Here is a 55726-nt window from a genome sequence, read left to right as displayed (position 1 = left end):
TGCGCGCCGCACCGGGCGTCCGGCGGGTGGCGGTGGCGCCGTACGTCGTCGCCCCGGGCCGGCTGCCGGACCGCATCGCGGCCGGCGCGGCGGAGGCGGACGTCCTGGCGGACGTCCTCGGCCCCTCCCCCGAACTGGCCCGCCTCCTCGTGGACCGCTACGCGGAGGCGGTCCGCGCCCCGGAGCGGGTGCCGGTCGCGGCCGGTTAGCCGGCGGCGGTCATCTCGACCAGTGTGCGGACCGTGTTCCAGTTGCGGGCGGTGGCCACCACGCCCTTGTTCAGGGACGGGCGCATCACGGCCTCGGCGAGCTTGGAGCGGCCGAGGCCGTCCGGCGTGTAGAGGTACATGACGCGGTCGCCGAGGGCGAAGGACTCGGGGCGGTACGCCTCGGCGTCGACGGCGGCGAAGCGTTCGGGGGCGATCGGCGCGGAGTAGTAGACGGCGTGCAGCTGCTTCCCCTCCAGTTCCGCGGCGGGGAAGGGGCAGGCCTGGGCGACGGCGGCCAGGTAGGCGCCGTCGCGGACGAGGCAGTCGCAGCGGAAGCCGAGGCGCCGCTCGATCGCGTCCTCGACGGCGGTGGCGAGGGCGTCCGCCGGGGCGTCCTCGTCGGTCGAGAAGACGGCGTTGCCGCTCTGGAGGTAGGTGCGCACGTCGCCGTGGCCCAGTTCTTCGAGGAGGGCGCGCAGTTCGGCCATGGGGAGCTTGCGGTGGCCGCTCACGTTGATGCCGCGGAGGAGGAGCGCGTACGTCGTCGTCATGCGGCCACCTTAGGAGGCCACCGCGCCTCGTGGGGGGCGGCGCGGTGGCTGGTTGGAACCCTCTCCGATGGGCGGCGGGGAGCGGAAGGGTCTTCACCCATCTGTGACTTATTGAACAACCCTTCGTAATGCCGGGGGGTGTGGCCGAAAGTGGGAGACTGCTCCCGCACACGGACCACCGGGCAGGGAGAGAGTGATGGACGAGGCGCGGGCGCGGGAGATCCTGGCCGCGGCGGGGCTGCCGGCCGGCGGGGCACGGCTCCTCGCGCTGGGCGAGAACGCGGTCTTCGCCGTGGACGGGCTGGTCGTCAAGGTCGGCCGGTCCGCCGAACTGTTCGAGCGGGCCCGGCGGGAGGTGGCGCTGGCCGGCCGGCTCGCGGAGGCCGGGGTGCCGACCGTGCGGGCGGCCGAGGAGGAGCCGCGGCTGGTCGAGGGGCATCCGCTGACCTTCTGGCACCCGCTGCCGGAGCAGGTCCGCCCTGCCGAGCCTCGGGACCTGGCGCCGCTGCTGCGCGCGGTGCACGCGCTGCCCGAGCCGGCGGACCTCGCGCTGCCGCGGCGGGAGCTGCTCGACGGGGTGGAGCGGTGGCTGCGGCTGGCCGGGGAGGCGATCGACCCGGCGGACGCGGCCTTCCTGCGGGAGCGCCGGGACGCCTTCGCCCCGGCGGCGGCCGTGCTCACCCCGCACCTGGCGCCCGGCCCGATCCACGGCGACGCCCTGCCGCGCAACGTCCGGGTCGGCCCGGACGGGCCGGTCCTGATGGACCTGGAGACCTTCTCCTCCGACCTGCGCGAGCACGACCTGGTGGTGCTCGCGCTCTCCCGGGACCGCTACGGCCTGGACCCGGCGGCCTACGACGCCTTCACCGAGGCGTACGGCTGGGACGTGCGGGAGTGGGAGGGGTGCGCGGTGCTGCGCGGGGCGCGGGAGACCGCGAGCTGCGCCTGGGTGGCCCAGCACGCCCCGCACAACCCGAAGGCGCTGGCGGAGTTCGAGCGGCGGGTGGCGTCGCTGCGCGACGGCGACCCCGAGGTCCGCTGGTACCCCTTCTGACCGGTGCCCGCGCCCTGCCGGCTGGTACGGGTTCCGGTCGGGCTGCCATCATGATCCGCGTCGAACCGGCCGACGGGAACGGGGTGTCGTGATGCGCGTGCAGCTGTCCGAGGTGGGTCTGGACGTCGAGGTGAGCGGCGAGGGACCGGTGGTCCTGCTGCTCCACGGCTTCCCCGACAGCCATGCCCTGTGGCGGCACCAGGTCCCGGCGCTGAACGCGGCCGGCTTCCGGACGGTCGCCCCGACCCTGCGCGGCTTCGGCGGCTCGGACCGTCCGGAGGGCGGCCCGGAGGCGTACCACCCGGGCAGGCACGTCGGCGACCTGCTCGAACTCCTCGCCGGGCTCGACGTGGACCGCTTCCACCTGGTCGGGCACGACTGGGGGTCGGGCATCGCCCAGGGGCTGGCGTCGGTGGTGCCGGACCGGGTGCGGAGCCTGAGCCTGCTCTCGGTGGGTCACCTGGCGTCGATCCTGGCCGCGGGCTGGGAGCAGAAGCAGCGCTCCTGGTACATGCTCCTGTTCCAGCTCGCCGGGGTCGCGGAGGAGTGGCTCGCGCGGGACGACTTCGCGCAGCTGCGGGAGATGCTGGCCGGCCATCCGGACGCGGAGTCCGTGATCGGGCCGCTGCGCGCCCCCGGGGCGCTGACGGCGGCGCTGAACGTCTACCGGGCGGGGCTCCCGCCGGAGGTCCAGTTCGGGCCTCCGCCGCCGGCGGCTCCGCTGCCGGAGTCGCTCCCGGTCATGGGGGTGTGGTCCACCGGGGACCGCTTCCTCACCGAGCGCTCGATGTCCGGCACCCACGCGCACGTCCGCGGACCGTGGCGGTACGAACGGCTGGAGGACACCGGGCACTGGATCCCGCTGGAGAGCCCGGAGCGGCTCAACGACCTACTGCTCTCCTTCCTCAAGGAGCACTGACCTCCTGGGGGGCGCCGGTCCGGCGGGGAGCGCCGGGCGGGCGCCGGGAGGGGTGCGTCCGGTGGGCGGCGTCGCGGATGATGGTGCGGACCGGCCCCGCGGCAGGGGGCGGCGTACGAGGGGGACGGGGGTGGGCCGCGTGGACAGCGAGTGGCTTCGGAGGTTCGCCGTTCCCGGCGGAGACTCCGCGACGGCGGGCGGCACCGCCCTGGTGTGCTTCCCGCACGCCGGCGGCGCGGCGAGCGCCTACGTGCCGCTGGCCCGGGCGCTCGCACCGGCGGTCCCGGTGCTGGCCGTGCAGTATCCCGGCCGCCAGGACCGCGGACACGAGCGTCCGCTCGACGACATCGGGGAACTGGCCGACGCCCTCGCCGCCGAGGTGCGGCGCGCGGTGGAGGGCCCGTACGCCTTCTTCGGGCACAGCATGGGCGCGACCCTCGCCTACGAGACCGCCAGACGGCTGCGGGCGGACGGACGGCCCGGCCCCCGCCACCTGTTCCTCTCCGCCCGGCGGGCACCCTCCCCGGACCCCGGTCCGCGCGACCGGCCGCTCACCGACGCCGACGTGATGGCGTCGGTACGGCGGCTGGGCGGGACGCCCCCGGCGGTCCTGGACGACCCGGAGCTGCGGGAGATGGTGATGCCCGCGCTGCGCGCCGACTACCGGGCGGTCGGGAGGTACGCGTGGCGGCCGGGGCCCCCGCTGGACGTGCCGATCGGGGTGTTCGTCGGCGACGCCGACCCGGTGGTGACCGTGGAACAGGCCGCCGCCTGGCGGGACTTCACCACCGCGCCCACCACTCTGGAGGTCTTCCGGGGCGGCCACTTCTACCTCGACCGGCACCTGCCGGCCGTCGCCCGGTCCCTGACCGCCGCCCTGGCGGCGCCGGCCGCATTCTCTTCCTCGGAATCCGGGCGCACCTGACGAAGGGTCACGGAGAATCCCGCGGGCCGATTTCCGGGCCTTTCCCCTGCTGTAGCCTGCGGATATGGACAAGAAATCAGCGACCTTACTGGTCGAGAAGTACATCGCGATGTGGAACGAGACGGACCGCGAACTCCGGCGCGCCCTGGTCGCCGAGGTCTTCACCCCGGAGGGCACCTACACCGACCCGGTGGCGGACGCCGCCGGGCACGCGGCCGTCGACGCCTACCTGGCGTCGGCCCAGCAGAACTTCCGGGGCATGAGCTTCACCTTCGGCACCGTCCTGGCCCACCACGACGCCGTGCACTTCACCTGGCGGGTCGGCCCGGCCGACGGGGCACCGGTGGCCAGCGGCTCCGACGTCGCCTGGGTGGCGGAGGACGGCCGGATCGGCCGGCTGTACGGCTTCTTCGACGGCTTCTGAGAGACGGCGGACGGGAAATCGACCGCGTCCGCGCCGCCGGAACGAACGCCGTTCCGAACGATTGCCGGCGGTTTTCCCCATCGGCCATCGGCACGCAGGGGAAATCGGCCACGGCCCATTCGCCCCCTTCATTCCCGTGACATCCGCGGAAATCCGATCCGGACGGTGCCGGCGGGAACCGGGCGCCGGGCCGGGGCCGCGGGTCAGCGGGTGCGCGCCGGCTCGCCGCGCAGCGGCCACAGCGGGTCGACGACGGCGTCCGGGTCGCCCTTGCGCCGCAGGAAGTCCTGGAAGTTCTCGGCCCAGGCGCGGTACCAGCCGATCTGCCGCTCGTGCAGTTCGGCCGGGGCGAGGGCGGCCACCTGCGGGTGGCGGTCGGCTATCGCGAGGGCGACCCGGACGGCGGCGAGGGCGTCGGCGGAGGCCTGGTGGGCGCTGGTGAGCTCCACGCCGTACTCGCCGCAGACCGCTTCCAGGGTGCGCTTGCCGCGCCGGTAGCGGTCGACGGCCCGGTCGATGGTGTACGGGTCGATGACGGGGCCGATGCCGGCGCCGCCCAGCCGCTCGGCGAGCGAGGGCAGGCCGTGCCGGCGCAGCTCGGCGGAGAGCAGGGTGAGGTCGAAGGAGGCGTTGTACGCCACGACGGGGACGCCCTGGGCCCAGTAGCCGGTCAGGGTCTCGGCGACCTCGTCGGCGACCTCGCGGACCGGGCGGCCCTCGGCGGCGGCGCGCTCGTCGCCGATGCCGTGGATGGCCGTGGCCTGCTCGGGGATGGGGACGCCGGGGTCGGCGAGCCAGTCCCGCTGGCGGCTCACCGCGCCGCGGTGGACGCCGACGACCGACGCGGTGACGATGCGGGATTCGAACGGGTCCGTACCCGTCGTCTCCAGGTCGAAGCCGACCAGTGGTTCCCCATGCCAGGCCATCGGGTCCTCCTTACGTGATCTCCCCCGTGGGTGCTGCCACCCTCGCACGCGCCACTGACAACGTCGCCTCGGGGGGCGGGGCCGGGGCTCAGGAAACGGGGCGGGAGTCGAGCCAGACGGACTCGAACTCCTCCCGGTAGGTCTCGAAGAGTCCGTGGTCCGCGTCACGTCCCGGGAGGTCCTGGCGGACGACGGTCCGGCCGCCGCCGCGCAGCACCAGGACGGGCGCCTCCATGCCGCGGGCCCTGCGGAGGTAGGACTGGACGACGCCGACGCCGTCGGGGCCGTCGCCGTCGACGAGGTAGGCGGTGAAGCGGGGGGTCTCGTCGAAGACGTGGATCTGGAAGGCGTCGGGGTCGCGCAGTCTGGAGCGGACCCGGCGCATGTGCAGGATGTTCATCTCGACGGAGCGGCTCAGCTCGCCCTTGCGGATGCCGAGCTCCCGCTCGCGGCGCTTGACGGCGCTGCTGGCGGGGTTGAGGAAGAGGAGGCGTATCCGGCAGCCGGACTCGGCGAGGCGGACCATGCGGCGGCCGGAGAAGTTCTGCACGAGCAGGTTCAGGCCTATGCCGGTGGCGTCGAGGCGGCGGGCGCCGCCGAAGAGGTCCTCGGCGGGCAGCTGGCGCTGGAGCCGGACGCGGTCGGGGTGGACGGAGACCACGTCGGCGTACCGGTCGCCGACGAGGTCCTCGACGGCGTCGACGGGGAGCCGGTCGGCGGAGGGGACGCCGGCGCCGCTGCCGAGGATCTCCAGGATGCGGGCGGAGGCCCGTTCGGCCTGGGCGAGGACGGTGGGCGAGAGGGCCCGGTTGCGGGAGACGACGTTGCGGGTCACCTCCAGCTCGTCGAGGGCGAGCTCGACCTCGCGGCGGTCGTCGAAGTAGGGCTCGAAGCAGGGCCAGTGCTGCACCATCAGCTCGCGGAGCTGGGGCAGGGTGAGGAAGGAGAGGACGTTGTCGTCGGCGGGGTCGAGGAGGTAGCCCTTGCGGCGGGAGACCTCGCGGACGGCGACGGCCCGGCGGACCCATTCCTGGCCGGCCGGGCCGGCCGCGGCGACGACCCACTCGTCGCCGTGGACGGGCTCGTAGACGGGCCTGAGGACGGCGGCGACGACGGCCCGCATCCGCTGCTCGACGAGGTTGAGCCAGATGTAGGCGCGGCCGGCGCGCTGGGCGCGGGTGCGGACCTCGCTCCACGCCTCTGCGCCCCAGTCGAGCTCGGCGCCGATCTCGACGGGGCGGGCCACCTGGACCGCGCCGGGGGGCGCGGCCTGGCCCGTGGGGAGGATCACCGTGGGCGGCGCCTCCCCGGGGTCGGCCGGTCCCCCCTCGTGACCCGCGTCACCTGGGGGCAGCTCAAGACCTCCCGAGCCCACCCGCGCACCGCCTTCTGCTCCGGACCCTCGTACCGATTCTTCCGACAAGATCAAGGAAGGGTACTCCGCGAGCGGGAGGCGGTGCAGCAGGATCGGTCGGCGGCTTGCTCAACCGCTGGTGTCAGGCTGTCCGTTCTGCGAGGCGAGATCGGGCGGAGTGAGGGGATTCATAGCGGTTACGTCCCTGGGGGCGAGCTGGAAGCCCTGCCAGTGGACGGGCATGGGCTGCTGGTCCTCGTCCCGGGCGATGTGGTGGAACCCGATGTTGACCCACACGGACGGTTTGGTCAGAGTCTCCCCGTTGACCCATTTGTCCACGCTGTCACCGGCGTTGGCCGGGCAGTTGCCGATGTTGTTGCTGGCGTACTGCTCGCAGGCGCGGGACTGGGTGAAGTAGACGTCGTGCTTCGTGAAGCCGCGGCCGGCGTGGGTGTCGGTGTGGCCGGGGACGATCTCGTAGCTGCGGGCGTGGCCGTCGGCGTTCTTGCCGGTGCCGCTGACCACCCGCCACCAGCGCATGTTCTTCGCGTCGCCGGCGAGCTCCTTGGTGACGGCGGTGCGCCTGGTCCTCACCGTGGGGCTGCCGTCGCCGGTGGGCGGGGTGACGGTGGAGTCGTACTGCTCGATGCGGTCCTTGCCGCCGTCGAGGCCGAAGTCGAGCTTCCAGAAGACGTTGTGGGCGTGGCTGGTGGCGTAGCCGCGGGCCCCCTTGCCGAGGGGCCAGCCGCGGCCGTCGGTGGCGTTGTAGTCGACGGGCGAGAGGCTGCCGGTGGCGCCGACGTTGGCGCCGATCGTGCCGTCGGCGGCGAAGCGCCATTCGGAGATGTACTCGTACCAGCCGACCTTGTTGACGGTGTAGACGAGCAGGTCCTTGGCCTGGGCCTGGTAGACGCCGGAGCCGCTGTCGCTGGCCATCCGGTAGGCGTGGCCGCGGGCCCGGGTGGTGGTGCACAGGCCCTTGACGGTGCCGACCTCGGGGACCTTGACGGTGGAGAGGGTGCCGCCGGGGCATTCGGCGGGCTTGAGGTCCTGGAGGCCCCAGCCGAAGCCGGCGCCGGTGAGGTCGTCGTACTCGGCGCCGCCGTCGTCGTAGGGCACGTGGATCTGGGCGAGCCGGGCGGTGGTGAGGACCCGGACGGGGGCGCCGCCGGGCGGCCGGTAGGTGACCCGGTCGAGGATCAGGCCGGCGTCGGTGCTGTAGCGCCAGCACATGTCCCAGGACGCGCCGCCGTCGAGCTTCCGGGTGATGCGGTACGCGGGCGAGCAGGCGGGCGAGAAGGACGGGAGGGGCCGGGCCGCGGGGGAGGACCCGGGGGCCGGCGGGGTGGGTGCGGCGGGTGCGGCGGCCGCGGTCGCGGTGCCGAGGAAGGCGGTGGCGGCGAGGGCGGCGAGGATCCCCCTGGCTCGCCGGTGGTGCCGGTCGGTCATGCGGGCGTGCTCCTTGCGTACGGGCCCCCGCGGGCGGGGGCGGGTGGCGGAACGGCGGGCGGCGGTGGTCAGCCGACGCGGACGACGTTCTTCGCGGAGAGGTCGACGATCAGGTTCCGGGTGTCGATCCAGGGGCCGTTGCGCACCTTGGTGACGAGCCGGACGCAGCGGTGCTCGCCGCAGCGGGAGAGCGCCCCGGGGACGTTCCTCTCCCGGTGGGTGCGGTAGACGTCGCCGTTGAACCAGAGCTGGTCGGGGCTCTCGAGTTCGCCGCCGGTGGCGTCCCGGTAGTCCTCCCTGACGCCCTTGCCGAGGGGGCTCGCGAGGATCAGGCCGAGGGCGGCGCGCAGCTCCTCGGGATGGGCGGAGGGCTGCACCCCGCGGCTGGTGGCGGTGGACTCGACCCTGCCGGTGGTCAGGTCGACGGTCCGGGTGACGAGTTCGTCGCGGGCGTAGTCGTAGAAGCGGACCTGGGCGCGGCGCTCGTCCTCCCGGCCGGGGAGCGGGTCGGCGAGTTCGGTGCCGAGGTGCTGCGGCCGGCCGCGGTCGCCGTCGACGTCCTGCCGGGCGGCGGTGTCGGACGGGCCGAGGGCGAGCGTCCGGGCCCGGTCCAGTTCGGCGTCGGTGAGCGGATCGGTGCCGGTGCCCCGGTCGCCCTCGGCGGCGGCCGGGGCGACGGTGGCGGGGGCGAGCGCGGCGGCCCCCCGGCCGCCCGTTCCCTCCGCGCCCCCGGCGCCGTCCGTCCCCCGGGCGCCGGACGGCGCTCCGGCCGCGGACGCGCCGGACGCTCCGGCCCCTCCGGCGGCGCGGCCGGAGGGGGTGTCCTCCGCCCCTGCCGTGCCCGGCAGGCTGATCGCGACCGCGACGGCGGTCCCGGTCACCGCCATGGCCGCTCCGGCCACCACCTTCCCCAGGTGGCGGCGCACTATTTCGTACACATTTCCCCCTCTATCCCCCTCTTGGTCTGCGGTCACCCGGTAGGACGGGGCGAAATCCCGGGAGGTTGCGCCTCTTTCGGGCAGGATCTGGCCGAAGAGCACCCCCGTACCCGGACAGAAGAGGAAGATTCCATCCATGCAGGTCTGGCCGGGACAGGCGTACCCCCTGGGCGCCACCTACGACGGAGCGGGCACCAACTTCGCGGTCTTCTCGGAGGCGGCGCACCGCATCGAACTGTGTCTCATCGACGACGACGGCGCGGAGACGTCCGTCGAGCTGCGCGAGACGGACGCCTTCGTCCGGCACGCGTACCTGCCGGGCGTGATGCCCGGGCAGCGGTACGGCTTCCGGGTGCACGGACCGTACGCGCCGGAGCGCGGGCTGCGCTGCAATCCGGCGAAGCTCCTCCTCGATCCGTACGCGCGGGCCATGTCCGGCTCGATCGCGTGGGGCGAGGCGGTGTACGGCTACCCCTTCGGGCGGCCGGACGCGCGCAACGACGCGGACTCGGCGCCGCACACGATGACCTCGGTGGTGGTCAACCCCTACTTCGACTGGGGCGACGACCGGCGGCCGCGCACCGAGTACCACCACACGGTGATCTACGAGGCCCACGTGAAGGGCCTGACGATGCTCCATCCGGACCTCCCCGAGGAGCTGCGGGGCACCTACGCGGGGCTCGCGCACCCCTCGGTGATCGGGCACCTGAAGGAGCTCGGGGTCACGGCGCTGGAGCTGATGCCGGTCCACCAGTTCGTCCACGACCACCGGCTGGTGGACGCGGGGCTGTCGAACTACTGGGGCTACAACACGATCGGCTTCTTCGCCCCGCACAACGCCTACGCCTCCTGGGGCGACCGGGGCCAGCAGGTGCTGGAGTTCAAGTCGGCGGTGCGGGCGCTGCACCAGGCCGGCATCGAGGTCATCCTCGACGTCGTCTACAACCACACGGCCGAGGGCAACCACCTGGGCCCGACGCTCTCCTTCCGCGGCCTGGACAACCCCTCGTACTACCGGCTCGCCGACGACCCCCGCTACTACATGGACACCACCGGCACCGGGAACTCGCTGCTCATGCGGTCCCCGCACGTGCTCCAGATGATCATGGACAGCCTGCGGTACTGGGTGACCGAGATGCACGTGGACGGCTTCCGCTTCGACCTGGCGGCCACCCTGGCCCGGCAGTTCCACGAGGTGGACCGGCTGTCGTCCTTCTTCGACCTGGTGCAGCAGGACCCGGTGGTGAGCCAGGTGAAGCTGATCGCCGAGCCGTGGGACGTCGGCGAGGGCGGCTACCAGGTGGGCAACTTCCCGCCGCTGTGGACCGAGTGGAACGGCAAGTACCGGGACTGCGTGCGGGACCTGTGGCGGGGCGAGCCGCGCACGCTGGCCGAGTTCGCCTCCCGGCTCACCGGCTCCTCCGACCTGTACCAGGACGACGGCCGGCGCCCGCTCGCCTCGGTCAACTTCGTGACCTGCCACGACGGTTTCACCCTGCGCGACCTCGTGTCGTACAACGAGAAGCACAACGAGGCGAACGGCGAGGGCAACCGGGACGGCGAGAGCCACAACCGGTCGTGGAACTGCGGCGCGGAGGGCGAGACCGACGACGTCGGGATCAACGAGCTCCGGGCCCGCCAGATGCGCAACTTCCTCGCCACGCTGATGCTGTCGCAGGGCGTGCCGATGCTGAGCCACGGCGACGAGTTCGGGCGGACCCAGGAGGGCAACAACAACGCCTACTGCCAGGACGGCGAGCTGTCCTGGGTGCGGTGGCCGAAGGAGAACAGCGAGGCCGAGGCGACCCTGCTGCGCTTCACCCGGGCGATGGTGCGGCTCCGCCGCGAGCACCCGGTCTTCCGGCGGCGCCGCTTCTTCCACGGCCGGCCGGTGGAGGGCACCCACGACGAGCTGACCGACATCGCCTGGTTCACCCCGGAGGGCGAGGAGATGACGGCCCGCGACTGGCAGGCCGCCCACGCCCGCGCGCTGACCGTCTTCCTCAACGGCAACGCGATCTCCGAACCGGGCACCCAGGGCGAGCGGATCGCCGACGACTCCTTCCTGCTGATGTTCAACGCCTCCTCGCAGGAGCTGGAGTTCGCGGTGCCGGACAGCCACGGCCGGTGCTGGCGGACGGTGGTGGACACCGCCGAGCCGGAGGGGATGCCGCCGCGGGAAGGGCCGGAGATCGCGGCGGGCGAGCGCGTCACCCTCGCGCCGCTGAGCCTGACGGTGCTGCGCCGTCCGGCGTGACCGCTCCGCGCGGCGCCCCCGCGCGGACGGTCCGCACCGTCCAGGAGAGCGCCGCGCAGGCCACGGCCGCCCCCACCGCCACCGCGAAGGCGGCGGGGGCGCCGTGCCGTTCGGCCAGCCGTCCGGAGAGCGCCAGGGCGAGGGCCTGGCCGCCGACGATCCCGCTGGTGAGGAAGGCCATGGACTCGGCGAGCCGGCCGGCCGGGACGGCCCGCTCGGTCAGCGCGAAGACCGTGATGAGGTGCGGGGCGTAGGCGGAGCCGAGCACGGTCACCACCGCGTACAGGCCGGGCAGGGAGTCGACGGCGAGCAGCGGCAGGGAGAGCAGGACGAGCCCGGCGGTCGCGGCCCGCCAGCGGGCCGCGAGCCCGATCCGGGCGGGCAGGGCGGCGAGCGAGAGGCCGACGGCGGCGCTCATGACGCCCATCGCCGCGTAGACGAGCCCGGCCTGGGCGGGGGCGCCGAGGCCGGCGGTGAGGGCGGTGATCCCGGCCTGGGAGGCGCCGAACATGGCGCCCTGGAGGACCATCGTCACCCGGAGGGCGTAGGCGGAGGCGGGCAGCCGCGTCCGTTCGGCGGCGCCCGTACGGGTGGTCGACGCGCCAGCTCCGGTCGCGGCGGTGCGGGCGGTCGGATGGAGCGCGAAGCCGGTGCCGCAGACGGCGAGCAGCAGGGACGCGCCGAGCAGGGCGGCGCCCGGGTGGGCGAGGGCGGCGGCGAAGCCGACGAGGGCCGGGCCGAGGACGAACGACACCTCGTCGAGGGTGCCCTCGAAGGAGAGGACCGCGCCCACGGTCCGGTCGTCGGCCCCGGCGCGGCGGGCGAGCGCCACCGAGCGGGTCCGGGCCAGCGGCCCGATCTGCGGCACGGTCGCCCCGGCGAGCAGGGCCGACGGCACGAGGAGGGCGGCGGGGGCTTCGGCGACGGCGGCGAGGACCAGGACGGCGACGGCCACGGCGTTGGCGAGGGAGGCGGCGAGGACGGGGCCGCGCTGGCCGCGCCGGTCCGCGAGCCGGCCGAGGAGCGGGCCGGCGACGGTCTGCCCGGCGGCCAGCGCGCCTCCGGCGAGCCCCGCCGTGGCCAGCGAGCCGCTGGTCTGCGCGACCAGCAGCACGCTGCCGAGCTGGCACATCGCGGTGGGCAGCCGGCCGAGGAAGGAGAGGACGGGAAGGGTGGGGCCGAGCAGGGAGAGGGTGTCGCGGTACATCCGGTGGGGGCGCCTCCCGGCGGAGCTGGTGGACATCGGCCGAAAGTAACGTGATGCACCCGAACGGGTGCATCGGGCGATGACACGGAAGCTTCCGTACGGGGTACGTACGTTCGCATGACGTCCAACCGGTCCGCCCGCCCGTCGTCCCCCGCCGTCCCCACCGCCACCTACCGGCTCCAGCTCCAGCCCGCCTTCCCCTTCGCCGCCGCCGAGCGGGCCGTGCCCCACCTCGCCGGGCTCGGCGTCTCGCACCTGCACCTCTCCCCCGTCCTGGAGGCGGTGCCCGGCTCCCTCCACGGGTACGACGTCACCGACCACCGGTCGGTCCGGGCGGAGCTGGGGGGCGAGGCGGGGCTGCGGGCGCTGGCCGCGACGGCCCGTGCCCACGGCCTCGGCCTGGTGGTGGACCTGGTGCCCAACCACATGGCGGCCTCGCCCCGGCACAACCACGCGCTGCGGGAGGTGCTGCGGCACGGTCCCGACTCGCCGTACGGCCGCTGGTTCGACATCGAGTGGGACGCCGGCGACGGGCGGGTGCTGCTGCCCGTGCTGCCCGCCCGGCTGCCCGAGGTGCGGGACCGGCTTCGGGTCGAGGACGGCGTCCTGCGCCTGGACGAGCAGGAGTTCCCGCTCCGCGAGGGCACCGAGGGGCTGCCGCTCGACGCGCTCCTGGACGCCCAGTGGTACCGGCTCGGCTGGTGGCGGCTCGCCCGCACCGAGCTGGACTACCGGCGCTTCTTCACCGTCTCGGACCTCATCGGGGTGCGGGTGGAGGACCCGGAGGTCTTCGCCGGGAGCCACGCGAAGATCCTGGAGCTGGTCGCCGACGGGGTGATCGAGGGGCTGCGCATCGACCACCCGGACGGGCTCGCCGACCCCCAGGGCTACCTGGAGCGGCTGGCGGCGGCGACCGGCGGCCGGTGCTGGACGGTGGTCGAGAAGATCCTCACCGGTGACGAGACGCTGCCGGACGACTGGCCGGTGGCGGGCACCACCGGGTACGACGCCCTGCGGCTGGTCGACGGCGTCCTCACCGACGCCGCGGGGGCCGACGAACTCGCTTCCCTCTACCGGGAGTTCACCGGGCGCTCCGCCGACCGGGGCGGCGACTGGGAGGCGACCGCCCTGCGCGCCGCGTACGAGGTGGTGCGGCACGACCTGGCGGCGGAGACGGCCGCGCTGACCCGGGCGGCGGTGCGGCTCTGCGCCGCCGACCCGGCCCTGCGGGACCACGCGCCCTGGGCGCTGCGGACGGCGATCGAGGAACTCCTCGTCCGCGTCCCGGTCTACCGGCCCTACCGGACCGGCGCCGAGCGGGTGCTCACCGCCGAGGCGGCCCGGGGCGCCCGGGCCGCGTTCGCGGTGCCGGAGGAGGCCGCCGCCGTGGACACCGTCCGGGGGCTCCTCCTCGGCACGCTCGGCGACTCCCCCGGACACCGGGCGCTGCGGGCCCGGTTCGCGCAGACCTCCTCGGCGCTGCGGGCCAAGTCCACCGAGGACACCGCCTTCTACCGGTACGCCCCGCTGCTCTCGGCCAACGAGGTCGGCGGCGACCCGGGCCGGCCGGCCGTCGCCGTCGCGGAGTTCCACGCCGCCTGCGCCCGGCTCGCCCGCGACTGGCCGGCCACCGGCACGGTCCTCACCACCCACGACACCAAGCGCAGCGCGGACGTGCGGGCCGCGATCGCGGTCCTGGCGCAGTGCCCGGAGGTGTGGGCGGGGCTGCTGTCCGAGACCGCCTCGGTGCCGGCGCCGGACCCGCACCTCGCCTGGACGGCCTGGCAGACCGCCTTCGGCTTCGGCGCGCCGGACCCGGAGCGGATCGGGCCCGCCGTCCTCAAGGCCGTGCGGGAGGAGGGGCTGCGGACCTCGTGGACCGAGCAGGACCCGGCGTACGAGCGGGCGGTGGCCGACTTCGTGGCGGCCGGGCCCGGGCGGGTGCCGCTGCGGGCCGCGTCCGAGGCGGCGTTCGCCCTGGAGCCGCACGTCCGGGCCCAGGCGGACGGCGCGGCGCTGGTCCAGCTGACCATGCCGGGGGTGCCGGAGCTGTACCAGAACACCGAGCGGGAGTACCGGGCACTGGTCGACCCCGACAACCGGGCGCCGTTCGCGCCGGGCCCGGACGACGGGCGGACCACGCTGGTCCGGGCGGCGCTGCGGCTGCGCCGGGAGCGCCCGGAGGTCTTCGGTCCCGGCTCCACGTACGAGCCGCTGACCGCCGGGGGGCCGGCCGCCGCGCACTGCCTGGCCTTCGCCCGCTCCGGCGAGGTGGTCACCGCGGTGACCCGGCTGTCGCTGCGGCTCGCGGAGGCGGGCGGCTGGCGGGACACCGAGCTGGTGCTGCCGGACGGGCGGTGGGCCGACGTCCTGGACGGGGTGCGGGAGTTCACCGGCGGCGCGGCGAGCGAGCTGAAGCTGGCGGAGCTGTTCGCCGACCGTCCGGTCGCCCTCCTCGCCCGGATCCCGGACTGACCGCATACTGGGCGGTACCGCGCCCGGCGATCGAAGGGGGAGACATGACGCTGTGGGTGTTCTTCGGAGTCCTGGGGGGACTCGTCGTACTCCTGACGGCGGTGCTGCTGCGCCGCGGCGGGTCCCGCACGGACAACGCGGAGGGGCTGCGCATCGAGGAGCGGGCGCGCGCCCGGGCCGCGCACGACCGGGTGTCGTACAACGCCCGCTCGGTGCACAACGGCCCGCCGAACCAGAGCGACGCCTACCAGCGGCGCCGCTGAGGGAGGCGGCGGGGCGGCGCGGCCCGTCGGACCGCGCCGCCCCGCTCCCGCCCGCCGGTCAGATGCGGCCGGCGCGCGTGACCTCGCACTTGGTGTACTCGGAGCCGTCGCCGGTGCCCGGGTACGGGGTGGTGAGTTCGGTGCTGACGGAGGCGCCGGCCGTGACCGCGATGCCGGTCTTGACGGCCGTCGCGGGGGTGGCGCCGCTGCCGGTGAACTTCATCGTGACGCTGTAGTCGTAGTCGAGCGCGCCGTCGTTCTTCACCGTGATCTTCGCGGTGAGCTTCTTCGTCGCCGCGTCGTAGGCGCACTTGTCGATGGTCACGTCGCGGGCGGCCTTGTCGGCGCTGCCACCGCCGCCGGGCAGCGAGCCGCCCGAACTCGCGTTGCTGTCGTTGTCGTTGTCGCTGTGGCTGCCGCTGCCGCCGGAGGTGGAACCGGAGCTGGAGCTGGAGCCGGAGCTGCTGTTGTCGCAGCCGCCGCCGTGCGAACCGCGGGCACCGGTGAGGGCGAAGACGGCGATGCCGAAGACGGCGATCGCGCGGGCATGACGAAGCTTCACGTGTTTCATTCCCCGTTGGACTTGGCTCAGATGAACGGCTCGTTTGACGAGCGCACGTCACCCTAGCAGCGGGGCGGAGCGGTCCGTCTCAGCCGTTCGGCCGGACGACGAGCGCGCGCGGGGCGCGGGTGATCAGACCGGTCGGCTCCGGACGGAAGCCGTCCGCCAGGCGCAGCCGGGGCATCTCCCCGAAGAGCGCGCGGAGCGCGTACTCCGCCTCCAGGCCGGCCAGGATCACCGCGGGGCAGAAGCCGGAGCCGTACGTGAGCTGGCCCGGGTCGTCCCGGAGCGGGTCGAAGCGGTCCGGCTCGCGGAAGCGCTCGGGGTCCCGGCCCGCCGCCCCGACGAGCAGCGCGACCGAGGAGCCGCCCGGCAGGAGGCCGCCGCTCACCCGCACGTCCTCCCGGGTGCGCCGGACGGCGATCTGCACCGGCGGGTCGCGGCGCAGCGACTCCGTCCACGCCCGGGCCACCAGGGCCGCCGGGGCGTCGCGCAGGGCGGCGGTCAGGTCGGGGTCGGCGAGGACGTTGCCGAGGAAGGAGGCGAGCGCCTTCTCCCGTACGGCGATCTGGCCGCCGCACTCCCCGGCGAGCGCCGTCGCGGCCCGGCCCCTGACCAGCCGCATCATGTCCCGGTAGGGGACGCCGACGGCGGCGGCGACGGTGCCCGCGGGCAGCCAGTGGCAGAAGTCGGCGACCAGGTCGGCCCGCGGGCGGGCGGCGATGCGGCGGGCCAGGACGTAGGCGGTGCGTTCCGTGACGGCCCGCAGCGCGGCGAGGTCCACGTCGGCGTGGGCGCGGGCGCAGGGCGGGTCGCCGGGCCGGTGGCCGTGGGTGAAGCGGGGGTCGGTGAGGGCGGTGGCCACGTCCGCGTACCGGCTGAGCACCCAGGCGCGCAGCAGCGGGTCGTAGGTGAGCGGGAACTCCTCGCGCAGCCGGCGGTGCACGGGGTGCGGGTCGAGGGCGGCGCCCGGGTCCAGCGGGCTGGGGGCGACGGTCCGTCCGCCGGGCGGCGCGGGCGGCGCCGCGGCCGGGTCGGCGACGGGCCGCACCCGGCCGGGGGCGGTGGCGGCGCGCCCGGCGGGGGCCATGACGGGCAGCCGCCGCCAGGGGTCGTCCACGCCGGGGGCCTCGTCGGGTCCCGTCCCGGGGTTCGGCTCGTCGCGCATCGCGCCCCCTGTCGTTCGGCCGGTTCGCCTCGTCGGCGGTGCTTGCCGCGGCCGGGATCCTGGCGCGCGTCCCCCCAGCCCACCATCCCGCACCCGCGGCCGCCCGCCGCGTACGGCCGAACGGGTGAGGGGGCACCGCGCCGACCTCGGAGGATCCGCCGCCGGGAGGGAGGGGCCGGTCAGTCGAGGGAGAGCCGGAAGCTCATCTCGCCGAAGCCGACGACGTCGCCGGCGCGGACCACGACCGCGCCGGTGACCCGGCGGCCGTTGACGGTGGTGCCGTTGGTGGAGCCGAGGTCCCGCAGCACCCAGAGGCCGCCCTGGAGGGAGAGTTCGGCGTGCAGGCGGGAGGCCGTCTCGTGGCTGAGCCGCAGCCCGTTCACCGGGTCGCGCCCGATGCGCAGCGGGTACGGCCCCGGCTGCGGCAGCAGCAGCTTCGGGAGCCGCTCGGAGTGCCAGGCCCTGCCGATGCGCGCGGTGAACGCCGACACGCGCTCGACCGCGCCCACCACCCGCCGGGTCCAGGTGCCCTCGCCGCGCAGGTCGGCGGTGAGCACGGCGAGTTCGTCGGGGCGGCGGGCCTGGAGGGCCCGCTCCATCCGGAAGAGGAAGGTGTCGTGCGAGAGACGGCCCTGCGCCGCGCCCTCCCGGAGCAGGCCCAGCGCGCGGTCCCGCTCGGCGTCGGTCAGCCGGGGGGCGTGCGCCGGGGGCTCGTACGGGGTCGGGGTCGTCACACGGTGATTGTCCGGGTGTCCGGGCCGGACTGTCCAGAAGCCCCCTGTACCGGGCCTGTACCAGCTCCGCCCGCCCGCCCCGGAGCCGTACCGCCGCCCCGCGAACGGCCGGGCCGGGCGCGCACCGGCCGCGCCGCCCGGGGCGCCGGGTCGGAGTGCCGAGCCGGGGTGCCGGGTCGGAGTGCCGAGCCGGGGTGCCGGGTCGGGGTGCCGGGTCGGGGTGCCGGACCGGCCCCGGGAGCTTATTGCCGCGCCCGCGCCGGAAGATCACTGCTACGGTCTGCGGGCTTCGACCGACCGTACCCCCGGGGGGAACCACCGCATGACCGACGACCTCGTCGTCCGCCCGCTCGCCGGGCCCGAGGAGCTGGACCTGTTCCTCGGCCTCAGCTACACCCTCGACCACGAACTCGCCGACGACCTCGGCGCCGGCCGCCGCCGCCCCGACTGGCTGTGGGTGGCCCTCCGCGACGGCCGGCTGCTCGGCCGGATCGCCTGGTGGACCGGCGAGGACGGGGGCGCGCCGCTCGTCCTCGACTTCTTCGACCTCGACCCGGAGCTCCCGGCGGACGAGGCGGCGGAGGTGGGCCGGCGGCTGCTGGCCACCGCCCTGCCCGCCGTCGTGCCGGCGGGCACCGTGCCGCCGGAGTACACCCGCTACCTGCCCGCCGACTGGCGCGAGGTCCCGGAGACCCGCGACCGGGTGGAGCTGCTGTTCTCCCTGCTGGCGGAGACGGGCGCCCGGCCGCTGGTCGAGCGGCTGCGCCTGGAGTGGCTGCCCGGCACCCCGGTCGCGGAGCCGACGGGCCGGCTGGCCTTCCGCCCGGTGCGGGACCGCGAGGACCTGGTCGGCCTGATGACGCCGGTGATGGAAGGCACGCTCGACGCGCACGGCCGGGCCGACCTCGCCGGGGGGCTGACCCCGCGGGAGGCCGCCGAGCGGCACCACGACGAGGAGTTCGCGCACTACGCCTCGCCGCGCGCGTGGTGGCGGGTGGCCGAACTCCCGGACACCGGCGAGCCGGTCGGCTTCGTCGTCCCGGCCCGCAACCACTACAACCCGATCATCGCCTACCTCGGCGTGCTCCCCGCCCACCGTGGCCGCGGGTACGCCGACGAGATCCTCGCCGAGGGCACCCGGATCCTCGCGGACGCCGGGATGCCCCGGATCCGCGCCGCGACCGACCTGGGGAACGCCCCGATGGCGGCTGCCTTCGCCCGCGCCGGGTACGTGAACTTCCAGCGCCAGGTCGACCACGTGTGGGACGCGCCGGGCGCGTCGCGGTCCTGACTGCCAGGATGGGACCGAGGTAGCCGACCGTACCGACGTCTGCGAGGAGAACCGCCGTGCTCTTCGAGGTCTGGGCGCCGCACGCCCGCGACCGGGTGACCCTGGAGCTGAACGGCACCGGGCACCCCCTCGACCGGGACCCCCTGAGGGACGGCTGGTGGACCGGCACCGTGCCGGCCGCCGACGGCGACCGGTACGGCTTCCGCCTCGACGGGGGGCCCGTCCTGCCCGACCCGCGCGGCCGCAGGCTGCCGGACGGGCCGGACGGGCTCAGCGCCGTCGTCGACCACGCGGCCCACACCTGGCTCCACGAGCCGCCCCGGCTGCGGCTGCGGAGCGCGGTCCTGTACGAGCTGCACGTCGGCACCTTCACCCCGGAGGGCACCCTCGACGCGGCCGCCGCCCGGCTCGGGGAGCTCGCCGGGCTCGGCGTCACCCACGTGGAACTGATGCCGCTCTGCCCGTTCCCCGGGGTGAACGGCTGGGGGTACGACGGGGTGGCCCCCTGGGCGGTGCACGAGCCGTACGGCGGGCCCGCGGCGCTGAAGCGCTTCACGGACGCCGCGCACGGGCTCGGCATGGGCGTGGTCCTCGACGTGGTCCACAACCACCTGGGCCCCTCCGGCAACCACCTCCCGCCCTACGGGCCGTACTTCACCGACACCCACCACACCCCGTGGGGCGCGGCGGTGAACCTGGACGCGCCCGGCTCGGACGAGGTGCGGGCGTACTTCCTCGGCAGCGCGCTCGCCTGGCTGAGGGACTACCGGATCGACGGACTGCGGCTCGACGCGGTGCACGCCCTCGCCGACGACCGGGCCCTCACCTTCCTGGAGGAACTCTCCGCCGCCGTCGACGAGCTGGCGAAGGAGCAGGGCCGCCAGCACTTCCTGATCGCCGAGTCCGACCTGGCCGACCCGCGCACCACGACGCCGCGCGAGCTCGGCGGCCTCGGCCTGCACGCGCAGTGGAACGACGACTTCCACCACGCCCTGCACACGGCGCTGACCGGTGAGTCGCAGGGCTACTACGCGGACTTCGCGCGCGCCCCGATGGCGGCGCTCGCCAAGACCCTCACCCGGGTCTTCTTCCACGACGGCACCTGGTCGTCCTTCCGGGGCCGGCACCACGGCCGCCCGGTCGACCGGGAGCGCACCCCGGCCCACCGCTTCCTGGGCTACGCCCAGACCCACGACCAGATCGGCAACCGGGCGCTGGGGGACCGCCTTTCGGCCTCCCTCTCCCCCGGCCTGCTGGCCTGCGCGGCGGCGCTCGTCCTCACCGGACCGTCGGTGCCGATGCTCTTCATGGGCGAGGAGTGGGGCGCCCGCACCCCCTGGCAGTACTTCACCGACCACACCGACCCCGAGCTGGCGGAGGCCGTACGGCGGGGCAGGCGGCGGGAGTTCGCGTCGCACGGCTGGGACGAGGACGAGGTGCCCGACCCGCAGGACCCGGCGACCCGCGACCGCTCGGTCCTCGACCGCGCGGAGCGCGAACGCGACCCGCACCGCCGGATCCTCGCCTGGCACCGCGAGCTGATCGCCCTGCGCCGCACCCTGCCGGACCTCACCGACCCGGACCTCGGCGGCGTGCGGGTCGCCTTCGACGAGGAGGCCCGCTGGCTGGTCTTCCGGCGCGGTGACGTCCGGGTGGCGGTCAACCTGGGCGAGGAGCCGGCGGCGATCCCGCTGGGCTCCAACGGCCGCGACCGGGTGCTCGCCGCCTGGGAGCCGACCGAGGCGCCCGGCCGGGACGGGCTCCTGCGCCTCGGCGGCGAGTCGGCGGTGGTCCTCGCCGACGGGTAGCCGGCCGCTACTCGACGACGGCCATCTCGTGCGGGGTGGCGTTGAAGCGGCGGCCGGTGCCGTCCTCGGTCATGGTCACGATGTCCTCGATGCGGACGCCGAAGCGGCCCGGCAGGTAGACGCCCGGCTCGATCGAGAAGCACATGCCGGGGACGACGGGCCGCTCCTCGCCCTCGATCATGTAGGGCGGTTCGTGGGTGGTGACGCCGATGCCGTGGCCGGTGCGGTGGATGAAGTACTCGCCGTACCCGGCGTCCGTGATGACCTTCCGGGCCGCGCGGTCCACGTCCTGGCAGGCGATGCCGGACCTCACGGCCTCGAAGCCGGCCTGCTGGGCCTCGCGGACGAGGTCGTGGACCCGGCGCTCCTCGTCGGTCGGCTCGCCGACGTGGACGGTGCGGGTGGTGTCGGAGCCGTAGCCGTGCTTGAGCCCGCCGAAGTCGAGGACGACCATGTCGCCGCGCTCGATGACCCGTTCGCCGGCCTCGTGGTGCGGGTTGGCGCCGTTGGGGCCCGAGCCGACGACGGTGAAGTCGACCTGGGAGTGGCCGAAGTCCATGAGCAGCCGGGCCAGGTCGGCGGCGACCTCGGTCTCCCGGCGGCCCGCGAAGCGGACCTTGAGGATCTCCTCGTACGCCCGGTCGGCGGCGGCCCCCGCGGCGGCGACGCGGGCCAGCTCGTGCGCGTCCTTCACCGCCCGCAGCATCGGCAGGGCCTCGGTGAGGGAGACGTACGAGGTGGACGGCAGGGCCTGCTGGAGGCCGAGCAGGTGCATCGCCCAGGCGTTGTCGCTGACGCCGAAGCGCCCGTCGACGTCCAGCAGGGGCGCGGTGACGGCGTACGGGTCCTTGCCGTCGGTCCAGTCGCGGAGGGTGAGCGCGGGCGCGCCGACGGCCTTCTCCGCGTCGGGGGCCTCCAGGGTGGGGACGACGAGGACCGGGTCCTGGCCGGGGGCGAGGACGAGGACGGTGAGGCGCTCGGTGATCGCGGTCGGCTGGTAGCCGGTGAGGTAGACCAGGTCGGGTCCGGGGGCGACGAGCACCCCGGCGAGACCGGCGTCGGCGGCGGAGGCGGCCGCCCGGTCCATCCGGGCCCGGTAGTCGTCGGCGGTGAAGGGGGCGGGGACGTCGCCGGGGGCTTCGGCGGGGGCGCTCGGCATGGGGTCTCCTTCGCGGGGCGCGGACGGTCGTCCTCCAGCATCCTGCCCGTCCGGCCCGGGCGCCGCGACCGCTCGGCGGCCCCTCAGCGCGGCCCCGGCCCCTGGGCGATCAGCCGTTCGAGCAGGTCCTGGAAGTCGTCGCCGACGACGATCCGCAGCTCGCCGCGCTCCTCGTCGTGCTCGCTGAGCTGGGTGAGCGTGCCGCCCCGCCACCAGAAGACGTAGGGGCTGATGGCGCCCGGCGTGTCCTCGTACTCGGAGGCGGCGAAGGAGGCCATCGCGCCGAGCGCCGGGATGATCGTGGTGTCCCGGATGGGGTGGAAGGCGATCTGGTGCCGGAAGGGCAGGGCGACCAGGGCGCCGTGCTCGCCGAGGGGCAGTCCGGTGACCCGCTGGGCCAGGGCGTCGAGGTCGAGGACGCGGCTGGCGGTGTAGAAGGAGTCGCCGACGACGACCTCGAAGGACATGCCGTCGGCGTCCCGGACGGTCTCGTGCTCCTCGACGGGCAGCCCGCGCAGGTTCTTCAGCGCGCGGGCGCGCAGCTGCGCGGGGTCGCCGAGCCGGTCGAGGGCGTCGTCGGTGAGCATCATGACGCTCTCGGGCAGGTCGAGCGCCAGCACCTCGTACAGGCCGGGCGCGAGGGTGCGGGCGTAGCCGAAGGCGCCGGGATCGATGCCCTCGCCGTTGACGACCCGGGGGTAGAGCTGGGCGCGGATCTGGTCCGGCGGCAGCGTGTCGAGGGCCGAGGGGCCGTCCAGGGTGCGCACCACCAGGGTGACGTGACGGCGGATCAGCTCGGGCCAGACGCGGGGCCCGCGCCGGTCGCGGTGGCAGACGGCGGCGAGGTTGCCGAGGCCGAAGCGGCGGTGCCGGTCGTCCTGGACGGAGGAGGCGTAGACGGTGACCTCCAGGCCGAGTTCGGCGAAGGCCTCGCGGACGGTGGCACGGAAGAGCGCGGCCTCGCGCTCGGAGAAGTAGGCGAACTCCGGGTCCCTCGGCGCGTCCTCGCCGTCCCGCCTGGGCCTCCTGCGCAGCCACCCCACGTCGCCCGCCTTCCGTCGCCGTTGCGTTCAGCCTAGCGAGTGGGGCGGGCCGCCCACCGGCCCCCCGGCGAAGTCGGCCCCCCGGCGGAGCCGGCCGCCGGGCGGAGCGCGGTCAGGAGCCGTCGGGCGCGGTGAGGAGGGCGCGGGCGTAGTGGGCGAGGGAGCGGTTGTAGCGGGGCAGCAGCGGGGCGAGCGCGCCGAGGGCCAGCGAGGCGGCCTCCCGGTCGCGGCCGGTGTCGGCGAGCGCGAGCGCGAGGAAGGCGTCCACGGCCGGGGCGAGCGCCCGTTCGTCGGCGTCGAGCCGCTCGGCGGGCAGGTCCCGCTCGGCGGTGAGCAGTTCCACGCTCCGGTCGGGCCGGCCGAGGTTCCGCAGGCTGCTCGCCAGCTGGATGACGGCCCGCCGTCGGCGCAGCCCGCCCAGTCCGAGGTCGAGGGCCCGCCGGTAGTACCGGACGGCTTCCACGGGCAGCCCGGTGGAGTCGTGCGCGGCCCCCAGTTCGAACACGGCGGCGGCGTCCTCGTCGCCCCGCTCCCCGGCGAGCGCCGCGATCCGCTCCCGGAACTCCTCGGGGCCGTACGCGTCGATCCGCTCCCAGAGAGCGGCGACCCGCTCCTCCCACCCGCTGCCCGTGCCCGCCTCGTCGTTCATGCCGCCACCCTACTCACCGGCCGGAAACCGCTCCACGGACGGCGGTCGGGGTGGCGGCCGGAGCAGCCGTCGGAGCGGCGGCGGAACGGCTGTCAGTCGCCCCCGCCCCCGCCGCCGTCACCGCCTCCGCCGCCGGAGTCCCCGCCGCCGTCACCGCCGCCGGAGTCGCCGCCCGCGCCTCCGTCGGAGCCCCAGCCGTCACCGCCGCCGGACTCGTTGTCGGCGCCGGAGAAGCCGAGGTTGCTGAACCAGGGGCGGCCCCAGTCGGTGTCCATGGCGGCGGGTTCGAAGCCCTCCCGGGGGCGCCACTGGGCGGGGAAGCGGGCGAGGCCCGTGGTGTCGCCGAGCCCGAAGGCGGTGGCGAAGGCGTGGGCCATGACGGCGTCGAGCGGGTCGACGGTCTCCAGGGCCACGGGGGCCAGCGGCAGCAGGAGCTCGCCGGCGCCGGGCGCCTCGCGGCGGCGCGGCGGGCGGGCCAGGAGCGCGACCCTGCGGCCGTCGCGGAGCAGCCAGGAGCCGGTGGCGCCGTACCGGCGCAGTTCCCACCGCTGTCCGGGGAGTTCCGCCTCGACCGCGCTCTTGGACCTGCGCAGCTTCCGGTGCGTCAGGCGGAGCTCGGCTGCGGTGCCGCCGACCGTGAGCGTGAGGCCGCGGGAGGGGTCGGGCTCGTCGGGGTGGAAGCCGTACGGCGCCCGTATCCGGACGGCGGGCGCGCCCGGGCCCCAGACGTCGACGCGGACCAGCCGCCGGTCCACGGCGACGGTGACGTCCCCGGCCGGGCCGGGCGCGGTGCGGCGGGCCAGCCACAGCGGCACGTCCTCGGCGGCGGCGCGGCGGCGCAGCTCCTCGACCCGCGCGGGGCCGCCGCTCAGCCGCACCGCCAGCTCGCCCAGTCCCCGGGCGAAGTCGGCGGCGCGGCGCACCTTGACCGGGGTGGTGGTGCCGGAGGCCCGGACGACGGGCACGACGCCGGGGCCCTCCTCCAGCCGGTCCAGCGGCCGCTCGGACCCGCCGCCGCCGAGCCACCGCCCGCGCAGGTACGCCTCGGCCGTCGCGGCCAGGTTCAGCTCGCCGAGCGGGGTGGACCGGCCGCCCCGCCGCAGCTCCCGCTCCGTCAGGCGCACCGTCCGGGCCAGTGGGTTCCACGACTGTTCGTCGTAGAGGACTTCGCTCACGTCTCCCCCTGCTGTCTGTCGTCCTGGTGTCGTCGCGGACGTGACGGCCGCGCCCCGTGGTGACCGGCCGGTCAGCCCATGTTCACCACGCGGTCGGCGCGGTCGCGGTTGCGGGCGATCAGGCGGGCGTTGGCCTCGTCGGAGCGGGCCACCCACGCCTCGGCCTCGGGGCCGGGGCGGCCGAAGGCGACGTGCCGGGCGACCAGGCGGGGGACGCGGAGGCGGTCGGGGAGGTCGAGGTACCAGACCTCGTCGAGGAGCGGGCGGACGGCTGCCCAGCCGTCGGCGTCGTGGAGGAGGTAGTTGCCCTCGGTGACGACGAGCGGGGTGCCGGGCGGGACGGGGATCGCGCCGGCGACCGGTTCCTCCAGGGCGCGGTCGAAGGCGGGGGCGTGGACGACGGTGCCGGGTTCCGGGTCGCGCAGGCGGGCGAGGAGGGCGGCGTACCCGGCGGCGTCGAAGGTGTCGGGGGCGCCCTTGCGGTCGGCCCGGCCGAGCCGGGCCAGTTCGGCGCCGGCCAGGTGGAAGCCGTCCATGGGCACCAGGACCGCCGTCCCGTCGAGCCGCTCGACGAGGCGGGCGGCGAGGGTGGACTTCCCGGCCCCCGGCGGCCCCGCGAGTCCCAGGATCCGCCGCCGGCCGGAGAGGGCGAGCTCCCGCGCGCGGCCGGCCAGGTCCTCGAACTCCCGTGCGTCCATGCGGGGCATTGTCCCACCGGGGCGGGCGGCCCGGCGGCTCCGCCCCTCGTGCCACCCCTCCCCCGACCCTCGTGCCGACCCTCGCCGTGTCGAGGGTCGGCACCGCGCCGACGCGGGTCCGCGCGGGTGGGTTCCCGCCCTTTCCGCGTATTACGTTGGGGTTATGCCGTCCATCGCACTCGTCACCCTCGTCGTCCGTGACTACGACGAGGCCATCGCCTTCTACACCGACGCCCTCGGCTTCGCCCTCGTCGAGGACACCGACCGGGGCAACGGCACCCGCTGGGTCGTCGTCCGGCCGCGGGGCGCCGGCGGCGTCGGCGGGCTCGGCAACGCCGGGCTGCTGCTCGCCCGCCCCAGGAACGACGAGGAGGAGGCCGCCGTCGGCAACCAGACCGGCGGCCGGGTCGGCTTCTTCCTCCACACCGAGGACTTCGCCCGCGACCACGCGCGGATGACGGCCGCCGGGGTGAAGTTCCTGGAGGAGCCGCGGCACGAGCCGTACGGCTCCGTCGCCGTCTTCGAGGACCTGTACGGCAACTGCTGGGACCTCCTCCAGCCGGCGGAGGTCACCTCCGGCGCCCCCGCGGACGACGCGGCGGACGCCGCCTGAAATTCGCTGTCGGCCGGACGGGGCGGCTCCCTAGACTCGCGGCACCGCGCACCACCGGGTGTGCGGTGCCGTTTCCGTGCCCGACCGATCCGAGGGGAGCCGACCGTGCGTCATCCGTACGCCGCCGTCGCCGCCTCCCCCCGCGCCCGCCGCCGGTACGACGTGATCCTCGCCTCTCCCTCCTGCCGGTGACGGCTGCGCGCCCGTCACCGCAGGCCCGCCGACGCACGTCCGCGTCCGGGAATCGCGCTGCCCCGTTCCCCGGTACAGCAGCGAAAGGCACGACACCGTGCGCGTCTCCCAGCACCCCCGCGTCCGCAACCTCGGCATCCTCGCCCACGTCGACGCGGGCAAGACCACCGTCACCGAGCGGATCCTGTTCCTGACCGGCGCCGTCCACAAGCGGGGCGAGGTCCACGACGGCACCACCGTCACCGACTTCGACCCGCAGGAGCGGGAGCGGGGCATCACCATCTCCGCCGCCGCCGTCAGCTGCTCGTGGGCGGACCACCGGATCACCCTCATCGACACGCCCGGCCACGTCGACTTCTCCGACGAGGTCGAGCGCGCGCTCCGCGTCCTCGACGGGGCCGTGGCCGTCTTCGACGCGGTCGCGGGCGTCGAGCCGCAGAGCGAGACGGTGTGGCGGCAGGCCGACCGGCACGGCGTGCCCCGGATCGCCTTCGTCAACAAGATGGACCGGGCGGGCGCCGACCTCGACACGACGGTCGCGTCGATCCGCTCCCGCCTCGGCGCCGTCGCGCTCCCCGTCCAGCTGCCCGTCGGGCGCGAGGACGGCTTCCGGGGCGTGGTGGACCTGGTCCGGACGCGGGCGTACGTGTGGGACGGCGGCGTCCTCGCCGAGACCGACGTGCCCGCCGGGCTGCGGGACGAGGCGGTGCGCCGCAGGCGGGAGCTGGAGGAGCGGGTGGCGGAGCTGCACCCCGGGGCCCTGGAGGAGTTCTGCGCGGACGGCGCCCTCTCCGACGGGACGCTCGCCCGGGCGCTGCGCGCGCTCACCCTGGCCGGCACCGCCGTGGTGGTGCTGTGCGGCTCGGCGTACCGCGACCGGGGGGTGGAACCGCTCCTGGACGCGATCGTCGCCTATCTGCCCGCCCCCGCCGACCGGCCCCCGGTCGGCGGCGGGGAGCGGGCGTCCGACCCGCACGCGCCGCTCGTCGCGCTCGCCTTCAAGGTGCACGCGGCGCCCACCGGCCGCATGACCTACGTCCGCGTCTACGCGGGAACGCTCGGGAAGGGGGACACCGTGCTCGACACCGCGACCGGACGGACGGAGCGGATCTCGCGCGTGCTGCGGGTGCAGGCCGACCGGACGGAGGAGCTGCCCGCCGGGTCCGCCGGGGAGATCGTCGCCGTGGTCGGTCCGAAGGCCGTCCGCGCCGGGGCCACCCTGTGCCCCCCGGACGCGCCGGTGGTCCTCGAACCGCCGGTGACCGCCGACCCGGTGGTCTCGGTGGCCGTGGAGGCGCGCCGGAGCACGGACACCGGCCGGCTGGCGGCCGGGCTCGCCCGGCTCGCCGAGGAGGACCCGTCGCTGGTGGTGCGGACCGACCCGGAGACGGGCCAGACCGTGCTGTCGGGCCTCGGCGAGCTGCACCTGGAGGTCGCCGTGGAGCGGCTGCGGCGCGAGCGCGACCTGGAGGTCGCGGTGGGGCGTCCGCAGGTCGCGTACCGCGAGACGGTGGTGGAGGGCGTCACCGGCCTGCTCCACCGGCACGTCAAACAGGAGGGCGGCGCGGGCCAGTTCGCCCACGTGGTCCTCGACGTCCAGCCCCTCGAAGGGCGCGAGGGGGAGGAGGAGTTCGCGTTCGCCTCGACGGTGACGGGCGGGCGGGTGCCGCAGGAGTACGTCCGGGCGGTCGAGGCCGGCTGCCGGGACGCGCTCGCCGACGGCCCGCTCGGCGGGCACCCGGTGACGGGCGTCCGGGTCACGCTCACGGACGGCGCCACGCACCCGAAGGACTCCTCGGAGCTCGCGTTCCGCACGGCGGGCCGCGCCGCGCTGCGGGAGGCCCTGCGGGCGAGCGTGCTGACGCTCCTGGAGCCGGTGGCCGAGGTGACGGTCACCGTCCCCGCCGAGTCCGTCGGCGGGGTCCTCGGCGACCTCGCGGCCCGCCGGGGCCGGGTCACGGACTCGCGGGTCAGGGGCGGTACGTCGGTGGTGACGGCGACGGTCCCGCTGGCCGAGCTGTTCGGCTACGCGACCCGTCTCCGCAGCCGCACCCAGGGCCGCGGCACCTTCGCCACCCGCCCGTCCGGCTACGAGCCCGTGAGGGGCTGAGCACGGGGCCCGGTCCCGTACGGCCGGCGACGGCCGTGAGGGACCGGGCCGCCGGGCCGGCGCCCGCGCGCCGGCCCGGCGGGGACGCGGCCGCCCGCGGCGTCCGCGCCCCCGGGCCGTCCTAGTAGCCCAGGTCCTTCTGCTCGGTGATCAGGCGGCCGGCGATGTGCAGGTTCCCGTCGGAGTCGAGCACCGCGATGATCTTCTTCGTGGAGCCGTGGTGGGTCGTGAAGTAGATCTTGTCCGCCTCCTGGGAGGTGGAGTGGTTCGTGTTCACGGACAGCTCGATGCTCACCGGAGAGCTGATGAGCACGTCCTTCTTCGGCGAGTTCGGGTAGACCTGGTTCGGTCGCAGCGTGACCCGGCCGTGGGTGTCCCCCTCGTCCCAGTCCGACGCCACGCCGAGGTCGATGTCAGCCATGCGATGTCCCCTCCGGTTCCGGTGGAAGAACTCCGTGGCCCGGACCGTCACAGGACGCCCCGAACCGAGCACAGAACCTACGCAGCTCGTTCACACGACGACATCGCTCCGCGTGAATATGACTGGATTCCCACCCGGTTCGTCGCGAATCGACACCCTCGGCACCAGACCTGGTGAAACGCCCGAAAAGCGTCTGGACACGCCTCGTGACGGCCGGGGCGGAGGGACGGCCGCGGCGGGCACCGGGGGGCGCGGGGCGTGTGCCAGGATGCGGGCACCGGGACGCCTCCGCACGGGCGGGCCGGGTCGTCACCACGCGCGAGGAGCACCGCCCATGGCCACCGAACACGCCGGATACCTCTCCGGCCTCTTCTCCCTGGAAGGGCGCACGGCGCTCGTGACCGGCGGCAGTTCCGGCATCGGCCGGGCGATCGCGGGCGCGCTGGCCGGAGCCGGCGCGCGCGTGGTGGTCCTGGCGCGCAAGGAGGCGGAACTGGCCGCGACGGTCGCGGAGCTGGCGGCAGCCGGCGGCGAGGCGGCGTGGGTAAGCGCCGACCTGAGCACCCGGGAGGGGATCCGGGCGGGCGCGGAGGCGGCGGCGGAGGCGTTCGGCGAGCCGGACGTCCTGGTCAACTGCGCCGGGATCAACCTCCGTCCACCCTTCCCCGAGGTCGGCGAGGACGTGTGGGACGCGACGATGACCGTGAACCTGGAGGCGCCGTTCCTCCTCGGGCAGCGGTTCGGGCCCGGCATGGCCGAGCGCGGCTACGGGCGGATCATCCACGTCACCTCCCAGCAGGCGCACCGCGCGTTCGTGCAGAGCGGGGCGTACGGCGTGTCCAAGGGGGCGCTGGAGTCGCTGGCCCGCTCGCAGGCCGAGGCGTGGTCCCCGTACGGCGTCACCGCCAACACGCTGGTCCCCGGCTTCGTGATGACCCCGCTCAACGAACGGCTCTCCTCCGACCCGGAGAAGGTCGCCGCGCTGGCGGCCCGCACGATGACGGGCCGCAACGGCCTCCCCGGGGACTTCGCCGGCGCGGCCGTCTTCCTGGCGAGCCCCGCCTCCGCCTACGTGACGGGCCACTCCCTCTTCGTGGACGGCGGATTCTCCGTCCACTAGGGGCCGTTCGCGGCCTACGCTGGCCGGGGCCACGACCGTGGCCGGACGAGGGGGTACGCCATGCCGTACGAGACCGGCGCGAAGGTGCGACTGACCAGGGACGTGCGGGTCACCGGGGAGGGCTCTCCCGGTCCGCTCTCCCTGGCCGAGGGACTGGAGGGCTTCGTGGAGGGCTTCACCGAGGGGACGTCCTCCGGCGGGGTCGCGCAGAGCGCGCTCGACGAGGTCGAACGGATCTCTCGCGCCGCCCAGCTGACGGGTTTCTCGGCCGCCATGATGGATCAGGTCCGGCAGCAGGTGACCCGGCACGCGGCGGCGTACGCCCCCGGCGCCGGGGGCCGGGCCGGGTACAGGGTGCGGTTCGTCAACGGGTTCGTCCTCGACGGCGTCGACGAGGACGCGCTGACCCGGGCCTGACCACCCGTCACCGCCGGTGCCCCGGACCTCCTCAGACCGGGTGGGCGATCGAGCCCAGCGGCGGACAGGGCAGCAACACGGCGCCGGCGCCCGGGTCTTCGACGAAGGCCCGGGCCTCGGCGGCCCGCTGACGGCGGGAGTCCAGCGCGTCGGCGTCCCAGGCGTCGCGCCGGGCGCGCACGGGGTCCCGGGGGCCGTCGATCAGGTCGAGGGCGGTGTTGCCCGCGCCGCGCCGGAACTGGGCTCTGAGGGCGACCCGCTGGAGCGCGGTCCGGGTGACGGACAGGTCGAGGCGGGTGACCAGGACGCCGGGGGTGTGCGGTGCGCGGGTCGGCATGGGGGCCTGCGGCAGCGGCGACACCCCGGTGTCGAGGCGCCCGATGTCGTCGACGCTCGCGTCCTGCGCCTCCTGCATCGCGATCCGCATCTCCCGGTGGAGCCAGAGGACCTCGTCGAGGTCCCCGCGGGTGATCCGCATCCGCCGGTAGAGGGCCTGGAAGCGGGGGTCGCCGTGCAGCGGGCGCAGCGGCTCGGCGTGCAGCATCACGCAGTCGTTGAGCCCGTGGTCCACGGCGGCGTCGAGGCGGAGGACCGCCCGGTCGGCCCGTCCGTGCGCGAGGTCCAGGACGCCGAGGCTCACCTGGCCCGCGGCGACGAGCCATCCGCCGTCGGGGCCGAGCGCCGCGCCGCGCGCGACGACGTCCTCCAGGCCCGCGGCGCCCGCGGCGGTGGGGCCGTCGGTCAGGAACGTCACCAGCAGTTCGTGCGCGCGGTCGGCCAGCGCGTGGACGGTGTCGGTCATGGATCTCCTCGGACCTCGGCGGTGAAGAGCGACGGGGCGCCGGCTCCCCGGAGGCCCCGTGGACAGGACGGACCGGGGCGGCGGGCGGTTCCGGTCCCGGCACCGGCGCGTCGCCGGCACCGGGCCGGCACCGGGCCGGGCGTCCTAGGCGAAGGAGAGGCTTCCGGTGCGCTCGCGCTTCAGCTCGAAGAAGTGCGGCTGCCGCGCCAGCACCCGTACCGCGTCGAAGAGTTCCGCGGCGGCCTCGCCGCGCGGGATCGCGTCGAGCACGGGGCCGAAGAACGGGGTGCCGTCGAGGTGGAGGGTGGGCGTGCCGACGTGGCGGCCGGAGGCCGGGTCCGCGCCCGCGTCGTGCCGGCGCCGCAGGGCCTCGTCGTACGCGTCGTCGTACGCGGCTCCGGCCAGCTCGGCGGGCAGCCCCAGCTCCTCCAGCGCCTCGGCGACCACCCGGTCGAAGTCCTTGTCCCCGCGCTGGTGGATGCGGGTGCCGTACGCGGTGTACAGCTCGCGCAGGACCGCCTCGCCGCACCGCTCGGCGGCGGCGACGGCGACCCGCACGGGACCGATCGACCGGTCCACCAGGTCCCGGTACCAGCCGGGCAGTTCGTTGCCCTCGTTGTGCAGGTACAGGCTCATCACGTGGAACCCGAGGTCGAGGTCGCGGAGCCGTTCCGCCTCCAGGATCCAGCGGGAGGTGATCCAGGCGAAGGGGCAGGCGGGGTCGAACCAGAAGTCGACGCGGGTGCGGGTGGGCCCGACGGCCACGGCGGGGTCGGCGGCGCGGGGACGCGGGGCGTGATCGATCGTCATGACGCCAGCCTGCCGGGCGGACGGTCCGGCGGCATGGGCAACTCGGGCCCCGTCTTCTTGGGCCAATCCACCGCGCGCCGACACCCCGCCGAGGCACGGGAGCACACACCCCGCAGCCCGGCGGCGACCCGGCGACGGGATCCGCACCCCGCAGTCCGGCGACGGCCCCGGGCGGGCGGACCCATGCCCCACCCTCCAACGGCGACCCCGGGGGGCGAGACCCACACCCCACCCTCCAGCGGCAGCCCGGGGGCGGAACCCGGGCCCCGGGCCGGGCGTGGCCGTCCGCGGCGCCACGGCGGCGCCGTACGAGCGGGTCGGTCGGCGGCCGGCCGCCGCGCCCGGCCGGGGACGGTGCCCGCACGCCCGTGCGGCCGTCCGCCGCTGCGCGAGGCGAGCCCGGCCGGCGGCCCCCTCCCCCTCTCCCTCCCACGCTCCCCTCCCCTCCCCTCCATTCCCCCTCCTCGCCACCCACCCTCCGCACCCGTTCCGGCACCCTGGGTGATCTCCGTAAAGGGCCTGCGCGCAGCGGTTTCTTCTGCTGGGATGTACCCCTGCCAGCGGCGGCGCGAGTACGAAGGACGGGGGATGCGACGGGGCTTCGGTGAACAGCTCGGCCTGCCCGGCGCCCTCGGTTCCTTACCCCTCGCCCCGCTCGCGCGCGAGTACAAGGAGCTGACGGAAAGTCAGCTGGCGGCGGGGTTACGCTACGCGGGCGAGGCCCTGACGGTTGCTCAGGAAGCCTCGTCCGGTGAGGCCTTCGTCTCCGTCCTGGACGGAGTCGCCCTGTGCACCCCGCGCCGGCGGCGGCTCGTCGACGAGGCCGCCCTGCTCTCCCTCGCAGACGCCCGGCCCTCGCACGCACCGGTGCTGCGCCTCCTCGCCGGGATCCGGCGGCACGACCCCGCCCTGCTCCGCCGGGTCCTCCTCTACCAGCTCCTCCCCCTCCTCCGGCAGGGCGCCACCGACCTCGGCCTCGACCCCGCCGAAGCCGGCCTCCTCGCGAAGGCCGCGCGGACGCTCCCGGTCCTCGACGACCGGCGGCGGGCCGCCGCCGAGGCGCTGGCCCCGCTCTGGTCCCGGCGGCGGCTGCGGGCCTGCGCCCGCGCCGTCGCCGCCCTCGGCCCGGACGTCCTGCGCGCCGACCCCCGGCTCGCCGACCTCGACGCCCGGCTGCGCCGCCTCCTGGACGACTGCGACCGAACCCTCGCGGCGGCGGCCGGCGCCGGCCCCGACCGCGCCGAGGCGCACTACCTGCGAGTCCTGTCCGTCGCCTCCGACGACGACGGGGCCGTGCGGGGGCTCGTCCGGCTCGGCACCCCGCCCTCCGGCGACCGCGCCCCGCTGGAGGCCCGGCCCGCCGACGGCGGCCGGGTGGCCCTCTCCTGGCCCGCCCGGCCCGGCACCCACTGGCGCGTCCTGCGCGACGCCCCCGGCCACGACCGTCCCGTCCCGGTGCCCGGCGCCACCGGCACCGCGTCCACCGCGGTCGACGCCGACCCGCCGGTCGGGCTCCGGGTCCGGTACGCCGCCTTCCCCGTACGGGACGGGCGGCCGACCGGTGCTCCGCTCGTGTCGGATCCGCTGCTGGTGGCGCCCGACGCCGAAGAGCTCGTCCTGGACGACGGGCCCGGCCGGATCACCGCCCGGTGGCGGCGGCCCCGTAACGCCTGCACCGCCGTCCTCACCCTGACCGGCCCCGCCACCGGCCCGGGCCCCGGCGCCGCCACGGTCCGCCACTCCGCCGACCGCACCGGGGAGCACGTCTTCACCGGCCTCGAACCCGGCGGCTACACGCTGCTGTTGACGCTGCGTCACCCCTCCCCGGACGGCGGGACGGTGGACTCGCCCGGAGTCCGCCGCACCGGCACCGTCCACCCCTGGCCCCGCCCGCTCACCGCGCTCACCGCCGCACCCGGCCCCGACGGCGGGGTGCGCTTCACCGGGCACGGCGGCGAGGGCTCCGAGGTGCGGCTCGTCACCTGGCCCGAGGGCACGGCCCCCGCCCCCGGCACCGAACTGCGCACCGCCGCGCTGCCCGCCCCCCTGCCCTGGGCCCGCTACGGCGACCCCGGCGGCGCCACGCCGGACGAAGCCTTCACCGGCCTCGTCAGCGCCGTGACCGTGCTCGGCGAGCGGGCCCTCGCCGGCCCCGGCGTCCGCCTCGACGTGCCCGGCCCGGTCGGCGCGCCCCGGGCCGTGCGCGAGGCCGGCGGACAGGTGCGGCTGCTCTTCGACTGGCCCGCCGGCGCGGGCGCCGTGCACGCCGCCTGGGACGGCGGCGAGCTGCGGATCAGCCGCAGCCGCTACGTCCGCGAGGGCCTGCGGCTCCCCCTCGGCCCCGGCCCCCGGCACGTGACGCTCCGGCCCCTCGTCCCCGAGGCGCGGCCCGACGGCGGCGCGGCCGCGACCGTCGGCGTGCCCCGCGCCCCCGCCGGCGTGGACGTGCCCGGGGAGGCCGTCGTCCGCTACCGGCTGCTGACCCGGCGGCGCGGGCTCCACCGGCGGGTGCCGTACGCCGTGGAGGTGAGCGCGCACGGGCACGACCCGGACGTGCCGCTGCCCGCCCTCGTCCTCGTCCACCGGGACACCGTCCGGCCCCGGCACGCCGAGGACGGCACCGTCCTGCTCAGGATCGACGGCGCGGCGCTCGCCGCCGCCCCGCTCCAGACCCGCGAACTCCCCCCGGCCCCGGACCTGTCCCGCCCGCCGTACGCGCTCCGCGCGTTCCTGCTGGGCGACGGGGCCGGAGCCGTACGCCTCGAAGAACCCGCCCTCACGATCCTGGTGGTGCGCTGACATGACGACGGTGATCTGCCCCTACTGCTTTCACCGCACACAGGCCGCCCGGCTGCCCTACCGCTGCCTGATGGCGCGGACCGGGCTGCGCGGCGGCACCCCCTGCGACCCCGAACGGGACGACCTGTGGGCGGGCTTCACCGGATCGACCCGCGCCCCCGCCGCGTACATGCGGGGGCCCGTCTTCACCGTGCCCCGCACCCTCGCCGGGCTGCGCGGGCCCGGGCCGCGCGCCGAATGCCCGCACTGCGGGGTGCCCACCCCGGTCCGGGTCTGCGCCAACTGCCACAGCGACCTGCCCAGCGACTACTGCGAGCAGGACAGCCGGATCATCGCCCTGGTCGGCGCGAAGGCCTCCGGCAAGAGCACCTACGTCTCCGTCCTCGTCAACGAACTGCGCCACCGGGTCGGGCAGGCCTACGGAGCGGCGCTCGCCGCCATGGGCGACGAGAGCCAGCGGCGCGACCGCGAGATGGCCGAGGACCTGTACGACCGGATGCGGCTGCCCGACGCCACCGTGCCGTCGGCGGCCGGCTTCAACGACCCGCTGCTCTACCGGCTCAGCCTGCCCCGCAAGGGCTTCGGACGGGACGGCAGCCGGCACACCGCGCTGGTCTTCTTCGACGCGGCCGGCGAGGACCTCAAGTCCGCCGAGTCCATGACCCGTTACACCCGCTACCTGGGTGCCGCCGACGGGATCGTGCTGCTCGTCGACCCGCTCCAGCTGGGCGCCGTCCGCGACACCGTCGGCGACCGGGGCGGGCCGATGCCCGCCCGGGACACCCCCGCCCTCCAGATCGCCGCCGAACTCGCCACCCAGCTCCGCTCGCACGGCCGCGGCGGCTCCCGGGGCCGGGTCGACACCCCGCTCGCCGTCGCCGTCACCAAGACCGACACCGTCCGGGGCCTGCTCGACCCGCACTCGCCGCTGCACCGCAACGCCCCCCACCCCGGCGGAAGGTTCGACGAGGCCGACCGGCTCGCCGTCCACGAGGAGACCCGCTCGCTCCTGGAGGGCTGGGGCTCCGGATCCCTCTGGCGGCAGCTCGAACGGGACTTCTCCGACGTGTCCCTCTTCGGCGTCTCCGCCCTCGGCGCGCCACCGCCCGACGAGGCCCCCGCCGACGCGCCCGCCGCCGGGCCCCAGCCGGTGCGCGTCGAGGACCCGCTGCTGTGGCTGCTCGCCCGGCGCGGTCTCGTGCCGGTCGCCAAGCCGCCGCGCGAGAACGGCAAGGGGGTGCCGGTCGCGTGAGCCTCCTCCAGATGCACTACACCTCCGCCCCGCCGGGACCCGACGGCTCCGGCTTCCGCTTCACCGCCGTCAGCCCCGGCGTGCCGCACGCGGTGCTCCGCGAGGCCGAACAGCTCGTCGGCTACGAACCGCCCCGGGACGCCCCGGCCCGGCCGACCGAGGACGAACTCGGCCTCTTCCCCGAGATGTTCGGCTTCACCCGGCTGTCGGACGGCAGCGGACTGCTGAGCCGCACCGTCTACACCGGCGCCGACTACAGCGGCCGCTGGGGCAACTTCCACGCCCACGCCGTCCTCGTCCCCGTGGGCGAGGCGCTCCCCGACGACCGGCTCCCGATCGCCCTGTGGGGCGCCGCCGAATGGACGGACCGCACCCCCGGGGGCGGCCCCCCGGAGCCCCTGCCCCGGCTCACCCCCCGCCTCCCGCACGGCCTCGGCACCGCCCTCGCCGTCTTCGCGGCCGAGGCGGGGCCCCGGCTCGCCGCCGTCCTCGCCGACCTGCGGCGCCTCGCCGAGGACCCGCAGGCCCCGCAGGTCGTGCTCGCCGAGGAGGACACCCGGGACGTCGCCCACTGGCTGCTCCTCGCCTGCGGCGCCCTGCCCCGGGAGGTCGCCCGGAACCTCACCTTCACCACCTACACCCGGCGGCCCCAGCACGCCCGCCAGCAGGTCGTCGGCGTCCGCCCCGAGGACGCCCGGTCGGTCACCGGGCAGCCGCACCGCTACGCCGTCCACGACCGCGCCGACACCCGCGCCGCCCCGCCCGCCACCGGCGACGTGTGGGCGCTGACCGCCGCCGCCGTCTGGGCGGCCGGCGCCGAGGGGCTCTTCGAGCGGGCCCGGGAACTGCCGGGCGCCGAGCCCTTCGGCGCCGGACCGCTCGCCGCGCTCGCCCTCGCCGGGGGCGTCCCGGTCCCGGCCGGCGCGGTCGCCCGGGCCGCCGACTGGGCCGCCGCCCACCCCCGCGCCCTGGCCGAGGCCGAACTGGAGGCCTTCCTGCGGGCCGTCTGCGACGAGGACCGCCCCGGCGCCCTCGCCCCCGACGCCCTCGCCACCCTGCTCACCGCCCTCCGCGACACCGTCCCGCTCGCCGTCGCCGCCCCCCTCACCGCCCGGCTCCTCGCCGCGGCCGTCCGCGACCCCGCCGCCGTCCCGCCGCCCCTGCACCCGGGCGCGCTCCCGGAGCCGTACCGCGAGCGGCTCGCCGCCGACCTGGGCGAACCGGTCCGGGCCGGGATCGCCACCCCCACCACCCCGCACCGGCGCACCGCTGGACTGCTGGGGACCGCGCGGGCCCTGCGCGTCGAACACGACGACCTGCTGCCCGGTCTCGCCGACCGGCTGTGCCGGCAGATCCTGGACCCGGCCGGGGCCGACCCCGACGGCGTACGCGAGGTGCTGGCCGGCTCCGAACCGCTGCGGCTGCGCCTCCTCGACCTCCTGGAGGACCGGGCCGCCGACCACCCGGCGGCCGTCGCCGGCGCGCTGCGCACCGCCCGGCCGCCGCTCGACGGGCCCGGGGACCGGCCCCACCTGCGGCTGTGCGCCGCCGCCGCGCCCCCGCCGGCCGGCACCGCGAACCGCGCCCCCGTGCTGGACGAGCTGTTCCGGCGGGCCGGCCTGGACGGCGGCCCCGGCACCCCGCTGGTGCTGCGCACCGCGATGGGCCTCGTCTGGTCCGACCGCGCCCCGACGGCGGCGGAGGCCTCCGCCCTCCTCCGCCGGGGCGTCGCCCTCCACCACCAGGCCGGCACCTGGAACGACCTGGTGAGCGCCGCCGTCGACGCGCCCGCCGACGACACCGACGCCCCGCTCCTCGCCAAGCAGCTGCTCGCCGAGGGCGGCGGGGCCCTCGGCCGGGCGGCCCTCGGCGACCTCAGGCTCCTCGCCCTCGTCCAGGCCCTCCAGCACCCCGACGGCGACCCCAGCGTCCCCCACGGCGGGCTGGTCCACCGCGTGCAGGCCCTGTCCCACGACGCCCGGCCGGCCGTCCGGAAGCGCGCCGAGCACGCCCTGGCGCTGCTGCTGCTCCGGCCGAACCGGCCGGACGGGGAGGTCCGGGCGCTCGCCGAGAGCAACGACCCCGGACTCATCGACGCCTACGACAAGGCGGCCCGCACCCCCGTCCTGACCGACTTCCTCACCGCCCCGCACCGGGTGGCCGACTGCTACCTCCAGTGGACCTCCCACCAGGGCGTCGGCCCCGTCTGGGAGCTGACCCGGCTGGCGCTCCTCGACGAGGTGCTGCGGCCCGTCGTCCGCCGGCTGCCCGAGGACCGGCTGCGGGAGGCGGCGGACCACCTCGCGCGGACGGCGCCGGGGCGGCGCGCCGCCTTCGAGGAGTGGTGCCGGCCGCCCGGCGGGGTGAAGCAGATCTTCCGCCGCTTCGCCGTCCGCAGGCCGGACAAGGCGCCGGAGCCCCGCTGGGGCGACGTCCGGCCGCCCCGCGACGAGGGGAGGTGAGCGGCTCCGTGGACGGCGGACAACTGACCCGGCTGATCCTCACGGTGCTCGTCGCGCTGTGGGCCGTCACGGCCCTCGCGGTCTGCGCCGGGCGCGCCTTCTGGACCCTGCTGCGCGCCACCGCGCGGGCGGCGGTGACCGAACTCGGTCCCTTCGACGCGGGCCGCTCGGACCAGCGGGTGATCCCCCTCGGCACCGAACCCGCGCTCCCCTCGTACTGGGCGCGCCAGCTGTGGACCGACACGGCGGACGTCCTCGGCGCCGGACTGCGGACGCCCTGGCGGATCTGGCGGAACCACTGGATGGGGACCGTCGTCGCACGGCTCTTCCAGCGGCGCAGGCCGTCCACCGGGCGGCGCGGCGCCAACCCCCTGACCCGGCTGTGGCTGTGGCTGACGGCCCCCGGCACCGCGCTCGGCGCCACCGTCGCGGTGCTGCTCGTCGCCGTCCTGCACGGGGCGGTGCTGCTCCTCTTCGGCGTGCTCGTCACCCTCGTGTGGACCGGCTGGCTGCTCGCCGTCGGACTGCTGCGCGGGACGGAGCGGGCCTGGCTGTCGCTCCGCCGGGTCCGGCCGGTCTGCCCGCACCCGGGCTGCCACCGCCCGGTGCCGCTGGCCGTCCACCGCTGCCCGCAGTGCACCACCGAGACCCACCGGGAGCTGCGGCCCGGCCGGTACGGAGTCTTCCGGCACGCCTGCCGGTGCGGCGCCCGGCTGCCGTCCTCGCTGTTCACCGGCCGGGCGCTGGTCCCCGCCGAATGCCCCTCCTGCGACCGGCCGCTGCCGCCGTCGCTGGCCACCACCCGGGTGGTGCACGTCCCGCTGGTCGGCGCCTCCTCCTCCGGCAAGACGATGCTGATGGCCGCCGTGGTGGCCGGGCTGCGGTCCTGGGCCGCCGGCGGCCGGCTGACCCTCGACTACGCCTCCGACGCCGACCGGCACGACAGCGCCCTCCTCGACCGGCGGCTGCGGGACGACGACTGGGCGCTGAAGACCCAGGGCGACCAGCGGGCCTGGATGCTCCTCGTCGGCAAGGGCCCGCGCCGCCGGCTGCTCTATCTGTACGACCCGATGGGCGAGGCCCTCCAGGGCGCCGACCGGCTGCGCGAGCAGCAGTACCTCGCCCACGCCGACGGGGTGCTGTTCGTCGTCGACGTCCTCGCCGACCGGGTCGTGCGGCAGCGGATCGCCGGCGGCGACGCCGGCGTCGCCGCCGAGGCCAGGCCCGCCGCCCAGGGCCCCGCCGAGACCTTCGACGGGCTCAGCGGCGAGCTCACCGCGCTCGTCGGACGGAGAGGAAGGCTGCCCGTGGCCGTCGTCGTCACCAAACGGGACGTGCTCGACCGGATCGCCTCCCTGCCGCCCGCGGGCGCGCAGGTCGACACCTGGCTGACCACCCTCGGCCTCGGCGGCCTCGTCCGCAACCTCACCCACCAGTTCGCGACCGCCCGCTACTGGTCGGTCAGCGCCTTCACCGCCACCGGCACCGGCGCCCTCGACCCCGAGGGCCGCCGGGCCGCCGAGCCCGTCCTGTGGCTGCTCGCCCGGTCCGGGCTGCGTGTCGGCGCGCTCGTCGACGCGCGGACCGGCAAAGCGGGGGTGCGGGGCCGATGACCGTGGTCACCCCGCGGGTCGCCCGCTCCCGGAAGGCCGTGCGCGCCCTGCTGACCGCCGCCACCTGGCTGGTCCTCGCGGCGGCCGCCCTCGGCGCCGTCCACGGCGCGCCCGGCCTGCTCGACGCGGTCTTCCGGCTCGCCGAGGACGTCCCCGCCCGCTGGGAGGAGCTGACGGCCACCGACCCCGTGCCCTGAACCCCCGCCCCGCCCCGGAGCACCCGCTCCCCGAACCGCCCGCCCCCCGACTCCCCGACTCCCCGACTCCCCGACTCCCCAGGAGGAAATCGTGACCGACCTCCCCGGCGGCGCCATGGCGAACCGCCCGGTGCACTTCATCTGGCTGCTCGACACCTCGTACTCGATGTCCGGCGAGAAGATCGGCCAGCTCAACTACGCGATCCGGGAGGCGATCCCGGAGATGCGCTCGGTGGCCGACGACAACCCGGCCGCCCAGCTGCTGCTGCGCACCATCACCTTCTCCACCACCGCCCGCTGGCACCACAAGGACCCGGTGGGGGTGCACGACTTCACCTGGAAGGACGTGGCGCCCGACGGCACCACCAACCTCGGCGAGGCGCTGGCCCTGGTCGCCGGGGAGCTCCAGACCCCGCCCATGCCGGAGCGGGCCCTCAAGCCGGTGATCGCGCTGGTCTCCGACGGCGCGCCCACCGACGACTGGCGGGCCGGCCTGCGGGCGATCGAGGCCACGCCGTGGGGCCGCAAGGCGGTCCGGGTGGCGATCGCGATCGGCGCGGACGCCGACCGGGGCGTGCTCCAGGAGTTCCTGGCCAACCCGGAGCTGCGGCCGCTGGACGCCAACAGCCCCAAGCAGCTGGCCGCCGCGATCCGCTGGGCGTCGACGGCGGCGGTGAAGGCCGCCTCGCAGCCCGTCGCCGGGGCCAACGGCCCGGGCGACGGCCCGACGAAGCCGGCCGCGCCCTACGCGCCGCCGGTTCTCGCCTCCGACGACGACGACGTGTGGTGAGCGCCCTGCCGACCTGGGAAATCCTCGACACGAGCGTCATCGGCTACGGCAAGAAGCTCAACCAGGACCGGGTCAGGAGCGGCGGCACCGGAGCGGCGAACGACCCGGTGGTCCTCGCCGTCGCCGACGGGCACGGCTCCGCCTCGTACCCGCGCAGCGACGTCGGGGCGCAGTTCGCCGCCGAGCTGTTCGCGGCGAAGGGGCGGGAGTTCGGCGCGCTCGTCCGCCCCGGCCGGCTGCCCTGGCTGCGCGACTACGCCCGCTACGAGCTGCCGGAGCAGCTGGTGCGGGACTGGCAGACCAGGGTCTGGGAGCACTGGGGCCGCCAGCCCGGCCCCGAGGGGGCCGACGCGTCCCGCGAGGAGGTCCTGCGGCTGTACGGCTCCACGCTGATCGGCGCCGTCCTGGCGCCCGGTCTGTTCGTGGCCTGGCAGCTGGGCGACGGCGACCTGACCGTGGTGGACGAGGACGGGCGGGTGCGCCTGCCGCTCGCGCCCGAGCGGGCCGAACTCGGCGACGAGACGGCCTCCTTGTGCATGCGGAAGGCGTGGCACCTGGTCCGGGTGCACTGGGAGCCGCTGCCCGCACCGGAGCGGGCGCCCCGGCTGATCGCCCTGTCCACGGACGGCCTGTCGAAGAGCTTCACCTCGGACGAGGGCTTCACCGAGTTCACGGCGGGGCTGTACGAACGGCTGGCCGCCCGGGGGCTGCCCGGGATCGAGGAGGACGTGCCGCGCTGGCTGGAGGCGGCGTCCCGTCACTCCGGCGACGACACCACCCTGGCCCTCGCCCACCGCGCGGATCGCGCCGGCGGGGTGCCCGGGCCCGATCCCCGGGCGACGTGGGCCACGGCTCCGGAGCCCGCGCGGCCCTGGGGGTCCGGAGCGGGTGCGGATCCAGCATCCGAAGCATTGGATCCATCATCCGACCTATCGGATCCACCATCCCGCCTGCCGGACTCACCATCCGATCTGCCGGATCCAACCGACGGCACGACGCACGACCACGAGGAGACGGACCGACCATGAGCGGCATGCTCGACCACGGGGACACGCTGACGACCGGCACCGGGGAGACGTTCGCCGTCGACCGGCTGCTCGGCTCGGGCGGCCAGGGCGAGGTCTACCGGGTGACGCTTCCCGACGGCTCCGCCAAGGCGCTCAAGTGGTACTACCCCGAGAGCGCGACCCCGCAGCAGCGGCAGGTCGTCCAGGACCTGGTGGAAAGGGACTTCGACGACGAGCGGTTCCTGTGGCCGACCGCGTACGTGGAGGCGGCACCGGACCGCTTCGGCTATCTGATGGACGTGCGGCCGGACCGCTTCCGGGGGCTGCCCGAGCTGTTCCGGCGGACGGTCTCCACCACCTTCCGGGAGCTGCTGACCGCCTGCCTGTACACGGTGGAGGCCTACCAGGCCCTGCACTCGCGCGGCATCGCCTACCGGGACATCTCCTGGGGCAACATCTTCTTCGACCCCGCCACCGGCGACGTGCTGGTCTGCGACAACGACAACGCGGTGGTGGAGGGCGACCGGAGCGGCATCTCCGGCACCATGGGCTTCATGGCCCCGGAGCTGGTGCGCGGCGACCCGGGCGCCATGCCCGGGACCCAGAGCGACCTGCACTCGCTGTCGGTGCTGCTCTTCATGTTCCTGACGAACCACCACCCCTTCAAGGGGGCCAGGGAGCTGGCGATCCGCTGCCTGGACGAGCACGCCGAGCGCAGGCTGTACGGCCGCGACCCGCTGTTCGTCTTCGACCCCGACGACGAGGACAACCGCCCCGACCCGGTGGAGCACACGACGGTGCGGGCGCTGTGGCCGCTGGTGCCGCGCTCGCTCCAGGACCTGTTCACGCAGAACTTCACCGTGGGGCTGCGGGAGCCCTCGGCCCGGGTCCGCGAGTCCCAGTGGCGGGACGCCCTCCGGGCGGCCCGGGACGCGGTCGTGGAGTGCCCGAACTGCGGCCGGCAGAACATGACCGAGCCGGGCGCCGCCGCGCCCGGGACCTGCTGGAAGGACGGGACCCCGCTCGTGCTGCCGCCCCGGCTGGTGGTGACCACACCGCCGCCCCGGACGGAGCGGCACATCATGCTGGGGCGGGCGGCGCGGCTCCACCGCCACCACCTGACGGCCGAGCCGACCCGGCACGACTACTCGGACGGCAGCCTCGTCGCCGAGCTGGTCGAGCACCCGCAGAAGCCGGGCCGGTACGGTCTCGCCAACCGCTCCGGGGAGGAGTGGACCGGCACCCGCTCGGACGGCACCAGCCAGCGGATCGCGCCGGGCCAGACGGTGCCGCTGCGCTCCGGTCTCGCCCTCGAACTGGCCGACGGCGCCCGGGCCGAGGTCCGCGCCCGCTGAGCCGGCCGCTCAGCCGCCGAAGAGCGCCAGGATCCCCTGGACCAGGGCCATGCCGCCGCTGCCGACCGTCACGTACGGTTCGACGGCGGCGAGCGCGGTCCGCACCCGGCCCTCGTCGACGGGGCGGCCCTCCCGCTCGGCGGCGGCGAGTTCGTCGCGCACGGCCTGCGCGCGGGTGACGGCGGCGGTGGCGGCGGCCTGGTCGCGCAGCAACGCCACCAGTCGCTCGGCGAGTTCGCGGGCGTCGACCGGCTCGCCGGCCGGGTGGTAGTGGTGGTTGGTGACGGTGTTGTCGTTGCCGAAGGCGTTGCCGCTCACCGGGCCGTTGAAGTTGAAGGTGTTCACGGGGTCCCCTTTCCTTGTGCCCACTGGCCGCCGGGGCCGGGCTGCGCGCCGCCCGCCCCGGGCTGGCCGGGCGTGTTCTGGACGACGTTCTGGTGGCCGAAGGCGTTCCCCTGGACGATCCCGTTGAAGTTGTACGTCGGGTTCGCGTTGATGATCTGCTTCGTCGAGTCGAAGGAGGCGCTGTCGATGTGATGGGCCTTCAGGAAGCGTTCGGTGGCGATGAGGACGCCGCCCTGGAGGCGCTGGAGGTAGTCCTGCGCGTCGGCGGAGTCGCCGAAGAGCATCTGGTCCCCGTCCGAGATCCGTTCGCGGATGCTGTCGGTGGCTCCGTGGTCGTGGAGCACGTTCCGCTTGAAGATGTCCCGGCGGGCGCGCTCCAGGGCCCGGGCGCGGGCGCGCCGGTCCCCGCGGCGGCGGGCGGCGCGGGACCAGGAGCCGGTGAGGCAGCGCCACCAGATGCCGTTGGTGCCGCCGAGCAGCGTGCGGACCCGGTCGAAGCCCTGGGTGGGGAGGGTGGAGACGGTGGAGTAGCGCGCGGCGGGCGGCGGGATGACGAAGACCATCACCTCCCAGGAGAGGCTGGGGTGGTGCAGCCGGGCCCGCATGTGGACGGAGACGACGACCCGGCCGCCGTCGCTGATCCGCTCCAGGCTCAGGTAGGTGCGCATGCCGGCGCCCGGGCGGACCAGGCCGGTGCGGACGAGGTCGGGGTCGATCTGGGCGCGGGGGCGGCCGAGGCGCGATTCGAGGAGTTCGTCGGCGAGGTAGGGCAGGTGGTCGCCGGAGACGTACAGGCGGTTGCGGGCGCGCAGGCCCTCCAGGCCGGAGATGTTGCCCATCTCGCGGGCGACGAAGGTGTGCAGGTCGACGGCGTCGAAGGGCTTGATGGTGAGCTTGTGCCCGGGGCGGGCGGGGTCGTCGGCGGGCTGGGAGACGTCGATGGGGTGCCAGACGACGTCCTTGAGCTTCTCGCCGTGGCCGACGAAGGGGTCGTCGTGGGCGGCGGCCGCGGTGTACGGGAGGACGTTGGCCTTGGCGAGGGCCCGGAGCCGGTCCTCGGCGGCGGCCTCGACCGGCGGGGCCTGGTCCTCGGGACGGCCGTCGTCCTGGAAGACCCGCTGGGCGTCCCGCCAGGAGACCGAGAGGTCGCGGCGGGTGACCCACCAGCCGCCCGCGGCGGCGGCGAGGGCGAGGCCGCCGCCGGCGGCGGCCACGACGGGCGCGGTGGCGAGGCCGTAGGGGACGAGCGCGACGCCGGCCCAGAGCCCGAGGTACAGCAGGGACAGGGTGCGGTCCCGGGCGCGCAGGCGGCGGGCGGCGACCCGCGCGTGCCGGGCGAGGGCGACCAGGTTGATCCCGAGCGGCAGGCCGAGGGCGGTGAGCCGGTCCCCGGTGAGCTCGACGTCCGTGCGGTACGCGAAGGCGTCGTCGAGATAGACGTGCGCGCACAGCTTCCGGGTCACCGCGTCCCTGCGGTAGGTGGGAAGCGGTGCTAAGTGCCTGCCGGGCATGCGGTCCCCCTGATCCGTCTCCGGACACCCTAGGGGGGACCGCACGCCCGTGTCAGGACTCCTCGGGCCTCAGCCGCAGGGAGATCGAGTTGATGCAGTAGCGCTGGTCCGTGGGGGTGGGGTAGCCCTCGCCCTCGAAGACGTGGCCCAGGTGCGAGCCGCAGCGGGCGCAGCGGACCTCGGTGCGGATCATGCCGTGGGAGGTGTCCGCGACCAGCTCGACGGCCTCGCTGTCCTTCGGGTCGAAGAAGGAGGGCCAGCCGCAGTGCGACTCGAACTTCTCGTTCGACGTGAAGAGCTCCGCCCCGCAGGCGCGGCAGGAGTACACGCCCTCGGTCTTGGTGTCCGTGTACTCGCCGCGGAAGGCGGGCTCGGTGCCGGCCAGCCGGAGCACCTGGTACTCCGACGGGGTCAGCTGCGCCTGCCACTCCGCGTCCGACTTCTCGACCTCGTACGCCATCGTCCGTCCACTCCCTCAGTTCGCCAGGCGGGCGAGGATCCGCGGACCGAGGTCCGTGACGTCGCCCGCGCCCATGGTGAGAACGAAGTCGCCGGGGCGGGCCATTCCCGCGATCACGTCGGGGACGGCGTCCTTGTCGTGGACGGGGGTGGCGTCGGCGCCGGCCGCGCGGGCGGCGTCGAGGATCAGCTCGCTGGTGACGCCGGGGATCGGGTCCTCGCGGGCCGGGTAGATGTCGAGGACCACGGAGCCGTCGGCGAGGGCGAGGGCGTCGCCCATCTCCTTGCCCAGTTCCTGGGTGCGGGAGAAGAGGTGCGGCTGGAAGACGACGAGGAGGCGGGAGTCGCCGGCGGCGCCGCGCATGGCCTCCAGGTCGGCGGTCATCTCGGTGGGGTGGTGCGCGTACGAGTCGATGACCTGGACGCCGGCGGCCTCGCCCTTGAGCTGGAGACGGCGGCCGACGCCGGTGTAGGCGGTGAGGGCCTGGGCGAGGGCGGCCGGGTCGAGGCCGGCGCGGGCGCCGGCGGCGAGGGCCGCGGCGGCGTTGTGGGCGTAGTGGCGGCCGGGGACGGAGACGGTGAAGGTGTGCTCGGCGCCGTCGAGGGCGACGGTGACCTCGCTCTTCATCCCGTTCGGGACGATCTTGAGGATGCGGGCGTCGGAGTCCTCGCCCTCGCCGACGGTGACGATGCGGAGGTCCTCGCGGCCCGCCGCGGCGACCCGGCGGGCCAGCTCGCGGGCGCCGGAGTGCTCGCCGACGACGAGGGTGCCGCCGGGGCGGAGCTTGGCGGCGAACTTCTCGAAGGACTCGTAGATCTCGTCCATGGAGGCGTAGTTCGCGTGGTGGTCGAGCTCGACGTTGAGGACGATCGCGACCTGGGGGTCGTACTTCTGGAAGCTGCGGTCGCTCTCGTCGGCCTCGGCGACGAAGACCTCGCCGTCGCCGTGCCGGGCGTTGGTGCCGGGGCCCGCGAGGTCGCCGCCGATGGCGTACGAGGGGTCGAGGCCCAGCTCGGTGAGGGCGACGGCCAGCATCGAGGTGGTGGTGGTCTTGCCGTGGGTGCCGGCGACGGCGATCGCGGTGAGCCCGTCCATGAGGGAGGCGAGCGCGTCGGAGCGGTGCACGACCGGGATGCCCAGCTCGGCGGCGCGGGCCAGCTCGGGGTTGTCGGCGCGGATGGCGCTGGAGACGACGACGGCGGAGGCGTCGTCGGCGAGGTGCTCGGCGGCGTGGCCGAGGTGCACGGTGACGCCGTGGGCGCGCAGCGCCTCGGCGGTCGGGGAGTCCTTGGCGTCGCTGCCCGCGACCTTGGCGCCGCGCTGGGCGAGGATCTTCGCGATGCCCGACATTCCGGCACCGCCGATGCCGATGAAGTGCGGCCGTTCCATGGCGGCAGGGATGGCGGGTGCCATGCGGATCTCTCCCCGGGTGTGCGTACGACGTGTCGGCTCCAGCCTAGTGGCTGCGGCCGTACGGCCCGGGGAGGCGGCGCTCCCCGGACCGTGCGCGGGCCGCTACTCGCTGTGCGCGAAGAGCTTCAGGACGGGGACGCCGACCTTGTGGCGGGCCCGGGAGGCCCAGTCCCGGTGGAAGAACTCCTCCACGTAGTGGGGGGCCGTGAGGACGATGACCTCGTCCGCCCCCGACTCCTCGACGACCGCCTTCATCTTGTCCAGGGGGTGGTCCTCGACCACCTGTCCGACCGCCTCGCTGCCCGCCTCTCTCAGGGCCCGGAGCGAGTGCTCCAGGGCGAGCTCGGCGGGCTCGCGGGCCGCCTTGCCCTCCGGTTCGTCGCCCTCGCGGGTCGCTTCCTTGAGTTCGCCCAGGGCGACGTCGTCGATGGCGCGCAGCAGTACATCGGCCTGGTCACCGCGCGGCTGCATCAGCACGATGAAGGACACGCCCTCGTCGCCGTGCAGGGTGGTGACGAATTCCACGTCCACGGACGTCAGGGGCTTCTCGATCATCAGAACGCTTGTGAACACCTCAGGAGCCCTTCTGCGGAAACCATCCTTCCCCGTGACCGCACGGGGACTGCGACTGTGATTGTGCCCAGTCGACGCTAAGCGGAACGGCAAATTCCGCCGATTGTCAGATCCGACGGTAGCGGGTGAAGAGGAAGCCGTCCTGCTCCAGCAGGGAAGCCAGCCCAAAGCGTGTCGGAAGCGCGAGCGAAGGCCCGTGGGAGATCCGCTGGGCGTCACCCGCCGTCATCGTCGGGGAGAGCGTCAGGCACAGCTCGTCGAGCACCTCGGCGGCCGTGAACTGGCCGAGCAGCCGGGGCCCGCCCTCGGTGAGCTGGCGGCGCAGCCCGCGCTCGGCGAGGAGGGCCACGGCGCGGGCCGGGTCGACGGCGGCCCCGTCGCCGGCCAGGAGCACCTCGACGCCCGCCTCCCGGGCGGCCGCGATCCGCTCGGCGGGGGCTCCGGCCCCGGTCAGGACCAGGGTGGGAACCAGCGGGGAGGTGAAGAGCGGGAGGGCGAGGTCCAGGTCGAGGGAGGCGGTGACGATCGCGATGGCGGGGGCGGGACCCTGCCCCGCGGCGGCCCGGCGCTCCGCGAAGGCCTCCCGGGCGCGGGCGGGCCGGTACCCCTCCAGGCGTACCGTTTCCGCACCCACGATCACCACGTCCGCGAGCCCCCGGAGCGTGCCGAAGATCCGCATGTCGGTGTCGGAGGAGAGCGGCTGCGAGCGTCCGTCGTGCTGCCCGGCCCCGTCGAGCGAGGAGACCATGTTGGCCCGCAGCCAGACCTCGGCGTCTGCCGGATAGGCATAGGCGTCGGCCAGCTCGTCGAGGGACCACTCCCGGTCTCCCCCGTTGACCTGGGCGTTCGGGGCTGTCATGTCCGTCACAGGGAAGAGCTGTCGCATCCTCGCAGTCTGACACGGCGCTTACAGTGGGGAACTGTGTCGACCCGTGCCCTGAATGAAGCCGCCTCCGCAGCGGCGGCCCCGCTCTCGCTCTGCTCGCGCGAGCCCCACGTCCCCGCCGACCGGCTGGTCGCGGAGATGGTCCCGCCGCCGCGCTTCGACTCGGTGCGTTTCGACACGTACCTCCCCGACCCGAACCAGCCCAGCCAGTGCGAGGCCGTGAAGGTGCTCGCCGGCTTCGCCGAGAGCCTGGGCGGGGCGCACGCGACCGGCGCGGGGAAGCGCCGCTGGTTCGCCCGGAAGCCCGCCGCCCCGGCCGGCCCGCGCGGGGTCTACCTCGACGGCGGCTACGGCGTCGGCAAGACCCACCTGCTCGCCTCGCTGTGGCACGCCACCCCCGCCGAGCCCTCCCTGAAGGCCTTCGGCACCTTCGTGGAGCTGACCAACCTGGTCGGCGCGCTCGGCTTCCAGCAGACCGTGCGGACCCTGAGCGGGCACCGCCTCCTGTGCATCGACGAGTTCGAGCTGGACGACCCGGGCGACACCGTCCTCGTCTCCAGCCTGCTCGGCAAGCTGGTCGAGGCGGGCGTGGCGCTCGCCGCCACCTCGAACACGCTCCCGGGCAAGCTCGGCGAGGGCCGCTTCGCCGCCGCCGACTTCCTCCGCGAGATCCAGGGCCTCTCCGCGCACTTCAGGCCGCTGCGGATCGACGGCGAGGACTACCGCCACCGGGGCCTGCCCGAGGCACCCGCGCCCCACTCCGACCAGGTCGTCACCCAGACCGCGTACCGCGTGCCGGGCGCTTCCCTGGACGACTTCCCGCACCTGCTCGAACACCTGGCCAGGGTTCACCCGAGCCGGTACGGCGCCCTCACCGACGACCTGACGGCGGTCTGCCTCACCGGCGTCGGCCCGGTCCCCGACCAGTCGACCGCGCTGCGGCTCGTCGTCCTCGCCGACCGGCTCTACGACCGCGAGATACCGGTGCTCGCCTCCGGACTCCCGTTCGACAAGCTGTTCAGCGACGAGATGCTGAACGGCGGCTACAAGAAGAAGTACTTCCGCGCCATCTCCCGGCTCACCGCCCTGGCACGGGACGCAAAGGGGCTCGTCGCGCAGTAGGTTGGGGGCCATACCCGATCGAAAGGTATCCACCATGGCCACCGTCCGTCACGCCCACACCGTCTGGCAGGGCGACCTGCTCAAGGGCTCCGGCGTCGTCACCCTCGACTCCTCCGGTCTCGGCTCCTACGACGTCTCCTGGCCGGCCCGCTCCGAGGAGCCCAACGGCAAGACCAGCCCCGAGGAGCTCATCGCCGCCGCACACTCCTCCTGCTTCTCGATGGCCCTCTCGCACGGCCTGGCCGGCGCGGGCAACCCGCCCACCCGTCTGGAGACCAAGGCGGACGTCACGTTCCAGCCGGGCGAGGGCATCACCGGGATCCACCTCACCGTGCGCGGCGAGGTCCCCGGTCTCGACGCCGAGGGCTTCACGGCGGCCGCCGAGGACGCCAAGAAGAACTGCCCGGTCAGCCAGGCGCTCACGGGCACGACGATCACGCTGACGGCCGAGCTGGCCTGACGCGACGTCACCCCGCCCGGGGACGGGCGGGATTACGCCATTCGAGGCGTCGTGGACCCGCGTGAAGGCATCGCGCACTCCGGTGCGTGGTACACACAGCGGGTCCACACCTGTCTCCGGCGGGAAGGCCTCCCATGTCCGTGACACGACGTCAGATCCTGGCCCGCACCGGCGCCACCGTCGCCGGGATCGCCTTCACCGGCGCCCTGGCCGAGCTCTTCGCCGGTTCCCCGGCCGCCGCCGAGCCGCGCGGCGGCTACGGCCCCCTCCTCCCCGATCCGGCCGGCCTGCTCGACCTCCCGGCCGGCTTCTCCTACCGGGTCCTGTCCCGCGAGGGCGACCGGCTCCGCTCCGGCGAGGGCCGGGTCCCGAGCCACTGCGACGGCATGAGCGCCTTCGCCGGGCCGCGCGGCGGCGTCCGCCTCGTCCGCAACCACGAGAACCGTCCCGAGGCCCGCCACGCCGTCCCCCTCGTGCCCGGCCTCGTCTACGACCGGGGCGGCAAGGGCGGCTGCACCGTCCTCGGCCTCGACGCCGGCGGCGAGGTGCGCTCCGAGCGGGTCGGCATCGCCGGCACCGCCGTCAACTGCGCGGGCGGGCCCACCCCCTGGGGCACCTGGCTGACCTGCGAGGAGACCGAGGACGAGGCGGGAACCAAGGGGTACGAGAAGGACCACGGCTTCGTCTTCGAGGTCGACCCGGCCGACCCGCACCGCACTGGGGCCGTCCCGCTCACCGCGCTGGGCCGCTTCGCGCACGAGGCCGTCGCCGTGGACCCGTACACCGGGGTCGTCTACGAGACAGAGGACGCCTTCGAGCACCCCTTCGGCCTCTTCTACCGCTTCCTGCCCGAGCGGCCGCTCGGCGGCACCGGCTCGCTGCGCGCGGGCGGCACCCTGGAGGCCCTGCGGGTGCCCGGCGTCCCCGACCTGTCGGAGGTGCGGGAGACCGGGACGGTCTTCGAGGGCGTCGAGTGGGTGCCGGTGCCGGACCCGCAGGCGACCGGGACGCCCATCCGCCTCCAGGACTTCGGCCGGGGCGGGAACACCCACGCGCAGAAGCTGGAGGGCTGCTACTGGGGCGGCCGGTCCGTCTACTTCGTGTCCTCCTTCGCCCGCACCTCGGACGGCTCCGGCGCCTCCCACTTCGGGCAGGTCTGGCGGTACGACCCGGGCGGCCGGCGGCTCACGCTCGCCGTCTCCTTCGGCCCGGACACCGACGTCCGGCTCCCCGGCGAGTCCCCCGACAACATCTGCCTGGCCCCCACCGGCGGCCTCATGGTGTGCGAGGACGGCGGCGGGGCGCAGCACGTCTTCGGGGTGAGCCGCCGGGGCGAGGTGTACGCCGTCGCCCGGGGCGCCCAGGACGTGGGAGAGCCCGGGGCGCCCGCGTGGGGCGAGTTCGCCGGGGTCACCTTCTCCCCCGACGGCTCCACGATGTACGTCAACTGCTACGAGCCGGGGACGACGTTCGCCGTGACGGGCCCCTGGCGCTGAGCCCCGCGGCGGGGCGCCCGGACCGGGCCGGGCGCCGGACCGGGCCGGGCGCCGGTTCAGGCCAGGGTGACGGCGCTGCCCCACCAGTAGTTCTCGGGGACGTTCCAGGAGCGCAGCGGGGTGCCGAAGGAGCCCGCCGCGTCCGGCTCGAAGGTGTAGAAGGCGGCGCGGCCGTCGCTGTAGCCGTAGAAGGCGGAGACGTCGGTGCGGCCGTTGCCGTCGTAGTCGCCCGAGGCGATGCGGACGTTCTCGATCCACCAGTTGCCGGGCGCCGTGGTCCAGGACTTCACCGGGCTCCCGAAGGTGCCGTCCGTGCGGGTGCCGAAGGTGAAGAGGGCGATGGACCCGTCCTCGTAGCCGTACATGGCGGCCACGTCGGCCCGCCCGTTGCCGTCGTAGTCCCCGGCGGTGAGCTTCACGTTCTCGCCCCACCAGTAGTCCTCCGGGACGTTCCAGGAGCGCACCGGGTCCGAGAAGCCGCCATCCGTGCGGGACTTGAAGGTGTAGAGCGCGGCGCGGCCGTCGTTGTAGCCGTAGAACGCGGCCACGTCGTCACGGCCGTTGCCGTCGAAGTCACCGGAGGCCAGCTTCACGTTCTCGCCCCACCAGTGGTCGGCGGGGACGTTCCAGGAGCGCAGGGGGGCGCCGAAGCCGCCCGAGGCGTCGGACGCGAAGGTGTAGAGGGCGGCGCGGCCGTCGCTGTAGCCGTAGAACGCGGCCACGTCGTCACGGCCGTTGCCGTCGAAGTCGCCCGAGGCCAGCTTCACGTTCTCCGGCCACCAGTTGCCCGGGGCCGTCGTCCACGTCTTCACCGGGGCGGCGAAGCCCCCGTCGGGACGGGCGAGGAAGGTGAAGAGCGCGACCGAGCCGTCGGCGTAGTCGTACATGGCGGCCACGTCGGCGCGGCCGTCGCCGTCGAAGTCGCCGGCGACGGGCTTGATGCTGCGGTGGGTCCAGTTCCCCGGGGCCGTGGTCCAGGACTTCACGGGGGCGGCGAGGCCGCCGTCGGGCTTGCCGAGGAAGGTGAAGAGGGCGACCGAACCGTCGGCGTAACCGTAGAAGGCGGCGTTGTCGTCGCGGCCGTCGCCGTTGAAGTCGGCGCTCACCCGGGAGGCGGCGTCGTCGCGCCAGGCGGGCTCGACGGGCGGGGCGGGCTCGTCGGGGTAGGGGTCGGCGTGGTCGGCGCCGAGGCCGGCGCGGGGACCGCAGGTGGGCCAGGCGCCCTCGCCCTGCCCGGCGAGGACCTTCTCGCCGATGAGGATCTGCTCCTGCTTGGTGGCCAGATGCGGGTAGGTCGCGTAGTTGCTGCCGCCGAACGCCCGCCAGGTGCTGAGCGTGAACTGGAGGCCGCCGTAGAAGCCGTTGCCGGTGTTGATGGACCAGTTCCCGCCGCTCTCGCACTGGGCGACCTTGTCCCAGGTGGCGACGGAGGCGGCCGTGGCCGGGGCCGCCGGGAGCAGGGCCGTGCCGGCGGCGACCAGGGCCGCGGCGAGGACGGCGCGGGCTCCGGTGAAGGAGGGCTTGCGTGCCATGGAAACTCTCTCGTCTCGTGGGAGAGGGCGGCGGCACCGGGGTGCCGCCGCCCTCGGGGGCCTGCGCGGGATCAGCCGAGCTTCACGTGGTCGCCCCACCAGTAGTCGGCGGGGACGTTCCAGGAGCGCAGCGGGGTGCCGAAGGTGCCGGCCGCGTCGGACTTGAAGGTGTAGAAGGCAGCGCGGCCGTCGCTGTAGCCGTAGAAGGCCGCCACGTCGCCGCGGCCGTTGCCGTCGAAGTCGCCCGAGGCGATCTGGACGTTCTCGATCCACCAGTTGCCGGGCGCGGTCGTCCAGGACTTCACCGGGTTCTCGAAGGTGCCGTCCGTGCGGGTGGCGAAGGTGAAGAGGGCGACGGAGCCGTCCTCGTAGCCGTACATCGCGGCCACGTCGGCCCGCCCGTTGCCGTCGTAGTCGGCGGCGGTGAGCTTGACGTTCTCGCCCCACCAGTAGTTCTCCGGGACGTTCCAGGAGCGCACCGGGTCCGAGAAGCCGCCGTCCGTGCGGGACTTGAAGGTGTAGAGGGCGGCCCGTCCGTCGCTGTAGCCGTAGAACGCGGCCACGTCGTCACGGCCGTTGCCGTCGAAGTCACCGGAGGCCAGCTTCACGTTCTCGCCCCACCAGTAGTTCTCGGGAACGTTCCAGGAGCGCAGCGGCGTCCCGAACGCGCCGCTGGCGTCGGACGCGAAGGTGTAGAGGGCGGCGCGGCCGTCGTTGTAGCCGTAGAACGCGGCCACGTCGTCGCGTCCGTTGCCGTCGAAGTCGCCGGAGGCGAGCTGGACGTTCTCGGGCCACCAGTTGCCGGGCGCGGTCGTCCAGGACTTCACGGGGTCGGAGAAGCCGCCGTCGGTGCGGGACTTGAAGGTGAAGAGCGCGACGGAGCCGTCGGCGTAGTCGTACATGGCGGCGAGGTCGGTGCGGCCGTTGCCGTCGTAGTCGCCGGCCGTGAGCTTGACGCTCTTGAAGGTCCAGTTGCCCGGCGGGCGCGTCCACGACTTCAGCGGCGCGTCGAAACCGCCGTCGGCCCGGGCGAGGAAGGTGAACAGCGCGACCGAACCGTCGCCGTAGCCGTACAGGGCGGCCACGTCGTCCCGGCCGTCGCCGTTGAAGTCGGCGTTCACCCGGGAGGCGGCGTCCTCGCGCCAGGCCTCGGGCTCGGGCTCGGGGGCGGTGGCGGGGGCGACGTCCACGTAGTTGCGGTCGATGTTGAGGGTCGCTCCGCCGTGCGTCTCGGTGGAGTTTCCCACGTACTGGTGCACCCGCCGCTTGCCCTGCCAGTAGGTGCTGCCGGGCAGGCCCATCGAGCCGTTGGAGACGTCCGCTGCGCCGTTCCAGTTGGCGACCCACAGCACGTCGGGCTTGGTGTAGCGGGAGTTGCTGTGCAGGGCGGCCATGTCGCCGGAGTTCGAGACGTTCGCGTACACGCCGGCGCGGAAGCCGAGTTCGCGGACGCGCGCGCTGTAGGCGGAGAGGTAGTCGAGGACCCGGGTGCGGTAGAGGGAGGAGTCGTAGTTCTCCATGTCGGTGTAGAGCACGGTCTGGGCCGCGAAGCCGAGGCCCTTGGCCTTGGCCACCGCGTCGTCGGCGGAGGCCCTGCCCTGCGCGGCGGCCTCGCCGGCCGTGATCCCGCCGGCCTGGCGGCCCGCGTAGATGGGGATCATGTGCCAGCCCTCGGCCGTACGGTCGGAGACCCAGCCGGCCGTCAGGTTGGGCTGGGCGCAGACCCGGGTGGGGCCGCCGATGTAGATGCCGACGCCGTCGTAGGGCGAGTTCGCCTTCCACGTCTGCATGAGGCCCGCGGACGGGGCCGTGCAGGCGTCGAAGGCCTTGCCGGTGTACCCGGTGGTGGGCTCCGCGGCCAGCGCCCTGGCGGTTCCGGCCGTGTCCCCGGCCCCAGTGCGGGTCCGGGGGGCGGGGAGCGTGCCCGGGACGGCGGCCGGGCCGACGCGTCCGGAGCCGACCACCCGGGAGACGGTGTCGGTGCCGGCGCCGCGGACGGCCGTGACGAGCAGCCCGGCGCCCTCGACGGAGAGGACGGCCTCGCCGTCCACGTCGTCCCCGACGCGGGCCGGGAGGGGGCGGCCGGCCGGCACGCGGAGGACGGAGGCGGGGTCCTGGACGGCGGCCCCTGCGAGGGGCTCCACCACCAGGGCGTCGGTCCGCTCGCCGACCGCGTCGGCGGGGCAGGACCGCCCGGAGCCGGGGTGGCCCAGGTAGAGGGTGGGGGTGTCGAAGCGGACGCAGGTCTCCGGGGACTTCTCCAGGTCGACGACGCGCCAGTCGGCGGGCACGTCCAGGCGCAGTCCCCGGTACTCGACGGGCCTGGTGTCCCCGGCCGGGGCGGCCGTCGCGCCGGCCGGCGGGAGGGCGGAGGCCGTCGGGGCGGTCACGCCGGCCAGGGCCAGGGCGGTCAGCGCGGCGGCGACGGCCCGGCCGGCGCGGGAGCTTCTCGGCGGGCGGACGGGGGGCGGTGCGTGCATGGGCGGGGCTCGCTTCCGGTGTACGGGGCCGCTGGGCGGGCGGACGGGCAGGGGCGGAGGCCGGGACGGGCCGGCCGGGCGCGGGGCAGGGCCGGGCCGGGGCCGGGGCACGGCGGGGCAGGGGCAGGGCGGGGCGGGGCGGGGGGGGGCCCGCGGGGGGGGGGGGGGCCCCGGGGGGGGGGGGGGGGGGGCCGGGGGCCCCGCCGGGGGGGCCGGAAACGCGGAGGGTATAAAAAAAAAAAAAAGCAGG

At 75.4% G+C, this 55726-nt stretch carries 50 protein-coding genes (1 of these 50 cut by a window edge); 25 read left to right on the top strand and 25 right to left on the bottom strand.

Going from position 1 to position 55726, the window contains the following annotated elements; genetic code table 11:
- Positions 1-209 carry the end of a sirohydrochlorin chelatase gene (locus ACFW6A_RS26910; protein WP_351849564.1) on the top strand. The gene continues 541 nt to the left of window position 1, outside the view, so only the last 209 of its 750 coding nucleotides appear in the window; its start codon lies beyond the left edge, outside the window; the stop codon is at positions 207-209.
- Here the strand turns inward: ACFW6A_RS26910 and ACFW6A_RS26905 are convergent.
- Positions 206-760: a DUF1697 domain-containing protein gene (locus ACFW6A_RS26905; RefSeq protein ID WP_351849562.1), complete on the bottom strand. Its 555-nt coding sequence runs from the start codon at positions 758-760 to the stop codon at positions 206-208. The two genes, ACFW6A_RS26910 and ACFW6A_RS26905, sit on opposite strands and share 4 nt — an antisense overlap.
- A 196-nt stretch (positions 761-956) precedes the next feature.
- Here ACFW6A_RS26905 and ACFW6A_RS26900 point away from each other — a divergent pair, with 196 nt between their 5' ends.
- The 4 genes from ACFW6A_RS26900 (at position 957) to ACFW6A_RS26885 (ending at position 4082) form a co-directional block, all read left to right on the top strand.
- Complete coding sequence (locus ACFW6A_RS26900) at positions 957-1814, top strand: phosphotransferase enzyme family protein (protein ID WP_386643518.1); 858 nt, start codon at positions 957-959, stop codon at positions 1812-1814.
- A gap of 91 nt (positions 1815-1905) precedes the next feature.
- A complete protein-coding gene (locus ACFW6A_RS26895; RefSeq protein WP_386478049.1) occupies positions 1906-2733 on the top strand; it encodes an alpha/beta fold hydrolase in 828 nt (275 codons plus the stop codon).
- 139 nt (positions 2734-2872) lie between these two features.
- Positions 2873-3658 carry an alpha/beta fold hydrolase gene (locus tag ACFW6A_RS26890; protein ID WP_351849559.1) on the top strand — a complete coding sequence of 262 codons (786 nt, stop codon included), beginning with the start codon at positions 2873-2875 and terminating at the stop codon, positions 3656-3658.
- Between the two features lie 64 nt (positions 3659-3722).
- A complete protein-coding gene (locus tag ACFW6A_RS26885; protein WP_351849558.1) occupies positions 3723-4082 on the top strand; it encodes a nuclear transport factor 2 family protein in 360 nt (119 codons plus the stop codon).
- A gap of 203 nt (positions 4083-4285) precedes the next feature.
- Here ACFW6A_RS26885 and ACFW6A_RS26880 read toward each other — a convergent pair whose 3' ends face one another.
- The 4 genes from ACFW6A_RS26880 to ACFW6A_RS26865 all read right to left on the bottom strand — a co-directional run bounded on the left by ACFW6A_RS26880 (position 4286) and on the right by ACFW6A_RS26865 (position 8749).
- Positions 4286-5008: a 3'-5' exonuclease gene (locus ACFW6A_RS26880; RefSeq protein WP_351849556.1), complete on the bottom strand. Its 723-nt coding sequence runs from the start codon at positions 5006-5008 to the stop codon at positions 4286-4288.
- Positions 5009-5096: 88 nt separating this feature from the next.
- The gene (locus ACFW6A_RS26875) at positions 5097-6383 is read right to left on the bottom strand and encodes an SAV2148 family HEPN domain-containing protein (protein ID WP_351849555.1); all 1287 of its coding nucleotides are present in this window, start codon (positions 6381-6383) and stop codon (positions 5097-5099) included.
- A gap of 108 nt (positions 6384-6491) precedes the next feature.
- The gene (locus ACFW6A_RS26870) at positions 6492-7811 is read right to left on the bottom strand and encodes a copper amine oxidase (RefSeq protein ID WP_351849554.1); all 1320 of its coding nucleotides are present in this window, start codon (positions 7809-7811) and stop codon (positions 6492-6494) included.
- 68 nt (positions 7812-7879) lie between these two features.
- Positions 7880-8749, bottom strand: a complete 870-nt coding sequence (locus ACFW6A_RS26865) for a Tat pathway signal sequence domain protein (protein WP_386643511.1) — start codon at positions 8747-8749, stop codon at positions 7880-7882.
- Between the two features lie 136 nt (positions 8750-8885).
- On the opposite strand from ACFW6A_RS26865, the gene glgX reads away from it, so the two are divergent.
- Complete coding sequence (glgX, locus tag ACFW6A_RS26860; protein WP_351849551.1) at positions 8886-11006, top strand: glycogen debranching protein GlgX; 2121 nt, start codon at positions 8886-8888, stop codon at positions 11004-11006.
- Here the strand turns inward: glgX and ACFW6A_RS26855 are convergent.
- Complete coding sequence (locus ACFW6A_RS26855) at positions 10960-12249, bottom strand: MFS transporter (protein WP_386643508.1); 1290 nt, start codon at positions 12247-12249, stop codon at positions 10960-10962. The genes glgX and ACFW6A_RS26855 overlap by 47 nt on opposite strands.
- Positions 12250-12330: 81 nt before the next feature.
- On the opposite strand from ACFW6A_RS26855, the gene treY reads away from it, so the two are divergent.
- A complete protein-coding gene (gene treY / locus ACFW6A_RS26850) occupies positions 12331-14688 on the top strand; it encodes a malto-oligosyltrehalose synthase (RefSeq protein WP_386643505.1) in 2358 nt (785 codons plus the stop codon).
- A gap of 44 nt (positions 14689-14732) precedes the next feature.
- Entirely contained in the window at positions 14733-14951 is a 219-nt protein-coding gene (locus ACFW6A_RS26845) for a hypothetical protein (RefSeq protein WP_386643502.1), read from the top strand.
- 58 nt (positions 14952-15009) lie between these two features.
- Here the strand turns inward: ACFW6A_RS26845 and ACFW6A_RS26840 are convergent, their stop codons facing one another.
- The 3 genes from ACFW6A_RS26840 to ACFW6A_RS26830 all read right to left on the bottom strand — a co-directional run bounded on the left by ACFW6A_RS26840 (position 15010) and on the right by ACFW6A_RS26830 (position 17415).
- Positions 15010-15522, bottom strand: a complete 513-nt coding sequence (locus tag ACFW6A_RS26840) for a hypothetical protein (protein ID WP_386643499.1) — start codon at positions 15520-15522, stop codon at positions 15010-15012.
- 79 nt (positions 15523-15601) lie between these two features.
- Positions 15602-16681, bottom strand: coding sequence for a cytochrome P450 (locus ACFW6A_RS26835; RefSeq protein WP_386643496.1), 1080 nt, complete (start codon positions 16679-16681; stop codon positions 15602-15604).
- A gap of 179 nt (positions 16682-16860) precedes the next feature.
- Positions 16861-17415, bottom strand: coding sequence for a DUF1707 and FHA domain-containing protein (locus tag ACFW6A_RS26830; protein WP_351849542.1), 555 nt, complete (start codon positions 17413-17415; stop codon positions 16861-16863).
- Between the two features lie 322 nt (positions 17416-17737).
- Here ACFW6A_RS26830 and ACFW6A_RS26825 point away from each other — a divergent pair, with 322 nt between their 5' ends.
- Both ACFW6A_RS26825 and treZ read left to right on the top strand, forming a co-directional pair.
- The gene (locus ACFW6A_RS26825; protein ID WP_351849540.1) at positions 17738-18706 is read left to right on the top strand and encodes a GNAT family N-acetyltransferase; all 969 of its coding nucleotides are present in this window, start codon (positions 17738-17740) and stop codon (positions 18704-18706) included.
- A 56-nt stretch (positions 18707-18762) separates the two neighbouring features.
- Entirely contained in the window at positions 18763-20514 is a 1752-nt protein-coding gene (treZ, locus tag ACFW6A_RS26820; RefSeq protein ID WP_386643491.1) for a malto-oligosyltrehalose trehalohydrolase, read from the top strand.
- A 7-nt stretch (positions 20515-20521) separates the two neighbouring features.
- On the opposite strand, the gene ACFW6A_RS26815 is transcribed toward treZ, so the two are convergent.
- From ACFW6A_RS26815 to ACFW6A_RS26795, 5 genes are all read right to left on the bottom strand, one after another.
- On the bottom strand, positions 20522-21673 hold the full coding sequence (locus ACFW6A_RS26815) for an aminopeptidase P family protein (RefSeq protein ID WP_386643487.1): 1152 nt from the start codon (positions 21671-21673) through the stop codon (positions 20522-20524).
- 83 nt (positions 21674-21756) lie between these two features.
- Positions 21757-22716, bottom strand: coding sequence for a hypothetical protein (locus ACFW6A_RS26810; RefSeq protein ID WP_351849534.1), 960 nt, complete (start codon positions 22714-22716; stop codon positions 21757-21759).
- 112 nt (positions 22717-22828) lie between these two features.
- On the bottom strand, positions 22829-23365 hold the full coding sequence (locus tag ACFW6A_RS26805) for a tetratricopeptide repeat protein (RefSeq protein ID WP_386479712.1): 537 nt from the start codon (positions 23363-23365) through the stop codon (positions 22829-22831).
- Positions 23366-23457: 92 nt separating this feature from the next.
- Positions 23458-24540: a hypothetical protein gene (locus tag ACFW6A_RS26800; protein WP_351849531.1), complete on the bottom strand. Its 1083-nt coding sequence runs from the start codon at positions 24538-24540 to the stop codon at positions 23458-23460.
- Positions 24541-24611: 71 nt separating this feature from the next.
- Entirely contained in the window at positions 24612-25247 is a 636-nt protein-coding gene (locus tag ACFW6A_RS26795) for a nucleoside/nucleotide kinase family protein (RefSeq protein WP_351849530.1), read from the bottom strand.
- A gap of 154 nt (positions 25248-25401) precedes the next feature.
- Here ACFW6A_RS26795 and ACFW6A_RS26790 point away from each other — a divergent pair, with 154 nt between their 5' ends.
- Together ACFW6A_RS26790 and fusA are read left to right on the top strand one after the other, a co-directional pair.
- Positions 25402-25851, top strand: coding sequence for a VOC family protein (locus tag ACFW6A_RS26790; RefSeq protein ID WP_386643484.1), 450 nt, complete (start codon positions 25402-25404; stop codon positions 25849-25851).
- Between the two features lie 289 nt (positions 25852-26140).
- Positions 26141-28153, top strand: coding sequence for an elongation factor G (gene fusA, locus ACFW6A_RS26785; RefSeq protein WP_386643481.1), 2013 nt, complete (start codon positions 26141-26143; stop codon positions 28151-28153).
- Between the two features lie 121 nt (positions 28154-28274).
- Here the strand turns inward: fusA and ACFW6A_RS26780 are convergent, their stop codons facing one another.
- Positions 28275-28574 (bottom strand): DUF6342 family protein, encoded by a 300-nt coding sequence (locus ACFW6A_RS26780; protein WP_386479721.1) that lies wholly within the window; start codon positions 28572-28574, stop codon positions 28275-28277.
- Between the two features lie 334 nt (positions 28575-28908).
- Here ACFW6A_RS26780 and ACFW6A_RS26775 point away from each other — a divergent pair, with 334 nt between their 5' ends.
- Positions 28909-29694: an SDR family oxidoreductase gene (locus ACFW6A_RS26775; RefSeq protein WP_351855450.1), complete on the top strand. Its 786-nt coding sequence runs from the start codon at positions 28909-28911 to the stop codon at positions 29692-29694.
- A 60-nt stretch (positions 29695-29754) separates the two neighbouring features.
- A complete protein-coding gene (locus tag ACFW6A_RS26770; protein ID WP_351855453.1) occupies positions 29755-30111 on the top strand; it encodes a hypothetical protein in 357 nt (118 codons plus the stop codon).
- 31 nt (positions 30112-30142) lie between these two features.
- On the opposite strand, the gene ACFW6A_RS26765 is transcribed toward ACFW6A_RS26770, so the two are convergent.
- Both ACFW6A_RS26765 and ACFW6A_RS26760 read right to left on the bottom strand, forming a co-directional pair.
- Entirely contained in the window at positions 30143-30913 is a 771-nt protein-coding gene (locus tag ACFW6A_RS26765; RefSeq protein ID WP_386643478.1) for a hypothetical protein, read from the bottom strand.
- Between the two features lie 144 nt (positions 30914-31057).
- Entirely contained in the window at positions 31058-31723 is a 666-nt protein-coding gene (locus ACFW6A_RS26760) for a DsbA family protein (RefSeq protein WP_386479729.1), read from the bottom strand.
- A 588-nt stretch (positions 31724-32311) separates the two neighbouring features.
- Between ACFW6A_RS26760 and ACFW6A_RS26755 the strand changes: the two genes are divergently transcribed.
- The 8 genes from ACFW6A_RS26755 (at position 32312) to ACFW6A_RS26720 (ending at position 43198) form a co-directional block, all read left to right on the top strand.
- The gene (locus ACFW6A_RS26755) at positions 32312-34522 is read left to right on the top strand and encodes a hypothetical protein (protein WP_386643475.1); all 2211 of its coding nucleotides are present in this window, start codon (positions 32312-32314) and stop codon (positions 34520-34522) included.
- 1 nt (position 34523) lies between these two features.
- Entirely contained in the window at positions 34524-35774 is a 1251-nt protein-coding gene (locus ACFW6A_RS26750) for a hypothetical protein (protein WP_351855461.1), read from the top strand.
- A complete protein-coding gene (locus tag ACFW6A_RS26745; protein ID WP_386643473.1) occupies positions 35771-38236 on the top strand; it encodes a GTPase-associated protein 1-related protein in 2466 nt (821 codons plus the stop codon). The genes ACFW6A_RS26750 and ACFW6A_RS26745 overlap by 4 nt, the downstream gene beginning before the upstream one ends.
- Before the next feature lie 8 nt (positions 38237-38244).
- Entirely contained in the window at positions 38245-39849 is a 1605-nt protein-coding gene (locus ACFW6A_RS26740) for a hypothetical protein (protein WP_386643470.1), read from the top strand.
- Positions 39846-40046: a hypothetical protein gene (locus tag ACFW6A_RS26735; RefSeq protein ID WP_386643467.1), complete on the top strand. Its 201-nt coding sequence runs from the start codon at positions 39846-39848 to the stop codon at positions 40044-40046. Before ACFW6A_RS26740 ends, ACFW6A_RS26735 begins: the two co-directional genes overlap by 4 nt.
- A 115-nt stretch (positions 40047-40161) precedes the next feature.
- The gene (locus ACFW6A_RS26730) at positions 40162-40836 is read left to right on the top strand and encodes a tellurium resistance protein (protein WP_351855497.1); all 675 of its coding nucleotides are present in this window, start codon (positions 40162-40164) and stop codon (positions 40834-40836) included.
- Positions 40833-41864 (top strand): PP2C family serine/threonine-protein phosphatase, encoded by a 1032-nt coding sequence (locus ACFW6A_RS26725; RefSeq protein WP_386643464.1) that lies wholly within the window; start codon positions 40833-40835, stop codon positions 41862-41864. The genes ACFW6A_RS26730 and ACFW6A_RS26725 overlap by 4 nt, the downstream gene beginning before the upstream one ends.
- Complete coding sequence (locus tag ACFW6A_RS26720) at positions 41861-43198, top strand: protein kinase (RefSeq protein WP_351855472.1); 1338 nt, start codon at positions 41861-41863, stop codon at positions 43196-43198. Before ACFW6A_RS26725 ends, ACFW6A_RS26720 begins: the two co-directional genes overlap by 4 nt.
- Positions 43199-43207: 9 nt before the next feature.
- On the opposite strand, the gene ACFW6A_RS26715 is transcribed toward ACFW6A_RS26720, so the two are convergent.
- The 6 genes from ACFW6A_RS26715 to ACFW6A_RS26690 form a co-directional block, all read right to left on the bottom strand.
- Entirely contained in the window at positions 43208-43543 is a 336-nt protein-coding gene (locus ACFW6A_RS26715) for a hypothetical protein (protein ID WP_351855474.1), read from the bottom strand.
- Positions 43540-45006: a hypothetical protein gene (locus ACFW6A_RS26710; RefSeq protein WP_386643459.1), complete on the bottom strand. Its 1467-nt coding sequence runs from the start codon at positions 45004-45006 to the stop codon at positions 43540-43542. The genes ACFW6A_RS26715 and ACFW6A_RS26710 overlap by 4 nt, the downstream gene beginning before the upstream one ends.
- A gap of 100 nt (positions 45007-45106) precedes the next feature.
- Positions 45107-45514, bottom strand: a complete 408-nt coding sequence (gene msrB, locus ACFW6A_RS26705; protein ID WP_351855479.1) for a peptide-methionine (R)-S-oxide reductase MsrB — start codon at positions 45512-45514, stop codon at positions 45107-45109.
- Between the two features lie 15 nt (positions 45515-45529).
- Complete coding sequence (gene murC, locus ACFW6A_RS26700) at positions 45530-46927, bottom strand: UDP-N-acetylmuramate--L-alanine ligase (protein WP_351855482.1); 1398 nt, start codon at positions 46925-46927, stop codon at positions 45530-45532.
- A gap of 102 nt (positions 46928-47029) precedes the next feature.
- Positions 47030-47500, bottom strand: a complete 471-nt coding sequence (locus ACFW6A_RS26695; protein WP_351855484.1) for an indole-3-glycerol phosphate synthase — start codon at positions 47498-47500, stop codon at positions 47030-47032.
- A gap of 106 nt (positions 47501-47606) precedes the next feature.
- Positions 47607-48386, bottom strand: coding sequence for a pyrimidine reductase family protein (locus ACFW6A_RS26690; RefSeq protein ID WP_386643455.1), 780 nt, complete (start codon positions 48384-48386; stop codon positions 47607-47609).
- A 36-nt stretch (positions 48387-48422) separates the two neighbouring features.
- Between ACFW6A_RS26690 and zapE the strand changes: the two genes are divergently transcribed.
- From zapE to ACFW6A_RS26675, 3 genes are all read left to right on the top strand, one after another.
- Positions 48423-49508: a cell division protein ZapE gene (gene zapE, locus ACFW6A_RS26685; RefSeq protein WP_351855490.1), complete on the top strand. Its 1086-nt coding sequence runs from the start codon at positions 48423-48425 to the stop codon at positions 49506-49508.
- 34 nt (positions 49509-49542) lie between these two features.
- Positions 49543-49968 (top strand): OsmC family protein, encoded by a 426-nt coding sequence (locus ACFW6A_RS26680; protein ID WP_351855493.1) that lies wholly within the window; start codon positions 49543-49545, stop codon positions 49966-49968.
- Between the two features lie 134 nt (positions 49969-50102).
- Entirely contained in the window at positions 50103-51464 is a 1362-nt protein-coding gene (locus ACFW6A_RS26675; protein WP_386643452.1) for an alkaline phosphatase PhoX, read from the top strand.
- A 56-nt stretch (positions 51465-51520) separates the two neighbouring features.
- Here the strand turns inward: ACFW6A_RS26675 and ACFW6A_RS26670 are convergent, their stop codons facing one another.
- Positions 51521-52996 carry a transglycosylase family protein gene (locus ACFW6A_RS26670; protein WP_386643449.1) on the bottom strand — a complete coding sequence of 492 codons (1476 nt, stop codon included), beginning with the start codon at positions 52994-52996 and terminating at the stop codon, positions 51521-51523.
- A gap of 71 nt (positions 52997-53067) precedes the next feature.
- The gene (locus tag ACFW6A_RS26665; RefSeq protein ID WP_386643446.1) at positions 53068-55476 is read right to left on the bottom strand and encodes a glycoside hydrolase domain-containing protein; all 2409 of its coding nucleotides are present in this window, start codon (positions 55474-55476) and stop codon (positions 53068-53070) included.
- Positions 55477-55726 lie beyond the last annotated feature (250 nt).

This window comes from Streptomyces sp. NPDC058758, assembly GCF_042746075.1.
Lineage (GTDB): Bacteria > Actinomycetota > Actinomycetes > Streptomycetales > Streptomycetaceae > Streptomyces.
Note: the sequence above shows the minus strand (reverse complement) of the source record. Positions and strands in the feature narration are given on the sequence as shown.

Excerpts from the sequence above, each read along its gene's own strand:
- ACFW6A_RS26765 (WP_386643478.1), bottom strand. The coding sequence starts at position 30,913 with ATGACCGACACCGTCCACGCGCTGGCCGACCGCGCGCACGAACTGCTG.
- ACFW6A_RS26880 (WP_351849556.1), bottom strand. The coding sequence starts at position 5,008 with ATGGCCTGGCATGGGGAACCACTGGTCGGCTTCGACCTGGAGACGACG.
- ACFW6A_RS26795 (WP_351849530.1), bottom strand. The coding sequence starts at position 25,247 with ATGCCCCGCATGGACGCACGGGAGTTCGAGGACCTGGCCGGCCGCGCG.
- ACFW6A_RS26900 (WP_386643518.1), top strand. The coding sequence starts at position 957 with ATGGACGAGGCGCGGGCGCGGGAGATCCTGGCCGCGGCGGGGCTGCCG.
- ACFW6A_RS26665 (WP_386643446.1), bottom strand. The coding sequence starts at position 55,476 with ATGCACGCACCGCCCCCCGTCCGCCCGCCGAGAAGCTCCCGCGCCGGC.
- ACFW6A_RS26735 (WP_386643467.1), top strand. The coding sequence starts at position 39,846 with ATGACCGTGGTCACCCCGCGGGTCGCCCGCTCCCGGAAGGCCGTGCGC.
- treY (WP_386643505.1), top strand. The coding sequence starts at position 12,331 with ATGACGTCCAACCGGTCCGCCCGCCCGTCGTCCCCCGCCGTCCCCACC.
- ACFW6A_RS26855 (WP_386643508.1), bottom strand. The coding sequence starts at position 12,249 with ATGTCCACCAGCTCCGCCGGGAGGCGCCCCCACCGGATGTACCGCGAC.
- msrB (WP_351855479.1), bottom strand. The coding sequence starts at position 45,514 with ATGGCGTACGAGGTCGAGAAGTCGGACGCGGAGTGGCAGGCGCAGCTG.
- ACFW6A_RS26845 (WP_386643502.1), top strand. The coding sequence starts at position 14,733 with ATGACGCTGTGGGTGTTCTTCGGAGTCCTGGGGGGACTCGTCGTACTC.
- ACFW6A_RS26805 (WP_386479712.1), bottom strand. The coding sequence starts at position 23,365 with ATGAACGACGAGGCGGGCACGGGCAGCGGGTGGGAGGAGCGGGTCGCC.
- ACFW6A_RS26905 (WP_351849562.1), bottom strand. The coding sequence starts at position 760 with ATGACGACGACGTACGCGCTCCTCCTCCGCGGCATCAACGTGAGCGGC.
- ACFW6A_RS26790 (WP_386643484.1), top strand. The coding sequence starts at position 25,402 with ATGCCGTCCATCGCACTCGTCACCCTCGTCGTCCGTGACTACGACGAG.
- ACFW6A_RS26885 (WP_351849558.1), top strand. The coding sequence starts at position 3,723 with ATGGACAAGAAATCAGCGACCTTACTGGTCGAGAAGTACATCGCGATG.
- ACFW6A_RS26670 (WP_386643449.1), bottom strand. The coding sequence starts at position 52,996 with ATGGCACGCAAGCCCTCCTTCACCGGAGCCCGCGCCGTCCTCGCCGCG.
- ACFW6A_RS26775 (WP_351855450.1), top strand. The coding sequence starts at position 28,909 with ATGGCCACCGAACACGCCGGATACCTCTCCGGCCTCTTCTCCCTGGAA.
- ACFW6A_RS26835 (WP_386643496.1), bottom strand. The coding sequence starts at position 16,681 with ATGCGCGACGAGCCGAACCCCGGGACGGGACCCGACGAGGCCCCCGGC.
- ACFW6A_RS26825 (WP_351849540.1), top strand. The coding sequence starts at position 17,738 with ATGACCGACGACCTCGTCGTCCGCCCGCTCGCCGGGCCCGAGGAGCTG.
- ACFW6A_RS26760 (WP_386479729.1), bottom strand. The coding sequence starts at position 31,723 with ATGACGATCGATCACGCCCCGCGTCCCCGCGCCGCCGACCCCGCCGTG.
- ACFW6A_RS26755 (WP_386643475.1), top strand. The coding sequence starts at position 32,312 with ATGCGACGGGGCTTCGGTGAACAGCTCGGCCTGCCCGGCGCCCTCGGT.
- glgX (WP_351849551.1), top strand. The coding sequence starts at position 8,886 with ATGCAGGTCTGGCCGGGACAGGCGTACCCCCTGGGCGCCACCTACGAC.
- ACFW6A_RS26840 (WP_386643499.1), bottom strand. The coding sequence starts at position 15,522 with ATGAAACACGTGAAGCTTCGTCATGCCCGCGCGATCGCCGTCTTCGGC.
- ACFW6A_RS26680 (WP_351855493.1), top strand. The coding sequence starts at position 49,543 with ATGGCCACCGTCCGTCACGCCCACACCGTCTGGCAGGGCGACCTGCTC.
- ACFW6A_RS26770 (WP_351855453.1), top strand. The coding sequence starts at position 29,755 with ATGCCGTACGAGACCGGCGCGAAGGTGCGACTGACCAGGGACGTGCGG.
- ACFW6A_RS26720 (WP_351855472.1), top strand. The coding sequence starts at position 41,861 with ATGAGCGGCATGCTCGACCACGGGGACACGCTGACGACCGGCACCGGG.
- ACFW6A_RS26780 (WP_386479721.1), bottom strand. The coding sequence starts at position 28,574 with ATGGCTGACATCGACCTCGGCGTGGCGTCGGACTGGGACGAGGGGGAC.
- murC (WP_351855482.1), bottom strand. The coding sequence starts at position 46,927 with ATGGCACCCGCCATCCCTGCCGCCATGGAACGGCCGCACTTCATCGGC.
- ACFW6A_RS26815 (WP_386643487.1), bottom strand. The coding sequence starts at position 21,673 with ATGCCGAGCGCCCCCGCCGAAGCCCCCGGCGACGTCCCCGCCCCCTTC.
- ACFW6A_RS26750 (WP_351855461.1), top strand. The coding sequence starts at position 34,524 with ATGACGACGGTGATCTGCCCCTACTGCTTTCACCGCACACAGGCCGCC.
- ACFW6A_RS26675 (WP_386643452.1), top strand. The coding sequence starts at position 50,103 with ATGTCCGTGACACGACGTCAGATCCTGGCCCGCACCGGCGCCACCGTC.
- ACFW6A_RS26895 (WP_386478049.1), top strand. The coding sequence starts at position 1,906 with ATGCGCGTGCAGCTGTCCGAGGTGGGTCTGGACGTCGAGGTGAGCGGC.
- ACFW6A_RS26870 (WP_351849554.1), bottom strand. The coding sequence starts at position 7,811 with ATGACCGACCGGCACCACCGGCGAGCCAGGGGGATCCTCGCCGCCCTC.
- ACFW6A_RS26730 (WP_351855497.1), top strand. The coding sequence starts at position 40,162 with ATGGCGAACCGCCCGGTGCACTTCATCTGGCTGCTCGACACCTCGTAC.
- ACFW6A_RS26690 (WP_386643455.1), bottom strand. The coding sequence starts at position 48,386 with ATGCGACAGCTCTTCCCTGTGACGGACATGACAGCCCCGAACGCCCAG.